This is a genomic window from Exiguobacterium acetylicum (assembly GCF_022170825.1).
In the GTDB taxonomy this organism is placed as follows: Bacteria; Bacillota; Bacilli; order Exiguobacteriales; family Exiguobacteriaceae; genus Exiguobacterium_A; species Exiguobacterium_A acetylicum_B.
The window spans coordinates 150,001-207,671 of sequence record NZ_CP081878.1 but is presented as its reverse complement, the minus strand read 5'-3'; the positions used below and the strand labels follow the sequence as shown (position 1 = coordinate 207,671).

Genomic DNA, 57,671 nt, shown 5'->3' with positions numbered 1-57,671 from the left:
TGGCGCATTTAAGACGTTCGGTTACAGTCGTCTCGGAAAACCAGGTGGCCCAAGCGCGAACTCGCTCAGTCACCGGAACTATACGAAAGCGATCGTTAGCTCTCATAACGTCGCCCGTCATTATGCAGAAGGTTTTGGTTTACGGGAAGATCAAGTCGTCGCGACCGGTATTCCACGGACGGACATGTTCTTCGATCAAGCATTCATTGAAGAAGCAAAGTCACGCATTTACGAAGAATATCCGGTCTTCAAACAAAAGAAAGTCATCATGTTCGCGCCGACGTTCCGAGGAAATGGTGCCAAAAGCGCCTATTATGATTTTGATCAACTCGATCTCGATGCTTTATACGAAGCACTCCACGAGGAGTATGTCTTTGTCCTTAAACTGCACCCATTCATCCGTCGCCGGATGGAGATTCCAGAAGTCTACGCTGACTTTTTCCTCGATTTGACGGATCATCGTGAAATCAATGAGTTGCTGTTCGTCTCAGACATCTTAATCACGGATTACTCATCGACGTGTTTCGAGTTCTCTCTACTAAACCGACCGATGTTGTTCTTCGCGTATGATCTTGAGGACTATATCTCAAAACGTGATTTCTATTACGACTTCGAGGAATTCGTTCCGGGTCCAATCGTCAAGACATCGGAAGAGTTGATTGAACGGATTAAAAACAAAGATTTCGAAATGCATAACGTCAAAGCATTCGCCGAATACTTCTTTGAACATCAGGACGGGAAATCGAGCGCCCGGTTCGTTGATCAAATTCTGCTAGGTGAGAAAAAATGACTACTCCTATCAAACCAGTGACCACTCCGTCATACGATCATTGGCTTGGGAACTATAAGGTTTTGCTCATCTTTATGGTCGTCTTCGGTCACTTGATTGAGACGTTCCGAGACTTACCAGGAAACGATAGCGTCAGAATGGCGTATAACGTCATTTACTTGTTGCATATGCCGGCCTTCATCTTCATGAGCGGCTATTTTTTCAAGCAAGTTCGACCTAAACGCATTCTCGCATTCGTTGCCCTCTATTTCATTTGGCAATCGATTCACGAAATCTATTTGTCTTACACGCAGGATGATTCCTTACGTGAGATGCTCGATGGCTTACTCCATCCGCTCGTTCCGAATTGGACGCTGTGGTATCTCCTCGGGATCATCATTTGGCAGACCGTCACGCCCGCTTTCCAGGTGATGCGTTTCCCGCTGATCATTAGTATCTTATTTGCCTTATTGATCAATGCCAATCCAGATGCGATCACGAACTTCCTGTCGTTGCAAAAAGTCGTCAGTTTTTATCCGTTCTTCCTGATGGGTTATCTCGTCAAAGAGCGCGGCTGGTTAACTGACACCGGCTGGCGAAAGCAGCTGACGGCACCAATCGGTCGGTTGACCGGCTTGATTATTTCACTGCTGATTGCCGTCTTCATGATCATCTGGACAAAAAATGGTTTTGATACGGTTTGGTTGTTCTACCGGGATACGTACGGTGAATTTGAAGTTTCGTTACTCAAGGGAGTTGCGATCCAGCTCTTCCTCTATGCCGTCAGTACAATCATGATCTTTTCGGTCCTATTGATCGTTCCACACCGGTCGTTCGGAGAACGCTTCGATCAAATCGGCATTCAGACGCTCGCGATTTACTTGATTCACTCGTTCATCGTCCGTTTGTTCCGTGATTCCGTTCCACCAGCGATTACGGAATCGCCTCTACTATTGATTGGACTGTCCTTCTTGCTTGCTACTGGATTCGTCTGGTTGCTTTCAAGTCGCCCAGTTGTGACGATCTTCCGACCGTTGCTGTCACCGAACGTGAACTGGTTATTGAAAAAAGAACGCTAACTATGAAAAGACTCCATCCTCAAAGGACGGAGTCTTTTTGAATTCATTAACTCGTCTACGTTGACAGGGCTTTAGCTTGAATCTAAGATAATGAAGGTGAAACAAATAACCGCTTTCAGAAAGCGGGTCGAAAGAAGGGGTCCCCTTGCACGCGGATCAACGAAAAAAATTAACGGTCCTCATGATCAATATGTTCATTGCCGTCGGGAGCTTCGGGATCATCATTCCGATTCTGCCCGCTTACTTAGCATCGATTGGACAAGGCGGAACGGCTGCCGGATTGATGATTGCCATCTTTGCCGGAGCTCAGCTCATCATGTCGCCAATCGCTGGAAAATGGGCTGATCAATACGGTCGTCGTAAGATGATCATTTACGGATTAGCCGGCTTAACTCTGTCGATGTTCGTCTTCTATTTCTCGAACTCCGTCACAGTGCTGTACATCTCGCGCGCAATCGGTGGTGCTGGTGCTGCACTTCTAATTCCAGCCATCTTTGCTTACGTCGCGGATATCACGACGATGGATCAACGCGCAAAAGGAAACAGTTACGTCTCCGCCGCGATGTCTCTCGGGATCGTCATCGGTCCTGGTATCGGTGGATTCCTTGCCGAATACGACTTGAAATTACCGCTACTCGTCTCAGCGATCGTCTCTGGTCTCGCAGTCTTATTCAGCGTCTTGTTACTTCAAGAAAGCGAAAAACATGATGCGACGGCAATGGCACCAGATGAAGGATCGATGCTCAAGAAACTCGGTACTTCGTTTAAAAAGCCGTACTTCGTACCGCTCGTCATTACACTCGTCATGAGTTTTGGTCTGATGGCGTACGAATCAGTACTCGGTCTGTTCGTTGATGATCAATTCGGGGCTTCTCCGAAAGATATCGCGATCATGGTAACGTCGACTGGTATCATCAGCGTCATCGCTCAAATCTTCATCGTCGATAAGCTGTCACGTAGTCTCGGAGAAGGAAAGGTCCTGAACCTGTTCCTCTTCATCGCAGCACTCGGCTTCTTGTTATCGCTCTTCACATCAAGCTACGGTGGATTCTTTGCGATCACACTCGTCATCTTCCTTGCGACATCGATTTTACGTCCTGTCTTAAATACGATGATTTCAAAGCTTGCTGGTAATGAGCAAGGCTTTGCCATGGGGATGAACAATGCCTATATGAGCATCGGGAACGTGCTTGGACCAACGCTTGCTGGTGTCCTGTATGACGTCAACATTCTCTATCCATTCGCACTTGGTCTGATTTTCCTCGTCGTAACGTTCATCGGATCATTTATTTGGCAAAAACGTCAATCTCGATTAATCAAAAAAGTCGAACAAACGTCTTAACGTCAAAAAACAATGCGCTGCCGATTTTATATTCGGTAGCGCATTGTTTTTTCATTCGTTCATTGCTTTTAAATCACCTGTTCCAAAATCAGCATCAAAGGCACGACACCAAATGACGACACGGCTATGTTTCGTCAAATCCACGTCTTTTGGAATCTTATAGTTCTGATTTCCTTGATTTCCTTTTAAGGCGCCGAGACGAATGCCGTCTGCTGTATTTTCACCAGGCTCGACCAAATACACAAACAAATCCGGACCATTCGTCGTCTGAAAATCTTCGAAACGTAGATATAACGTATCGTCTACCGTTAGCGTCTTGATGTTCCCTGATGTTTTATAGTTTTTTTCACCGTCTACGAATTGGCCTGATAATGCAGCTTCCGTTTCTTCAGTAGAAGGTGGTGACGCTTCAGGTGTGCTCTCCTTCTCCTTTTGTTCCACTGTCGCAGAACCTGATGGCAGTGCTTCATCGACTGATTCATTCAAAAAAAGCGGTGACGCGAGCCACCAAACTAAAGCTAGTACGCAAACAATGACGATCCCGACGATAATTTTTGATCTTGTTCGCACCGCTCCCACTCCATTCCTCTATTAGAGAAACATGACCGTTCGTTTAACCGTATTGTTTTTGATGTTCCCGTTTTAACGCCAAATACTCTTCATCCGCCCGAATTAAATCCCACTTCTCCTGGAAGATGGCAGCCGACTTTGCTTTTTCTTCATCGATCTCGCGTGTATGCAATTCTTTGGTCTCTTTATTTTTATATTTGCGTCCACCCTTATAGTTCGCGTAGCGTCGCGCGCGCGTATGACCCATCTGAATGAATTTCCGCGCCATGTCCATACCGACGAAGTCCCCGTCCTCTTTATAAGCTAAATACATCTCATAAATTTTGTCGGACGATTCTCGAGCGATTTCCGGCGTCTTAAAACGCCAATGCGGCAAAATCTCACTTTTATATGGTTCGACGAGCAACACCCCTTGCTCTCCGCGCCCGACCCGGTATTTTTCCGGTTCCTTACGAAAATCAGTCGTCTTAAAATCGAGATCATAATCAAATGGCATCCCGGTCACGCTCCCTTCTACTCGGAAACGTTCCCTTCCCGCACACTCATCAATCCTCGATCCGGTAGAGTCCTTGCGTATAAATCGTCGCTAAGACGTTTGCGATTTCTTCAATCGTTGCCGTCGCCTCTTCACGGACGACTTCGAATAAGTACATCTCATTGGCAAAGAACCAGCCACGAGCGACGAGCTTTGAATCAACATCTTGCCGCGCGAGTCCTGTCTCTTGCGCATACTGAATGTCTTGACTGATCCGATCAATGAATCGTTCCCGAATCGCTTTCCATTTTGCACGGACAATATAGGATACACCGATTGCTTGCTCGACAATCCGTAGCATTGCTCGTTCTTCTTCTGCAAGACGTAAGAAATCCGTTGCTTGCGTCACGATGCGTTCTTTCGCCTCCATCGGCGTCGTCGGTTCAAATATTCGTTCCGCAATCGCGTGAAAACGACTCATGACATCTTCCATCAAGACGACGAGTAGCTCATCTTTCCCTTCAAAATGGACATAAGCAGTTCCGTAACCGACGCCAGCTTGTTTAATGATTTGTGAAATCGTTGCGGTCTGAAAATCTTGTTCTAAGAAGACGTCACGTGCTGCACTCAACAGTTTCTCGCGTGTCCGCACCGTACGCAGGTGACGTTTATCGATTTTTTCTGGTTGAGAAGATGACATGTCCTTCACTCCTTTTGTTTTCTCTATTCGATAATATTGACACAATGTCAATTTGTTTGCTACGCTTTTGTCAAAATTGATTGAGCATTCATTTAAGGAGGATGACGTATGACATTGCAAGCAAAACGGACCGATGCCGTTACTCGAGACGAACAAGATGCTTTAGCCGCCTATCGGGATGAGTTTTATCTGCAACCGGGTAGTATCTATATGGATGGAAATTCGCTCGGATTGTTATCAAAACGTGCTGAGAAGACGTTACTCGAGTCGCTATCAGATTGGAAAGAACTCGGCATCGATGGCTGGATGAAGGGACGTCATCCTTGGTTTGAATTATCCGAGCAACTCGCTGCCCTCAACGCACCATTGATTGGCGCTCAGGCAGAAGAAGTCATGGTCACTGGTTCAACGACCGTCAATCTCCATCAACTCGTCGCGACATTCTTCCAACCGACAGAAGGACGCGATAAGATTTTAGCCGATGCACTGACGTTCCCGTCAGACATCTATGCCCTCCAAAGTCAACTTCGCTTGCGCGGGCTTGATCCAGAGACACACCTCATCCAAGTACCGAGTAGTGATGGTCGCTTTTTAGAAGAAGACGATATCATTGCTGCCATGACGGATGATATCGCTTTGATCGTCTTGCCGGCCGTGCTATACCGGAGCGGACAGATTCTCGATATGGAACGTTTGACGAAAGCCGCACACGACCGCGGTATCTTGATCGGTTTTGATGGCTGTCACTCGGTCGGGGCCGTTCCGCATGCTTTCCATGACTGGGATGTTGATTTTGCCTACTGGTGCAATTACAAACACTTAAATGGTGGTCCTGGAACAGTTGGTGGATTATTCGTCCACGAACGTCATTTTGGAACACTGCCTGGTCTGACGGGCTGGTTCGGTTCACGCAAGGACAAGCAGTTTGATATGGATCATACGATGACACCGGCTGCGCACGCCGGAGCATTCCAAATCGGTACACCACACGTCTTAAGTCTCGCCCCACAAATCGGCGCGTTAGAGATGTTCGAAGAAGTCGGTATCGAAGCCGTCCGGACGAAATCACTCGCCTTGACACAGTACATGATGGAACTGGTCGAGCAAGAGTTAGCACCATACGGTTTCGTCATCGGGAACCCGGTCGATGACAAACGCCGTGGTGCGCACCTCAGTCTCGAGCACCCGGAAGCAGCACGGATTTGTAAAGCACTCAAGGAACATCGGATCATTCCTGATTTCCGGGCACCGAACATCGTTCGCTTAGCACCGGTTGCACTCTACAATACGTTCACTGATGTCTATGACGTTATCGCGACACTCAAACAAATCATGAAAGATAAAGAATACGAACGTTTCGCGAATGAACGCGAAGTCGTTGCTTAAGGAGTACACTATGGAACAACCTACTGAACTACGGCGTGAACTCAAGACACGCCAACTCACGATGATCGCGATGGGATGTGCGATCGGAACGGGTCTCTTCCTCGGAAGTGGACTGGCGATCGGACTTGCCGGTCCGAGCGTTCTGATCAGTTACGCAGTCGGCGCCTTCATCGTCTTACTCTTAATGGGCTGCCTCGCTGAAATGACGGTTGCCCATCCAACATCCGGCTCGTTCGGGACGATTGCGGAACGTTATATTAGTCCCTACGCCGGTTTCCTCGTCCGCTATTCGTACTGGATTGCAAACGTCCTTGCGATCGGTGTCGAAGTCAGTGCGATTGCGATTTATATGAAATACTGGTTCCCAGACGTTCCCGGATTCGTTTGGATTCTCGTGTTTGCAGCTGCATTGATTTATATCAATGCCACGACGGTTAATACATTCGCGACCTTCGAATACTGGTTCTCGGTCATTAAAATCAGTGCGATCTTGCTGTTTATCTTACTCGGTGCCTATTTAGTCATCGGTAGTCCAAGTCCTGAGATTGGTCCGCAAAACTTTACGAATGATGGTGGTTTCATGCCATTTGGTTTCTCCGGTCTCTGGATTGCAATCTTCATCTCCTTGTTTAGCTTCCTTGGAACGGAATTGATTGCTGTCACTGCCGGTGAAGCGAAGGATCCGGACGTCGCTGTACCGAAAGCATTAAAAGCGACAGTCTTCCGTCTCTCGACATTTTACGTCATCACGATTGCTTTGATGTTGATGATTGTGCCATGGCAACAAGCAGGTGGCGTCGATCAAAGTCCATTCGTCAAAGTAATGGAGATGCTATCGATTCCGTATGCGGGTGGCATCATGAACTTCATCATCCTGACGGCGGCTCTATCTGCGATGAACAGTCAACTGTACGCTTCGACGCGAATGATGTACTCGTTATCGAAAGCAACGTATGCACCAAAAGTGTTTGGTCGCCTAAATCATAAAGGTGTGCCACTCTTCGCACTCGCCGTATCGACGATCGGGATTTTCCTTGCTGCGATCATCAGCAGTCAGTCGAGCGTCTCTTATCCGTTCATGATGGGGATTTCGATGTTCGGGGCAATCTTCACGTGGTTCATGATTTTCATCTCCCACCTCTACTTCCGTAAAGCGTGGGAACGCGAAGGCGGACGGACGTTACCGGTCCGGATGATGGGCTATCCATATCTGACGGCTCTCGGTGCGTTGCTCTTATTCGCACTCGTACTGACGACATGGTTCACCGATTTCCAAATCGTCTTGAAGTTTGGTGTACCGTGGTTATTGTTCTTGTCTGTTGCATATTTCTTCTGGAAACGAGCACACCCGGAACAACCGACGACCGCTCAAAAACGAAAACTGAATTAATTCGATAAAGGGGATGAACGGGTATGGAAAAGACAGATCCTACGTCTATTGAAGCATCGATTCAAACGGATTTTAAGAAAGACATGTCCTACGGGGACTACTTGCAATTAGATCCTTTGCTTACGAGTCAACATCGCTTATCGGGGCATCATGACGAGATGTTGTTCATCATCATTCATCAGACGAGCGAGCTATGGATGAAGTTGATTTTGCATGAGATGCGTGCGGCAACGCAAGCCGTTGCAAATGATGATCTCGAATCGTCATTTAAGATGCTCGCACGGATCTCAAAAATTCAGCATCAGTTGATCCAGTCGTGGAATGTTCTTTCGACCTTGACCCCTGCCGAATATTTGGAATTCCGCGATGCTCTCGGTCATTCATCTGGGTTCCAGTCGTATCAAAACCGGCAAATCGAATTTGCGCTCGGCTTCAAGAATGAGCAGATGCTAAAAGTGTACGCGCATGACGAAACACTCTATCCGATGATGCTCGAAGACTTGAAGACACCAAGCATCTACGACGAAACGATCCGAGCGATGGCACGACATGGACTACCGATCGACCAGTCTGTCCTCGAACGTGATGTTACGCAGGACTGGACACCGAATGCGAGTGTCGAGGCTGCTTGGGCAAGCGTCTATCGAGATGTCGAGCGGTACTGGGATCTATATGAACTCGGCGAAAAACTACTTGATATCGGGAGTCAGCAACAGATGTGGCGCTTTAACCATATGAGTACCGTCGAGCGGATCATCGGACAGAAGCCAGGAACAGGTGGCTCGTCTGGTGTCAGTTATCTACGGCGTGTGCTCGACCACCGGTTCTTCCCAGAACTATGGTCGGTCCGCACGACATTATGAGGAGGATTCAGCAATGACGCGATGGATTGATGTTTCACAACCACTTGATCGCCACGTCACGACGTGGCCGGGCGATACACCATTTGAGGCCACACTGACGTGGAATAAGGCAGACACTGGCTCCGTTAACGTCGGCAAAGTAACGATGAGCCTGCATACCGGCACTCATGTCGATGCGCCGTTCCATTTTGACGATGCCGGACAAAAGATCATCGATCTGGATCCGGATCTCTATATCGGACATGCTCGTGTCATTTACTTGCCGGGTCGAACAGAAATTACAGCTACTGACTTGGAAGGATTTGATCTCACTGACGTCCGACGCTTGATCATCAAAACGGATGGCTGGATTGATAAGTTAACTTTCCCAGAAACGATACCCGTTTTAACACCAAGTCTTGCCGAGCGACTCGGAGAACTTGGAGTTTCGCTGATCGGGCTCGATTTACCAAGCGTCGATGCAATTGATAGCAAAGAAATGGCAGCCCATCACGCCCTCGCGCGACATGGTGTCCATATCCTTGAAGGACTTGTTCTCGATGCAATCACGCCCGGTGATTATCATTTAAATGCTGTACCACTTCCACTTGTTGACGGAGACGGTAGTCCCGTTCGTGCCTTACTTCGTCCCTACTAAACAAAAATCCGTCCAGCTAACTCTCTGCTGGACGGATTTTTTTACTTATGTAGCGGCTCAAATAAACTGACTTCGATCTGACGAATGACGTGTCTAAGAACTGCAAGTGACGCATCGACCTCAAATCCTTGATCGAGGGAATGATTCGCTCCTTCGATGACATCAATCGTCAGTAATGACGTCCGACACGTTTCGAGTAGCGCTTCATCATAAAACTTATCGGCTGTCCCGATGACGAGGAGTCCAGCTTGCGACGAATTGGCGATTTGCTTGACCACTTCATTCAGGACAGGTGTTAAAAAGACGAAGCGTGCTTGCTGTAAGTTTGGTTTAGCAAGTAACGCGGCAAGCGGAATCGTTCCTAACGACTTCGCAATGAACTGGACGTTTTCATATGGATGCGTCGCGAGCACTTCTGAGACGACAGCGTCGACCCGGCGCGTCATGCACGTATTCGATTCCGCGTCTGACATCGAAAATAAATCTTCCGTCACGTAGTGAATACAGATGACATCGATGCCACGAGCGAGTAGTGCCATCCGGCTGTAGTAAAAGTAAGGGTGATCATATAAGTAAGATGCTCCCGAGATCAAGAAACAGACCTGTTTTGATCCCATCTGAAAATGATCATATGAAATGGTCGTCTGATCGACGACGATGGATGATTGCTCGATGCGCATGAAATCCCTCCACGTTTTTTCTAGACTTTACCATTTCAAAAGTAGACTGTCATGTCTTTTCAGTTCTTTCAAGCTAAATAAAAAGGCAATGAACCCTACTTGATTCATTGCCTTTCATACTTTTTATCCGATCGGAGCAAACACCGATTGCTCGACTTGTTTTAACTCGTAAAACGCACCTTGTCGTGCCATCAATTCGGCATACGTTCCGACTTCGATGACTTGACCTTGATCCATGACGATGATTTGATCCATCGCTTCAAGACCTGCTAAGCGGTGGCTGACGAGGACGAGTGTCGCGTCCGTTGCTCGCGCGAACAGTCGCGTAAGAATCATCTGTTCTGTCAAAGCATCAACGGAGGACGTCGGTTCGTCCAGCAAGTAAAGCGATGCTTCCCGCAAGAGCACGCGGGCAATTGCTAGCCGTTGCTTTTCTCCCCCGGATAAGTTCTCTCCTTTTTCAAACACACGATCACTCAACTCGAACGTCGTTAATCCAACATCGTCGAGTGCTTGCCGCATCGCTTCGTCCGTTGCTGCTTCGTTTGCGAGCAACAGATTATCGCGAAGCGTTCCATAGAAGTAATGATTCTGTTGCAAGACGACATTCGCGTGCTGCCAGAGTCCTTCCGGATCAACCGTCTGACTGCCTTGCCCAGCAATCATTAATCCGTCTGTCGGATACATCCGCAACATTAATTGAAGTAACGTTGATTTCCCAGAACCACTAGCTCCGACAATCGCTGTCTTCTTACCAGCCGGAATCGAAACAGTGACGTCACGTAAGACCGGACGTGGTGCATCAGGAAACGTAAACGTCAACGCATTCGTTTCGAAGGACGGTGCTTGATCGAGGACGAACGGAGCGTAAGTCGGCTCCTCTTGCTCGGTCACGACTTCATCGAGTCGTTTCGCAGCATGGCGGCTATCTTCGAAGAAACCGGGTAAAATCGCCATCGGTGCCGCATTCTCAAAGACGGTCAGCGATGTCATGACGAGTAAGGCAAGGAAGACACCTTCGAGTTGTCCGCTTGCGACGAGATAAGCACCAACACCGAGGACAAGCCAAGAGATGATCAGTGTCGCCATCGTATTTAAGGCAAGGTTTGAGACAGCATGCAAGCCATTGCGTTTTTCTTCCTCGACATACCGTTTCGCGACCGCATTCAAGTCCTGTTCCTTTTGGTCGAGCTGTTGGTAAATCTTCAAATCACGATAGCCTTGGAATAACTCTGTCACTTCTGTCGACAAGTCACCGCGTCGGACACGGACCGAGCGCGCGAAGCGCTGTTCGCGGTACGCGAACCATCCCGGAATCAAGAAACCGGTCAGAATCAAACCAAGCAACAGAATACCGGCAATCGTCCATGAGAAGAAACTGACGAAAAAGATCGTACAGAAGAAGACGAGCAACAACACGATCGGTGGATAGAGGACGCGTAAGAACGTGTTTTGCAGACTCTCGACGTCCCCGACGATCCGGGCAAGTAAGTCACCACTGCGGTACTTCCCGAAGATTCCAGGTGCGAGTGGTTCGAGTCGACGGTAGAACGACGTCCGGATGTCACTGAGAATCGTAAACGTCGCCCGGTGCGAATAATAACGTTCCGCATAACGACTGGCGGCGCGCGTCAGACTCGAGATTTTCTGTAGGGCGATCAAGACAGCGAGCGTCTGGATCGGCGGCAATAAGGCTGCCTTTGAGATCAGATAACCACTCGCTGCGAACAAACCGACTGCCGTCACACCGGCGAGGACACCGAAGAAGATCGACCAGGCAATATCGCGTTTTTGATGCACCATCAACCGAAAGACTCCTAGTAATTCCTTCATCGTGTTTCCTCCCCTCTCTGCACGCTACGCATCCGCGCATATTCCGAATCGCGACGGAGCAGTTCGTCGTGTGTGCCGCGGTCGACGATTCGTCCGCCATCGAGAACGACGATTTGATCCGATCGTTCGATCGTATGCAAACGGTGCGCAACAGTGATGACCGTTGCCGATTGTCCGAGTCGCTCAATTGCTTGTTGGAGCAGTCGCTCCGTTTTGACATCGAGTCCAGTCGTCGGTTCATCAAAGACGACGACGTTCGGGCGTTTTAAGAACGCCCGTGCTAAGGCAACACGTTGCTTTTCTCCACCTGATAGACCACGTCCACCTTCTCCGATGACCGTGTCGATCCCTTCAGGCAACGTCGCGATCAACTCTTCGAGTCCTGCCGCCTGTGCGGCTTCAAAAATCTCTTCCGCCGTCGCTTGACGAAGCTCACCAATCGCGATGTTTTCCGCGAGTGTTCCGGCATATAAATACGGATGTTGCGAGATGTAGCTCAACTGACGGAACCAACTTGTTTCCTCCGCCTGACTGCGCTCGATCCCGTCGAGCAGAATCCGTCCTTCTTGTGGATCTGCGAGTCCGGCAATCAACTGCAAGACGGTCGATTTACCGGCACCACTGCGACCAATCAACGCTACCTTTTGATACGACTCAATCGTAAGCCCGATATCTTGCAGGGCAAAACGTCCTTCTTGATACGTAAAGCCGACTTCATCCAAGACGATTTGCGGTGGGCGATTGGTCGCAAGTTCCGATTGACCGAATGCAACGGGGCGATCGTCTGCCGTCAGTTCGGCTGCGATTTGCTTCGCTGCTGCGACACTACCGCGTCCCGTATGGAAAGCAGCCCCCATCTCCTTCAGTGCCAGGTAATACTCCGGTGCCAACACAAGCATTAAGAATGCTGGGATGAACGTAATGCTTTGGAACAAAATCAAGCGCAGACTGACTTCAAGTGCAATCATTCCCATACTGAGCATCGAAATGAACTCGAGCATCAGCGAGGACAAGAAAGCAAGCTTCAAGACAGTCAATGTCGCATCTCGAAAATCAAGACTGCTTTTTTCGATGACGTCACGTTGTCGTTTCGCACGACCAAATAACTTCAAGGTCGTCAGTCCTTGTAACGTATCGAGGAACGTTCCCGAGAATGCTGTCATCTTCTCGAGTTGAGCATCGGCCCGCTTTTGCGTCATGATGCCGATGATGATGTAAAACAGCGGAATGAACGGTGCCGTAATCATCATGACGAGACCCGTGATCCAGTCATAACTGAATGCCGCAATCAAGACCATCAACGGAACAATCGTCGTCTGGACGACTTTCGGCAAGTACTGACTATAGTAGCTGTCCATCTCGTCTACGGCGTCGAGCAAAACACTGACCTTTTGTCCCGCTTGCCCTTGTAGCATCATCTCGACTGAGCGACTCGTATATTTCGCAACGAGTGCTTCCCGGAGTGCCTGCTTCATGTGTGCTGATAACGTCGTACCGAGACGACCGTTCCAATACGTCACAGCGACCCGGAGCAACAGCATGCCGAGAACGACGAGTAGTAACGGAATGACGGCTTCAAACGGTTGCTCTTTCAGGAAAATCCGATCGACTGTCAACACGATGCCGTACGATTGACCGACGACCGCAACCCCCATCAGGAAAGCCGCAATGATGAATTGAATGAGAATACTACGTGGAATCTGAACGATTCCTTTTAATGGATTCATATACAAACGTCCTTTCACAAAGTGTGAACGACTTTTAGTGAATATTTTCACATATCGTACATTTAGTATACCGAATCCGGAACGGGGATGCCATGCAGATGCTGTCGAAAAGGTGTGACGGTTTTGTGAGAGCATATCATTCGACAAATCTTTATACCTAAACTATTATGGATATACATTATCCACGTTTAACGAAAGGAGTCTTTCTATGCAAATGAAAACAGGAGTCGAGCAATCCGTTTATGCGATGTTGCTCTTAACCTTCTTGCCGGAGCGCGCCGTTTTGTCCGGTGAGTTCATTAGTCAACAACTTGGTGCTTCACCGACTTACTTCCAAAAACTCTTACGAAAACTCGTTCAGGCGGATCTGTTGTATTCCGTACCAGGTGTCAAAGGGGGCTTTCGCTTACGACGTTCGGCAGACGAAATTCAAATCTTCGATGTCTACCAAGCCATTGAGGGCAAACAGACGTTGTACGCGTCAAGCGGTGTCTTTAAAGATTTGATGGGAATTCAAGAACAGGAGATCGGTCTGCTTTCAAATCTGATGACAGAGGCGGAAGACGCATGGCAGTCGACATTAAAACGTGAATCAATCGGCTCGATTCGTCAAGCCATCGATACATCCTGTCCACCAGAACATTTAGAACGGCTTCATATGTTAATCAAAGATCGGATGATGGCACTTTAATTAAAGAAAGAGGTTATTGCTATGGTATTGAATCGTTATTTTGACTTATTCGACGCGTCACGCACGGACGCACAAGCTTTCGAGGATCTCGTATCTTTGTTTACGACGGATATTACGTTCGTTTTAAACGGACAACCGCAACACGGCATCGACGCCTGGAAACAATTCGTCCGTTATGTGTTCACGGCGAATCAGGATATTAAACACATGTATGCAGGCTGGGAAGAGACAACACCCGGAACGTATGCAACACGCTGGGCAGTCTGTGGTAAACGTGCCGACGGTAGTGTCTTTACGCAAGATGGAAAAGATATCGCACGTCTCGACGGAAACGGACGGATCGCCTATCTCGAAAACGTTCCGGATGATCCAACGATGTTCCGGTCATAAGATGGTCTTTAAATAACGAAAACCTGTGTTCCGCATAAGCAGAACACAGGTTTTTTGCCTATCTGTTATAGATTTTTTGCCTTGAATGTATCTCCGCCTTCAATCGTTCCGTTATCAAAACCTTTTTGGAACCAACGCTCCCGTTGTGCCGATGTGCCGTGGGTAAAACTTTCCGGTACGACATATCCTTGCCCTTTCTCTTGTAACGTATCGTCCCCGACAGCATTCGCTGCCGTCAACGCTTCTTCGAGATCGCCTTCTTCGAGCAAGTTTTCGCCTTGCGCGTGATGTGCCCAGACACCCGCGTAATAATCTGCTTGTAGCTCGAATCGAACAAGGTATTTATTGAACTTCTCTTCACTCATCTGTTCTCGAAGTGGCATGATCTCATCCGACTTTCCAAGCAACGTTTGGACGTGATGCCCGACTTCATGTGCAATGACATAGGCCATCGCAAAATCGCCCGGTGCCCCGTACTTCGTCTGCAGTTCATCATAAAAGCTTAAATCGATGTATAATTTCTGATCACCGGGACAATAAAAGGGACCGACCGACTTCCCGGCTTGTCCACAAGCCGAACTGACTTGATCTGTGTATAAAACGAGCTTCGGTTTTTTATACGTCTTGCCGTCTTGTTCAAACTCTTCCGTCCAGACCCGTTCCGTATCGGCTAGGACGACGGAAACAAAATCCGCTGCTTCTTTTTCCTGTGCCGTTTCTTGATACGCCGTATCTTGCTGATCACTACCAGTTAAGTCTCCCAGTAATTCAGCTGGATTACCGCCCATCAAGGTGATGACGATCAACAGGATGATCCCGACACCCCCACCGATACCGGCAATTCCTTTCCCACCCATCCCCCGTCGATCCTCAACGTTCGAACTCCGTTGTCTTCCCTTCCATTTCATGCGCTTTCCTCCTACTCGTTTCGTTGTAGGTCTTTACCCGAAAGCATTCGTCCGTAATGCTCCTTCTCACGACGGACGTTCCCTCTAGCAATTATTGCTAAAATAAGTACATCCATTTCTAGGAATATCACTCCTCTATAGAGAAGAAGTTCAGCACGGATTTTCATGAAAGGAGCAACCTGATGTCTTCTTTACGTCAACGCGTCATGACTTTTACTCATATATATCGAAAGGATATCATCGTATTATCGGCTATGTTCCTATTCATTCTCGTATATAGTCTTCCACTATTTCGTTCTGGAATGGTCACGTTCAGTGATATGTCATTCGGACTTTCCTCTCATCGCTACTTAGAAGAGATTTATGGCGCTTGGAACAATCGTTGGAGTACGACGACACTTCTGAACGTCGCGCGCTTGCTCTACATCTTACCGTTTTATTTATTAAGTCTATTATTCGGCTCGTCCGGACCAGTCTTGATCAAGTCGTTCATCATCGGTCTGTTGACGATTTCTGCCCTATCGATGTTTGCCCTTACGAAACGTCTCCATTCCGTGTATGTGTCAAAACACTTTTCCTACCTGTCACTAATTGCTTTCGCGATCGCCGCTTTGTTTTATGCCTTAAACCCCTGGGTGATCACGCGAATCCAGCATATTTATTTACTTTGCGGCTACTCTGTCTTTCCGTACGCTTTGATGTTGTTTTTTAACATTTTCGACCCGAAGTTTCGTGAACAGCTTGATCCCGGATTCCGCTTCTCTGATCGGTTAAGTCGACGAACATGGATTGACATCACTGGTTTATCAATCGTCTTCGCTTTCATGGCAGCTGGCATTCATTACTTCTTCTTTTCCTTGATCTACATGGGCATCATGGTCGGATTAATTTTCCTAAAGACGAGTTGGACACGACGCAAGGAACGCGTCTGGTCTTCCTTACTCTGGTTTTATGTTCGGGCAACCTGCGCCTTCGGTATCATCTTTTTACTGTTCAATGGTTATTGGTTCTTGATGTACGTCGGCTCGATTCTGACCGGATCTCAAGCCTCACAGCATAATATCAATGTCTCTGATACATTGATGTTGTTCAGTCGGCACTCGAGCTGGACGAATGTTTTATTTTTAACGAGCTATTGGTGGCCGATGTTTGATTTGACGACACTACCGCTTACGTTTTGGATTGGTGGTGCCATTACCCTTTTACTCATCTTAATAGGAGCGATTGTCGCGTATCGCCAACCGATCCATCTCTTCTTCAGCTTGCTTGCGATTCCACTGATCGTCTTCGCGACCGGTACACATGAACAAGTTGCCGATGCGTTTGTCCTGTTCGTGACGAAGACACCTTTGATTGGTGCGATGTTCCGCGATCCGAACAAACTCGTTGGTCTATTGATGGTCAGTTATAGCTTGTTGCTTGCCGTCGGGTTAAACGCCGTCTTTATCCGTGCGTCCCGGACAATTCCCTTACAGCTGTACCGGATTGTCTCGATCTTCGGTACGCTGATTGTCGTCGCCTGCTTTTTCCTTCCTTACCGGACTGTCTATATGGAAGGTTTTTATCATCCGGTCAAAATACCGAAGGAATACACTGCTATCCAAGAAGAAGTCGATGGAAAATGGTTGCAGTTCCCGATTGCGGACGAGATGACGCAACCGAGTACCGGTATCGCGACTCCCCGCTGGAATCAAAATCCACGTAAGGGTGGAGAAATCAAAGCAACGGGTGACGTTCAGGTTTATACGTCAGCGCATGATACCGTCTTTCATCATGAAGGTGCTTCCCCGACGATCGGTTATATGATGACGTTCATGCAGTATCTACTCGATACTGGTCGGTCGGAACAAGCCGGACAAATCGCGAAAGCGTTCGGATTAAAACAGTTTGCTTACCGCGATGAATACACGGGAATGAAAGATCGACAAGACTTCAATTTAAAGATTCTACAGGAACAACGTGATCTTGTACAAACGAAGCAAATCGGCTTATTCACCTTATTCGACTTGATTGCACCGCTCGATACTCGAACCGTTCCACAATTGATTTTGACACCGTATGGACTCGAACGCTCAATCAGTTATCCGACACTGGATGGATACGATCTCGGTCGTCAATCGATCTTGTATGCGACACAAGCCCATCAGAACAGTCTCTCCTGGATGAAACAGGGGGATATCGTCGAAATGATCGAAGAAAACGATCTTGTGCTCAGTCAGGTGCCAGAAGAATACTACTGGAAACCGTTCGAAGCGATCGATTCAGCGAATGCTTTCCTGAACTGGGGTAAGACGTTCCTTCGAAATAATGACTGGCGCTGGTATTTACGGACGCAAGGTATGACGAATCCATCGTTCGATCTCAATTTTGGGGACGGCATCGGTTTATCGTTTGCTTCCGCCCGGATTGACGCACCCGTCTACAAATTAGACGGACTAAAGGCGAAACAGGTCGCTTCCTTTAACTCGATGCTTGAGGATGAGACGTTCTTTAAAGCCGATAATCCGGACATCGTCGACTTGTCCCCGAATCCGATGTCAAAAGATAACGACTTACCGGTCCTCCACGCCGAAGTCGCGGAAGGTGATCCGAAATATATCTGGCAAGTCGCGAAATCCGGTAAGTTACCGGCACGACCGAACAATGCCTATCGCTTCGATATTACAGCGAGTGGTCGTGGCGTTGACCGCTTGCATATCAAAGTCCGGTTCTTTGATGAAAAGGATCGTGAACTGAATCAAACGTATGTCGTCGCTCCACGTGATTCTGGTGATGTCGATGCGATTCACTTGCAAGGTGAATATGTCACACCGCGGAACGCAAAGACGATGCGGATCGATCTACTCAGCTTCCAACGCCCTGAGCGAAAAACGTACTGGTGGGTTCATGACATTAAAATCTTTAGCTATGAGGATTATATGATTCCGAACACGTTTACGATGACGAAAGATTTACCTGCTGGTCGCTACGCTGGTTTTGCCCGCGTGCTGTTGAATCAAAAAGGGGGTCAGCTCGATCTGACATTCAATAAACGAGGTGTAACGATCCCAACGCAACAACAATCCGGTGCTAAACTCGCTTGGGTGCCACTCGGTTCGTTCACGACACCGACCGGTCCTGCGACGCTCAGTGTCACGAATACGGAAGGGTTCAATGCCATCCAAAATATCGTCCTGATTCCGGAAGAAAAGTTGACCACTTTACGAAAACGGGTTGATGATACGCTCGCTTTCACGAAAACCTTGATGGTACTCGAGGCAGAGACCGGATTTGATTACACGGGACACTTGCAGTCGGAGCGAAACTATCCTGGACTGAGCTTTGGGAAAGGAATCGCTGCGCAACGTGGACGTTTACAGCGTTCGATCGATATTCGAGAAGCGACGAACTATCAACTTCAATTGATGTTGACCCCACCACCAGGAAGCGATGGTCAGGTCACCGTCAAAATTCGAGACGGTAAACAGATCGTCTTCGAACGCTCCTTGTCCCGTGCCGATATTCTAAAGGGTCAAAAACATCAAGAGCAGATCGGTGATCAGACGGTCACATACGATCCGTTGCATCTAGCGTTCCCATACCGAATGATGGAATTGAATGATGTCTATCAAACGTTATACGATGTGAAGTTGTCCGATATCCCACTCGAGAAGGGAAGCTATCAAGTCGAACTATCCTATGCGAGTAAGGTGCCGTCACTCGTCGATTGGAAAGATCTACACAAGTTTGATCCGAGCGAGATCGTGACCGATAAAGCGCTCGCTGCTCCCGAGGCGGCAGCGAATTGTGCGACATGTGTCTCGATCACGGACGATATGTTTGACGCAAGTGAAACAGAAGACGGCTACACGATTGATTATGAACCGACATGTTCGTGTGACTGGTACATTTATGCCTCGCAAAAAATGAAGGTGAAACCGAGTCACGAATATTTGATTCAATTCGACGCCGTCAGTAAGAACGTTCGTCAGCGGCATCTTAAAGTCTATTACTTGGATGAAGATGATCGTGTCATTGGGACGGACTTCATTAATGAAGTCGAGGAAAAGAAGAAAAAGCAGTGGAATCACTATGAGCAGATCGTCACTCCACCGAAGAAGACCGTGCGGATGCAACTACACATCTGGACGCGTGGGAATGAGAAAAAAGCTGGTCAATTGCGTCTGAAGAATCTTGAAGTGTTACCATACGATCAACTGATCTTGGTTGACCAGTTGGTTCTCTCGGAACAAAGTGAAACGTTGTTCTCGACAGAAGCTGCCCGTGCACTTAACGTGGACGCCTCACAGATGGGACGGGATATAACAAGCGATGCCGCACTCGGACGCTTCACAGTCAATGATTCACCGACGCCACTATTCGAGTTACAGACAAAAGAAGAAGTGATGCGTGGAAATACTGCTTTAAATGGTGTCAGTCAGTTGTACCGCTCAAACGAGAAAACGGCACACGTATCCGTCGTCCTCCGTCCGATCTATTATTCGGGTCTCGTCATTCTAGTACTGGCTTTACCGATTAGTATCTTAGTGATTTACTTCATGACAGGCAAGCGCGGTATTGCGATGCAGTCGCGCGTTGCATCCTTCGTCAAAAAACGCGTGCCTCGCTTGCGACGTGCGAAGAAGAAATAATCCATCGATACAACGAAATAAGGACAACGGGAATTAATTCCCGTTGTCCTTATTTCATTTCACCGGTACTTCTTCTTTCCGATGACGCTTGTATAAGCTAAACATCGTCTGCAAGAACGCAATCGAATCCTTTACGAGATTGACGTGTGATCCTTCGCGTTCGATACAAGTTACGGGTTGTTGGTACACCCGCAAGCGCTCTTTTTTTGCTGCATACATCAACTCCAAATCAATCGCGAGACCGCTCTCGACGTGCAGATAAGGCAACAGACGATGAACGACACGTCGGTTGATGATCTTTAAACCGGTCTGCGAATCGGTCACACCTTTTGGTAAAAAGAAGCGCGTCAGATTGCGTTTACCGAAGCTCATGAAACGACGGACGGCACCCCGGTCTTCAATCGTCAAATCCTTCGTTCCGACGACGATGTCATAATACCCTTCCTGGGCAATCGTCAACAGACGGGCGATATCTTCGATCCGAAACGAATTGTCCGCATCGACGAAAACATAATAATCACTTGAGATGTTTTTCATCCCTTCGATGAATAAACCGGCTTTCCGTGTATTTTGTTCGACTTGATGGACTTCGAGATAACCGACGGTGAATAAAGTATCCGTCGCTTCCATGACGATCGAACGGTACTCCTGTAAGAGTGCCTTAGATCGATCAGATGACGCGTCATCAAAGAAGTTGATCGAGGCGTGAATGTAATCTTCGCTGATGAAGGTCGCGAGCGATTCCAGAAAATCTTTTACATAATTAAAACGTTTCTCTTCGTTAAATATTGGCAATATAAAGGCTATAGTATCCTTTAAAATGGGATATTCAGGATGGATAATATGCTGGATTTCAGCAAATAATTCATTTGGGTAAGCCGGACGATAGGAAAACAGGCGCAACATACCATCACCTTGGACCAAATGATATGGAAAATCACCTTTTCGTCGAATTGCTTCCTTGACCATCAGAATCTTTGATCGGGGTCGTGTCGCACGAATCTGATTGGCGATGGCTAGCTCATCTTCACGTGTTTCATAATCAACGATATACAATAATATTTCATGCGTTTCCGCTTCTTTGATTTCTGTAATGGCAATTTGTTGGAAAGAAGCAGGACATTTCCCTGGTTGTGTATAAAATAGAACAGGATAATAGGAAATCAGTGATTCGTAAGGAATCTGACGAAAATGATCAGTGAACACAGCAATGTATTCTTGACTCATAAGGCTCATCCTTTCCATGAAACAACTCTGACTAGTGGGAGGTGTATTGATGACAAGCTTTATCCAACGACATGCTGTCCTCTTGATTTTTCCGATTCTTGATGTGGCACTGAATCTCGTCAACTATGCCTATCACTTATTGTTGGCTCGCGAACTTTCTAGTGCTGTTTACGGATTGCTCAATGCTTACCTGGCTTTCTTAGGTCTACTACTGATCATCGGCAGCGCCTTACAATGGACCGTCACCCGGGACTACAGTCAACAAAAAACGAATAATTACAAAAATCTCAGTATACGCATTTTAGCGATTACAGGATCTATCTTACTTATTTTACTTTATGCATTACCCTATTTCCTGCCATTTACCAAAATAAACCTTCTGATTGTTTACTTTATTGTCGGTTTCCACATTCTTTTGTCCTTTCGCCGTGGTGTGTTACAAGCAACAGAACGCTTTTATGCACTCAACCTCTCTTATTACATCGAATCCGTCGTCAAAGTCTTAGCCACCTGGCTCTTAATCCAACAGACGAACGTTACGTATGCCCTTATTTTCATTCTACTCGGCATGATCGCATCCTATCTGTTAAGTCTTACGCAAGTTTCCTTTCCAGTCAGCAAAGGACAAATGGAAGCTAGCGGACTTATCCACATGATTCATACACAGGTCGTCATGACCTTGTTCTTCACACTTGATAGTCTGCTTGTCACACGCTACTTTCCACAGCTAGCAGGAGACTATTCTGTCGCCTTACGGTTTGGTCAACTCTTATTGTTCGTCGCACTCTCCTTGGCACAGTTGTTGTTGCCACGCCTAAGCCAAAAGAGCCAAGAGGACTCGTTCCACCTTTGGGAACGTCGATTTTACAGTCTTCTCCTGAGTGGACTCATTCTTGCCGTTCTCATCTACTGGACGATCGTGCCATATCTGATCCCTCTACTGTTCGGTGATGGTTATGAAGCGGCAGCACATTACATCAAATATATGGTTTTTGTCTATGCCGGTATTACCCTGATTCAGTATGAAGCCCTTGTTCAGTTTTCGCTTCATCGAACCGGTTATCTAAAAGGTTATTGGCTGATTCTCATTCTGTTCGCCATCGCACTAACGACGATGCACTCAACGATTGAAGTATGGTTACTTGCGCAGGCGACCGTTTTCTTAGTCAGCGCTATCGTATTACGCTTCACCTTGCCACGACACCCGAATTCAGTGAAGGAGGTATAACATGAAACCCCATTTACTTTTTTTATCTTGGCGGGATATCAAACATCCGAAAGCTGGTGGTGCAGAGGTCTTCACCCATGAAATGTTACGTCGTGTTAGCGACGACTACGATATTACGCACCTCTCGCCTGCTTTTGACGGCGGGCACGATGTCGAATACCTCGACGGTATCACTTACATCCGTAAAGGCACATCGTTATCAATCGTTCCCTACGCTTTTTCTTATTATCAGTCCCATGCCGCAACGATCGATCTCGTTGTCGATCAGATGAATACGCATCACTTCTTTACGCCGCTCTATGTACCGCAGTCAAAACGTGCCCTTTTCATTCATCAGTTGACACGCGAAATTTGGCAAATCAATGTTCGCCCACCCTTCTCCTATGTCGGTGAATGGACGGAGACGCCGCGTCTGCAACTTTACCGGACCGGACGCGCTTTGACCGTCAGTCAATCCACTGCAGACGACCTGCTTGCTGTTGGTTTTTCGAAAGATAATGTGACGATTTTACCGGAAGGTCTTTCCTTTACGCCATGGCAAGAAGCCGACTGGAAATCAAAGGAAGAACACCCGACATTTTTATATGTAGGACGTATGTCTGCTTATAAAGGCATCAATGATGCGCTTCAAGCGTTCGTCATGCTGAAACGGGAATATGCAGATGCCCGTTTCTGGGTCATCGGGAAAAAGGATGAGGAGTATATCGCCCAGCAGCTCGATCCCCTTGTTCCAGAAGAGATGCGTGAGTCGATCATCTATTTTGGCTTCGTCAGTGAAGAAGAAAAACTTGAACGGATGAGTCGTGCTACCGCTCTCCTCTTCCCTTCAAAACGAGAGGGTTGGGGGCTGACGGTCAGCGAAGCTGCTGCTGTCGGAACCCCAACCATCGTCTATGATGCTCCGGGATTACGCGACGCTGTCCAGTACGGGATGACCGGTTATATGGCAAAAAATCAGACACCCGGTGCACTCGCTGCTGAGATGCGCGCTTGCTTACGTGATCCGGAAGAATATGAAACGATTCGATTAGCCGGCCATCGGTTTGCGCAAACCTTACACTGGGACCATACAGGTCAGGCTTTCCGCCGATGGTTAGAACAGGAACTATTACCCGTTGCACTGAAGGAGGATTATTCATGATCGGAATCGCGATGTCGACTTATGAAAACGAAGCCATCATTACCGAAACAATCCGTTCTCTAAAAAACCAACAGGCTCCATTCTTCTGCGTCATCGCAGATGACGGCTCAACGGATACAACCGTTGAGACGATGCGGCGACTGACAGACAGGGACGAACGTTTTGAAGTGCTTGCCTTGCCACACGGGGAACGAGGGATTGCCCGCAAGACAGCAATTGATCGCCTCAAGCAATTTGGCGTGCAGTACCTATACATCATCGATTCGGATATGGTCCTCGAAGATCAACTCCTAAAGAGTTGTCTGCTCTATCTCGATGCTCATCCGGAAGTGGGTGCCCTCGTCATACCTGAACTTGCATACAGTGATTATGCGAATTACTTTAGTCAGGTAAAAGTCTTTGAACGCAATCTGTTCAATGTTCCGAGTGACCAGCTTGATACACATACGATGGAAGCCGCACGCTTTTGGCGGCTCGAGGCGTACATCGCTTCAGGTGAAATCAATCCGACACAAATCAGTTTCGAAGAGACACAGCCGACGATTCGTTACTTGGAACAAGGTGGAATCATCCGTCGTGCCACTTTTACACATGTGCGTCATAACGAAAAGCAGGTCGAATTAAACGACCTGCTTCGAAAAAAACGCTATTACTTTGACGTGATGCCTGCGACGCTTGACGCTGAACAGGGGGGCTTCATGAAAGCCTTACGACGTTGGTATTTCTTCCGTCCGGTTCTTTATCATCAGGCAAATTTAAAGAAATATGGACGTCACCCTATTTTGACAGCAGGTGTCATCTACATGTACTTGCGTCTTAGCTTCATTGGTGTAGAGTCTCTCTTCTTCAAACGGGTTTCGTAATGCTTCCGATGACTGATTGATACAAGATGTAGGTGCCGAACTGCGTGGGGAATTCTAAGCGCTGTATCTTGTCTTTTTCACGCACCTCTTGTTCGGAGTGACTAATGATTAAAGAGCGTTGACTGGCAATCGTTCCGTCTTCAAAAAATAAACAGTATGGACGATCCGAACTCAAAAGCACGCTCTCGAAATGATTTACTAAATTGCGTTTTCGTTGCTTCGTTTCGACGACTTCATCACCAATTTTAGTCATGATGGAAAGTATTCGCTCATCAACTTTCAAAGGTTTCGTCATCATCCGACTGACGTTTCCCGCATTTACGGCAGCAAGCAGTGTATGCACCTGCATATAATCGGTCAACACGATTTGTTTCGTTAGCGGCGCACGTTGTTTAGCAGCGCGTAATAACTCGACCCCGTCCATTTCTGGAAGTCGAAGTTCCGTCAGCAAGACATCTACGTCAGAATTGCTGAGTTGTTCCAGTGCTTCTTCTCCTGATCCTGCTTCCTGTACGTCTTGTCCCGCTGCTAGCAGTTTACGACGTAAAATCCGTCGTGTCGGTTCATGTGAGTCAACTAATAGATAAAGTGCCATATGCTATCGCCTCCGTTTTAAAAAGAAAGGATGGTCGTCAATGTATATTCTTTTACTATCAGGTGGATCCGGAAAACGGCTTTGGCCGCTCTCGAACGATTTAAACTCGAAACAGTTCTTAAAGATCCTTGAAGATCGCGATGGCAATAAACAGTCCATGATGGAACGCGTCTTTCAACAGCTTCAGGAAGTCGGTCTGGACGATCGAACTGTCATTACGACGACCAGCTCACAAGTCGATGCAATCGAAAACCAACTTGGGTTCAAAACGTCCATCATTCAGGAACCATCACGTCGCGATACGTTCCCTGCCATCATGCTTGCGACGAGTTACTTGGCAGAGCGGATTGATTTAGAAGAGACGGTCATCATCATGCCGGTCGATCCTTACGTTGAATTATCGTTTTTTGAACGCTTCGAGCAACTGGACCAAGCCGTCCAAGAACATCCGGATGCGCTTCATTTAATGGGTGTCGAACCGTTGCATCCTACATCAAAATATGGCTATATCATTCCGCAGACTTCCGAAAACATGTCCATCGTCGAACGCTTTCAGGAGAAACCGACACTCGATGTTGCCGCAGATTTGATTGACCAAGGTGCGCTTTGGAACTGTGGTGTCTTCGCCTGCCGACTGGACTTTTTAATGCGGCGCTTAGAAGAACAAAATGTTCCAACATCGTTTGAAGCACTGCGTTCGGAGTATGAGACACTAGAAAAAACGTCGTTTGATTATGCTGTTGTCGAGAAAACGGACGCTTTATTCGTTCACCGGTATGATGGCTACTGGAAAGATCTCGGGACGTGGAACACTTTGACAGAAGAAATGCCGCACCCACTTCACGGGAACGCCCGGATGCTCCACTCGACGAATACACATATCGTTAATGAGTTGCAGGTACCCGTGTTAGGAATCGGACTCGATAACTTGATCGTATCCGTGAGTCCGGATGGTGTCCTCGTTGCTTCAAAAGATGAAACACCTGCCTTAAAGGACTATTTGACGGATGCAACACTTCCACCACAATTTGAATGGAAACGCTGGGGTTATGCGACGATTTTACATCAGCAACAATTAGAGGACGGACGTTATGCGGTGACCCGTCGGCTGCATATTAAAGCAAATCAGCAAATCAGTCACCATTATCATGCGCATACCGATTCGACATGGAGCATCTTACAAGGTCGCGCTGAAGCACTGATCGATGGTCAGTCACAGCAACTCGGTCCGACTTCTGTCGTGCATATCCCACAAGGCGTTCCACATACCCTGACAACACTAGAAGATTTGATCATGATCGAAATTAAATATTCGATTGATTGGACAGAGCAGGATAACTATCCGCTCCCCACCTCCATTCGGTCCAATCCATGATGTTAGAAAGGGCACCTCTATTGGTGCCCTTTCGTCTGCTTTAGTCTAAAAACACTTCACTCGTCATGAACGTGACGGATCCAGATATTTCGTAATCTCCCGCTCGACGCGGTAAAAAGAATTGTTTTCCTTTCTGTAAAGGAATCACGCGATTCCCTTGTCGTGCTTCTCCTTTACCATCAATGACAGTCAATAAACGAAAGACCGGATAATCATGTAATGCATACGTACCAGTCACTTCATGACGGATGACCGTAAAGGAAGGAACCTGCAACAACTTCGTCATGACGCCCCCTTCCTTCAGAATAACTTCTGGTTGATTCGTCCATGGCTCATCTGGAATCGTCGTGACGGCAATCGCCTTTTCAACGTGCAATTCTCTCGGTTTCCCGTCATCTCCTAATCTGTCGTAATCATATAGTCGGTACGTCCGATCGCTCATCTGTTGAATCTCAAGAAGAACGATGCCTGGTCCTAAAGCGTGGATCGTACCGCTCGGAATGTAATAGAATTCGCCAGGTTTAACTTGTTGATGTCGAAGAGACGTCTCCCAGTCCTTTTCTTGAGCGCACCGGAACAGATCATCTCGTGATTGTAGATTGTGACCGAGAATGATTTCTGCCCCTGGTGTAGCCTCTAAAATATACCAGCATTCATTTTTACCATATGGTTCTCCTTCTAGCCGTCGTGCCTCCTCATCATTCGGATGGACTTGAACGGATAAGTAGGCGGACGAATCCAAAAATTTTACATGAAGCGGAAAGGCGTCAAGCAGATAATCACCGAACAGTTCTGTCCGTTTTGTTTGCCATAGTTCATCTAGCGTCTTGCCCTGATCAGGTCCATCTAAGAAGTGCGTCTTCCCACTTGCGTGGGCGGATGCTGTCCAACATTCTCCAATTTGCCCTTCTGGTAATTCAAACTGAAACAACACTTCTAAACGTCGACCGCCCCAAATTCGTTCTTTAAAAATTGGTTGAATGGCATACATATCGACGCGGACTCCTGATAGCCTAGGAGCGACGCTTCACCTCCATCTATATGTTTGGTTACCTCTTTATACCCATTTTTATGTCTATATTATCCAAATAAAACAGATTGAATCATAAAAAAACCAACTCTTAGTGCATCACTAGGAGTTGGTTTTCGTATATTCTGCTGTCTCTTTTACTTACTTCTCGAGGTAATCGATAATCGTCTGCGGATCAATGCGTTTCGTATAATCCGATGGCACTTCTGCGAAACGAATCACACCACTCATATCAATGATGAACGTCGCCGGTTTCGGCAACTGCCAATCATCATTTCCGTTGTGCTTCGCTACATCGAGTCCTGATGCCTTATAAATCTCAATCAGATAATCTGGTAAGTCAAATACAAGGTCAAATTGACGAGATACATGCAAATCAACGTCACTTAAGACGGGGAAACTTAACTCATTCTTGTTCGCTGTTTGTTCAGCAAAGTCAGGTGTCTCCGGACTGATTGCAACGACGGTCGCTCCCTGTGCACGAATTCGGTCAATTTCCCGTTCGTACGCGCGAAGCTCGAGATTACAGTACGGGCACCAGCCGCCCCGATAAAACGTCAAGATGACAGGACCTTGCTCAAGTAATGTCTTGATGGCGACCGGCTCCCCTGATGTATCGGGTAACGTAAAGTTTGGAATCGTATCACCGATACCTAACCCTTTGGCGACTCCAGAAGCAGCAAGTTCAGCTGTCGCTTCTGCCATCAGGCGTTGTTTTTCTGCAGGTGCTTTTTGTCGGAATTCCGATTGATACTGTTTAATTTCTTCAAGTAAGCGTGTCATGACATCTCCCCCTTTATTGCTGAATAGAATAACAGGGAGATTACTCGTTTGTCTCTTCTGACGACTCCTCTGCTTTCTTGCGGAATCGTTTGACGAATCCCATCAGTTGTTCCGGTGTCAGTTCGAGCTTATTCTCATAGACATATTTCGTCCCGTATCCAAGCGCAAGGGTTGCTGTTGAAGCAACTCCAGCTGCAATGACAGCACCATATCCCGGAACCAGCTTCGCTATTTGCCGAAAAGCCGTTTTTCCAGAGTTCCCGACGATTGTCACGACAAGTAATTCTTTTGCACTCTCTTTGGATAACTGTCGTTCGTACAGATTCGATAACTTCAGCATCAAGCCGATTTGAATCGAGGTCAACGGAATGATATCAGCTCCCGGAAACGGCACGGCACCAATCGCACCAGCGGCTGTTCCTGCACCAACAATCCAGTTGTTCGCGATCTTGCCGCGAACGGTTGGATCCATCTGGCGAACAAACACATTATCCTTGTCGAACTTTTTTAAGATATCGAGGACCTCCCGGCGGAGCCGATCGATATTTGTTCCTTCTTTTGCTGATACGGGAATGATTTTCGGTCCAGGCAATTTTTCTTCAATATGGCGGACAATCGTATCGACATCATTCGTCGCGTCCATCTTCGTAACGACGATCAAGACATTTTGATTATGTTGATAAATCTTCCGGAAATTTTTCGTTTCCGTCTCGGATAAGACGGTACCTGCCGCATTCAAAAAATAGAGAATGACGTCGGCACTTTGGTAGTATGTCCATGTCGCTTCCGAGTTCTGTGTATTGGCATCATTCAATCCTGGTGTATCAACGAAGATGACTTTATCTTCTGGGTGTTGTCTTACTTGATCAATGCGAACCGTCTCCCCTGGTCGAGCACCGACCGTTGCCACTTCTCGTCCGAGAATCGCGTTCAAGGTTGAGGATTTTCCTGCGTTGACGTCTCCAATCAGAGCGACTGTCACATCCTGCTCCAACGATTGATTAAAATCCCGTCGTTCCGATTCAAACGACTGATCAAAGATTTCCTCCAGTTTGCGTTTTCGTTTTTGTTGATTGGTCTCAAGTCCTTCACCAAAAAAATCATCCATCGTGATTCCCTCCTCCTCTTTTCTGCTTCCTCTCTTTTCCCGTTATTCCTTGATTTCAACACAAAAAGGCAAACGAACACGACGTCCACTTGCCTGCTTTTAAAGATATGTGCTTCGTCGCTCAAGCAAAACCGTGTCGCGCCACCTGCCACCGAGCCGACCAATTCGTTCACGACGTCCGACTTCCCGAAAACCGAATCGTTCATGAAGACGAAGACTCGCTTTATTTTCCGGGAAGACTTGCGATTGCAAGGTCCAGATTCCGGCAACCTCACTTGATTCGATGACGTCTTCCATCAAACGTGTGCCGACACCTTTGCCGCGTGCTTCTTCAGCGATATAAAGGCTGATTTCCGCGACACCGTCATATGCTGGAATCGAAGAGAACGGACTTAACGCGACCCAGCCGAGCAGTTGCTCACCTTCGATTGCAACGAGTCGACTGTGTTCGTGGTGATGACGCGTCCACTCTTCGTATGGTAACGCTTCTGTGCGAAACGTCGCATTCTCCGTTTTTATCCCTTGTTCATAGATACGGACGACTTCTTCGTAATCATCTGCTGTCATTTGGCGTACTTCCATCTCATCAGACTCCTTTGCTGACTCTAGTTCGACAGCGTATAAGGAGTCTCCTTGTTTAGTCGACAATGAACGGAATCGGTTTCAAATCAATTGGGGTATTCGTCACGGTATTTGAATAGCCAGTTTGTAGATAAAAGTCATCGATTGCTGCCATTTGTGACGACGTTAATGTAAATATGGCACGGAATTGCTTTTGTTTCGAATCGATGACTTCAACAGCCGGTTTAATTTCACGACCATCCGGTGGTTCGTTTCCTTGAATCAGGAACATGTTATTCGCTGCGTCTAACTTCATAACTGATAATGATTCATCTGCATTCGTTTTGAAATCGACGATTACTTGAGAGTCCGTAATCTTAATGCTTTGTGTCGTCATTTTTAACGGATGCGTCGGATTCTGCTCCGCGTAAGGTAAAGATGTCGTCAACGGAATAAACGTTGTCTTAGGTGTAATACTCAATTGAGGATGCAATGTGTATGCTCCGCTCGGAATTACATAGTTGCCTAGACTGAGTCGTGATGTATCTGTTCGCTCGGACGAAGTATTCGTATGTGTTACTAAGGCTGTACTTTTTGACCAATTGTGAATGACTTCTTTTCCGCTATCATCAAACAATGTGAATTCGATTCGATAATCATATGACTTCGGATAGACCGCTGTATAATCAAACGTCGTACTTGCCTGTCCTTTTGTCATCTGTTTCAACGTGACATCGACCGCATAATCAGGATTCTTCACCGTCGTATCAAACGTCTGTTCAATGGCTTGCAGTCGTTTGACCGGAACTTCAAATTGCCAGTTCCCGTCTAAACCAAACATTTCCGAAATCACAAGTGGCACCTGCATCGAATCGTCCAACTTTTGTAAGCTGACATCATATTCGATTTGTGCTCTCCACACCTTACCGTCCTGTTTAAAGTGTGCTAATTCTTGATTTTCAGTACCTTCAAATCGTTTATCCTCTTTAAATATCTCATAAAAACCAGCTCGTTTTGTTTCGTTAACGTCAGGTACACCGGTTGCCGTCAGATTCATTCCGATCGTCGTACCATCATAGTACGCATCGACGACTTTGATTGTAATCCCTTGATCGGTGACCGTCTGATCAATTGCTGTTGCAAGTTGTTTCTTCTCGATTTCCGTGCCGACTGTGCCCTGTTCTGTAAAGGGACGGTACAGTCCACCAATCAACGGAACATGCGACATCGCGGAAGCAAACGTTGGAACGATGAATGTCGTCACGAATAGCGAGGCGGCAAGTCCGGCAACGGCTACGTATTGTTTTCGGCGAGGACGTACTTGTTTCCGTTCCGCTACGCCTTGCGTGATCCCTTGACGAATCCGGTCTTGCAAGGCCTTCGTCGGTACAGGAATTTTTTCATAGTCATTTTGTAGATCGTGCTGTGCCATAATCCATTCCTCCTAACTGTACTTTTAACTCTTCGCGTCCTCGTTTTAAATACGTCTTCACCGTATTGAGGGTAATGCCGATGAAGCTTGCGATCTCTTTCATTGGGATATCATGAAAATAGAAGAGAACTAAGACGTCCCGGTATTCTTTTCGGAGATGTGATAAAGCATGTACGAGATCAAGATGTTCGTCTCGAGATTGGTCTTCCTGTACCGGAATATGAAGCACAATATCATCTGTTGGTTGTTGTTTTTCCAACACCCGATAACAATTGCGAATCAAGATTTTCGTAATCCATGTCACGAAATGCTTTGGTTCTTTCACTTGTTCGATTGAGATGAACGCTTTATAGACCGTCTCTTGTACGACGTCTAAGGCATCGTGTTCATTTTTCACGTATAGATACGCCGTTCTGTATAATTGTTCGCTATGTAGGAGCACTAATTGCTCAAATGCCGCTTCATCGTGCTTCATCGCACGGCGGACGAGCGTCGTATGCTCGTTTCGTAAGTCCATCGTGTTCCCTCCCTTTACTTATTAGAGCATGACGAGACGTGAAAAGTTTCAAAAAATATCCAAAAGAAAAAGACTCTTGAAATTCAAGAGTCCTTTCATACTTTAAACGTCTAATCGTACTGCCATTTCCCGACCAAATCGATCCCCGTGATCGATGAAGCCGAGACTCGCATACAGACGGTGCGCTGCCTGATTGTCCGGTCGATATCCAACGACGATTCGATTTGCTGCGGGTAACGTCCGCATCTCTTCAATTACAGCTTGCATCGCTAATCGTCCGATTCCGTTTCCTTGCTGCGTTTGATCGATCATGATGCGATAGATCCAGTATCCGTCAAGTTCTTCTAGCTCCGTGTTGTACATCACAAAACCGACGACTGTTTCATCTGTCATGATCGCCCGAAGGACAAGGCTTGGTTCGAACTTTGCTTGTGCGATTGAGTAAACATTCGCTTCCATGAAGTCCTGCTGTTCTGCCGTCAGCGTCAGCTCACAACAAGCCTCCCAATTTTCTGCTGTTACTGGTACAAGTTGAATCATGTTCATTTCCCCTTTTAGTTAGACGGGAGTTACCTCCAGCGTCTGTTGATCACATCGTTGCACGGTGATCGCCCCCTTTCCTTCTCTTTCCTATCGGCTAAATCGATTCATGATTGAAGGACTTTTGCATTCTCAAGCAACGCAGGTAGTTCGGCTAAAGAGGTAATCGTAAACGCCGGCTTAATATCCGTTGCTGATTTTCCTTCTGGGTTAAACCAACACGTCGCGATACCGGCTTGATTCCCACCTGCAATATCGGCCGATAAGGAATCACCAACAATGATCGTTCGAGTCGGATCAAATTGCGGAATCCGCGCGAACACGTGATCAAAGAACCCTATCATCGGCTTTTGAAAACCCGTCTCTTCTGAAACGAAAATTGTTTCAAAGAAATCTGTTAATCCGGCACCATCGAGTCGCGCCCGTTGCGTCTTCGAAATCCCATTCGTGACGACGTACATTTCGATGTTCCCCTCTAGCTGCTCAAGCAGCGCAGTCGCACCAGGAATCAACTCTGTTCCTTGTGCGAGATAACTGCGATACGTTTCGTCAACTTTTCGTCCGTCGACTTCTCGTCCTTCTTCCGCAAAGAACGTCACGAATCGCGAGTGAATGACTTGCTCACGTGTCGCTTCACCCCGTTCGAGTGCTTTCCAGAGCGCTTGATTGATTTCCTTGTAGCGCGCTTCTCGCTCCGATGTCCACTCTAAATCTTGTTGCTCAAGCAGACGGCGAAAGGCAATCCGTTCCGTCGCTTCAAAATCGAGTAGTGTATGGTCAATATCGAATAATACCGTTTTGTAAAACATGTTCAAGCTCCTTTACGTACGTGTTGTACAGTCGTTGTTTTCCCGCCCAGTTGAAATAACAGCACGCCGCCACCAATCAGTAGCACACCGAGCGCTTTCGTCCATGTAAACGGAACGGCTTGTAAACCGAACCAACCGAGCGTATCCCACAGTAGAGCAAACAAGATTTGCGATACCATGACGATTGAAATCGCACGACTCGGTCCGAGTTGTTGAACCCCTTGTGTCACGCAAAGGACGACACCGACACCAATGATCCCGCTAAACCAAAACCAAGTTTCCGCCTGTTCGAGTACAAACAATTCCGACCCTTCGACAATCAAACCAATTGTCAGTGAAGCGAGGAATCCGAGTCCAAGGACTAGCGTCGTCGTTGCCCAAGCACCGACATGTTCTTTGACTTTAGCGTTAAATGTGTTTTGAATACAAACGAGCATGCCCCCACAAAGGGCAAGGATGATTCCCGTAACCATGTCGCACCTCTTTCATTCGTAAATGCTTTCTCCAACGCGCTCCATCAACCCGTCTCGATCAATGATTTCAATCGTATGCTGTGTCCGACGAATCAATCCGTCGTCGACGAACTGACGTAAGACACGATTGACATGACGGTAACTGGTTCCAATCAAATCTGCCGCATCGACGAGTTCCTTGCTTGCAAAAGCATCCGTATTTGGTGTCATCGACAGTAAATAACTAGCTAGCCGGACTTCGACCGGGTACAGCAGATTAAAGCTGAGCGTATGCGATTTCAATTCAAATTTTTTCGTGATCGTTTCAAGTAAAAATAATAGGAAAGCGGAATGGTGTAAGCGCGCTTCTTCTAAATCCGGATAAGCAATCCGTAAGACGGTCACTGGTGTCACCGCCTCGACCGTATTCATCAAATCGATCTTCCTGACGAACTCAATATCGCCGACGAGATCAAACGGATGCTTGAAGGACAACACGAGGCGTTTCCCCGTTGCCGACATATGTGTGATCTTCAATTTCCCTTCGACGAGCAGGTAGAGTTCATGCGCAACATCACCTTGCCGACACAAGGTCTCACCCGGTGCAAACGTCTGGATGTACATCGCCTTGCGTAACGATTCATCAAAGACATGCTCTAACTGATAGCGTTCCAAATAGGTCGTAATGTCTGTCACGCTTTTTCCCCCTTAGCTTTTTAAGATGAAGATCCCCGCGATCATCATCACGATTCCGATGATTTGTGGTCCACGCAGTCGTCGCTTCATGACACCAAACCAGCCTCTACCGTCAATCCATAACGCAAGCGCCAATTGTGCCAGTAAAAAGAGCGAAATCGTCAAGGTCACACCCATCCGGTGGACCGCCGTCATATTGCTGAATAAAATGATCGCCGCAAAGGCACCGCCTGCTAGATAAAGCGGTTTGACACGTCGCATCGCTGAAAAACTGCGGTCCCGTAACACGATCGCTAAGAGAATCGCAACGATGAATCCGGTCATCTGGGTGATCGTCGCCGCTTGCCACGTCCCGATCGTTTGACTGATCCGGGCATTGGCGACACTTTGGAGCGTCAAGAAAAATCCGCCGGCAATCGCAAATAAGACACCACGCATGTGCATACCCCTCTCATGTTCCATGATACTCTCATTTAACGAGAGTCGTGTTGATTTGAATAGGACATTTGTCCTGAGAAAGCGTCGTGATATAAAAAAAGGATGAACGATATCAAAATCGTTCACCCTTTCATCCAGTTCAAACAAAATTCTAAATCTAATTGAAGGTGCGCCTTCATTAGTCGTTCAGCTTCTTCCGGTTGATGTTGTAGAATCGCTTGATAGATCTCATCATGCTCTTCAATCAAGAGCGGTCGTTTATGATGGACGACTGTCTTACGGAACAAGTAGATGATGGACTGCATCCGGTCAATGATGTCGATCATGACCGGATTATTCGTTGCGGCGACAATGATATCATGAAATTCCTTGTTCGCTGCCATCACTTCCTCGAGTTCGCCCGTTCTTCCGATTTCGACGCATCGTTTTAATTTCTCTAAATCTGCTTCTCGCATGTACATTGCACAATGACTAGCTGCGAAACCTTCAAGCAACATCCGGACCTGAAAGATATCCCGTAAATCCATGTCGCTCGGATTAACAACGCGCTTTTGTTTAATCAATCCTTCTTGCTCCAGTTTTCGAATCGAGTCTCTGACTGGTGTGCGACTGATTCCGATTTCTTCTGCTAAACGTTCTTCGACCAACTTCGTTCCACGTTCTAGTTCTCCGTTTAAGATTCGATCTCGGATATATTCGTAAGCTTGAACATACGCTAATTGTGTCGTTTTTTTCCCCACTACCATCGTCTCCTACATTCGATTTTCTCTTAGTTCAAAGTATAAGTTTAATACTGGGAATTGGAAAGAGACTTATTTTTGTATACATTTTTAAATAAATTGTATACAAAAATGAACTTAGTGTGTACAATTCGGTTAAAGAGTTTATGAAAGCGCTATCTTTTTATAAAAAGGAGTTCGATGAGATGAATACACGAGTTGGATTTATTGGCTTAGGCATCATGGGGAAACCGATGGCATTGAATATATTAAACGCTGGTTATGACGTAACGGTGAATGATTTAAATACAGAAAGTGTCGAGACACTCGTTCAAGCTGGTGCGGTATTCGGTACACCTGCTGACATGGGAGCAACGTGTGATGTCATCATCACGATGTTACCGGCGTCGCACCACGTTCAACAAGTCGTCCTAGGAGAAAACGGTCTCCTACAGACTGCTACCGCTGGAACGATCCTAATTGATATGAGTTCGATTTCACCGGTCGCCTCGGTCGAGATTGCGAATCAAGCAGCATTACGTGGCGTCGAGATGCTCGATGCACCAGTTAGTGGTGGGGAACCGAAAGCGATCGACGGAACACTCTCCATCATGGTCGGTGGGAAGGAAACAATCTTTGAAACGGTCAAACCACTACTTGAAGTCGTCGGTGCAAGCGTTACACTCGTCGGAAAAAATGGAAGTGGTGTCACAGCAAAGCTTGCCAATCAAATCATCGTTAACTTAAATATTGCTGCGATGTCTGAAGCACTAACACTTGCTGCAAAAGCTGGCATCGATGTAGAGAAGATGTATCAAGCAATTCGCGGGGGACTTGCTGGAAGTGCCGTACTCGATGCGAAAGTACCGTTAATTCTAGAACGAAACTTTGTTGCCGGTGGACGCATCGATATTAACTTGAAAGATATGACGAATGTCATGGAAACAGCGCATGAGATCGGTGTTCCTTTACCACTCTCTAGTCAACTCGTCGAAATTTTCCATGCGTTGAAAATTGATGGGAAAGCTGCGGACGATCACGGCGGCATCATTCAATATTACGAAAAATTAGCCCACGTTGAAGTAAGGAAGGTGTAACAGATGATTTCGACATTCCCGACACTACCAAGCAAAACGACACTTAGCCAGTTACCATCCCTCCCGGATGTAACAGTAGTCGATGAATTGTTACTTGAAGCATTACGTCAGTTTCCTCATAAAATCATCATCCTCGATGATGATCCAACAGGTGTGCAGACTGTCCATGGCGTCTCTGTCTATACCGACTGGACAACTGAAAGTATCGAAGCCGGATTTAGCGAAGACCAATCGATGTTTTTTATTTTGACGAATTCTCGTGGATTTACACGTGAAGAAACAAAACGTGTTCACGAAGAGATCGCCGCTACCGTCCAAGCCGTCTCTGATCAACGGAATCAGCCGTTTATTTTAATTAGTCGTGGTGATTCGACGCTTCGTGGTCATTATCCGCTCGAAACGGATGTTTTACGCCAAACACTCGAGCAGAAGTCGAGTGATTCCTTCGATGGTGAAATTCTGATGCCGTTCTTCCAAGAAGGCGGTCGGTATACGATTGACGATGTCCATTATGTACTTGAAGAAGACATACTCGTTCCAGCAGGACAAACAGAGTTCGCAAAAGACCGGACATTCGGTTACTCCGCTTCACATCTCGGTGAGTGGGCAGAAGAAAAATCGGGTGGTTCATTTACAGCAGATGCTGTCATCTCCCTATCCTTGAAGGATTTGCGACAGCTCCGTCTCGATTCACTTGTTACACAACTAATGACCGCTCAAGACTTTAATAAAATCATCATCAATGCAACGGATTATCTCGATGTCAAAGTCGCAACGATTGCACTGATTCGTGCCATGAACGCGGGCAAGCGATTTTTATTCCGGACGGCCGCAGCCTTCACGAAAGTCATCGGTGGAATCGATCAGCGTCCACTCCTGACGAGAGAAGAACTTCTGTCTGATACGACACCGGGTGGTTTGATCATGGTCGGATCACATGTCCAAAAAACAACGGAACAATTAGCCGCGTTAAAAACGTGTGACTTCATTCATTTCATCGAGTTTGATGTCCATCTCGTATTACAGCCGGAGCAATTCAAACAAGAAGTCGACCGGATTATCGCAACGACAGAACAATTGATTGAGTCGGGACAGACGGTTGCCGTCTATACGAGACGAGAACGCCTCGATTTAGGCGAAAATCAACAGGAAGAAGAATTGAAGTTATCTATCAAAATTTCTGATGCTGTGACGAGTATCGTCTCCCGTTTACATGTACGACCAAGCTACATCATCGCTAAAGGTGGCATCACATCAAGTGACATCGGGACGACTGGTCTACGCGTCAAACGAGCGACTGTCGCTGGTCAAATCAAACCCGGCATCCCGGTCTGGACAACAGGATCAGAAAGTAAGTTTCCAGGTCTGACATATGTCATCTTCCCAGGGAATGTCGGCTCAAAGACGACTTTAAAAGAAGTCGCTGAACTACTTCACACTTAATATTTTGTAAGCGGATACAAATAAGGTGTTCAACACCTCATCGGAATTCATGATATGAAGGAGAGATCTTGATGGTTACGGGTAATCTATTGGTCGTCATTTTTATTCTGTCTCTAGCTCTACTGTTCTTTTCCATCTTAAAACTTAAAATTGAACCGTTTCTTGCGCTTGTAGCAATCTCCATCCTGACCGCTTTAGCCATCGGTATGCCCGTCAAAGAAGTCGCATCCGTCGTTACGACTGGTTTTGGTAACACACTCGCGGGTGTCGGAATCCTGATTGGTCTTGGTGTCATCTTCGGTCAGTTTCTCGGTGCATCCGGTGCCGTCGAAAAGATCGCCCAAGCTGTCTTGAATGTGTTCGGACCTAAAAAATCCTCTGCTGGACTTGCCTTAACTGGAACAGCGGTTTCGATTCCTGTCTTTTTCGATGCCGCCTTCGTCATCTTAAGTGGGTTGATTCGTTCGCTCTCTTCTAAAACAGGGATTTCTGTCGTTAGTTTCGTTACGGCACTCGGCGTCGGTCTAATCGTCTCGCATAACATGATCGCCCCGACACCTGGACCACTCGTTGTCGCAGAAAATACAGGATCAGAGCTTGGCTTCTTCATTTTATACGGTATCATCGTCGCGATTCCCGCTACTCTCGTAGGTGGTTACCTCTATGGTATGTTCATCGGGAAACGAATTAAGCATTCTGGTGATATCGAAGAATTGTCGATCGACCCAGCAGATTTACCGAAAAAAGAAATCGGTACAGGGCTTAGCTTCTTCATGTTAGCTTTACCCATCGTCCTGATCTTATTGAATACGGTCTCTCAACTGCTATTTCCCGGAACGTCGATTGCGACGTTCTTTGGCTTCATCGGTGAGAAAAACGTTGCCTTATTAATCAGTGTCTTTGCTGCTGTCATCTTATTACGTCCATACATCGCAATCCCGAACACACGCTTATACTCAGAAGCAATCAGTTCAGCCGGAATCATCATCTTGATTACTGGAGCCGGTGGTGCGTTTGGTGCCGTCATCAACAATAGTGGTATTGGGGATCATCTCATTACGACGATGCAAAACTGGAGCATTCCGGTACTCTTGCTGGCATTCATCTTTTCACAAATCCTTCGAGCCTCACTTGGATCAGCGACGGTCGCCCTCGTCACGACTTCAAGTATTCTCGGTCCGATGGTTGGAGAGTTAGGCGTCTCACCAATTCTTCTCGGTCTAGCGATTTGTGCTGGTGGCATTGGACTTTCCTTACCTAATGATTCTGGATTCTGGGTCGTCAACCGGTTTGGTAAATTGACGATTCCCCAAACACTCCTTGCTTGGACGGGCGGTGGCTTTATCGCTGGTTTAACAGCGCTCGCTACAGTCTTCCTCTTAAGCCTATTCACAGGGATCTTACCTGGGCTCTAACCAAAAAACACCGCCGATGACGTCATCGGCGGTGTTTTTGATCATTCTTTTTCCAATCGTTTAATCGCTTCATCTAGCTGTTCCTGATCCTCTTCCGATAACTTCGGATACTGCGGATCAATTTCCTTCAAGACGTCATTCATGACTTCGGTGACGATATAGCGGGAATACCATTCGTCATCTGCCGGCAAGATGTACCACGGTGCATACGATGTCGACGTCGCCGAGACAAGCTCAGCAAAAATCTCATGGTATTCATCCCAGTGCTTGCGTTCCTCAATGTCACTGAACGAGAATTCGAAGTTTTTCTTCGGATCCTTCAGACGAGTCAACAACCGTTGTCGTTGTTCCTCTTTTGAGACGTGGAACAAGAACTTGACGACTCGAAAGCCGTTCTCGACGAGATACCGTTCGAAATCATTGATTTGACGGTAGCGCATCTGCCAGACGTCTCCGCCGTCTGGTTTTTCTTCCTCCTCGAGTAAATCATGGATCCGAGGTGCAATGACTTCCTCATAGTAGGAACGGTTCAAGATACCGACTTCGCCTTTTTCCGGTAGCCCTTCGTGGATCCGCCACAAATAGTCGTGTTTTTGTTCCGTATCCGACGGTTTCTTAACGGAAATCGTCCGAAGTCCTTGGGCATTCAAGTTAGAAAAGATGTAGCTAATCGCCTCATCCTTCCCCGCCGCGTCAATCGCTTGTAAGATGACGAGAACACCGTTTTTCTCTTCGGCATGTAAACGCCAGTGTAACTCTTGTAAGGTTTCAACACTTTTCGGAATCCGTTTCTCGCGTAATTCCGCTTCCGAAATCTCATGTTTTTCTGATGTCGGGTAATTCGAAAACGAGACCTGCTCGCCTTCCTTAACACGATAAGATGACAGTTTCATAGTAGGGCTCCTCCTTTAATTGCTTCTAAAGGGGATTTACCCTACTCATTCATACTGAAAACGTTCAGATGAACTTATCTTTTTAAAAGGAGGCGGACACTCTCTTCAAGCGTCGTCACGGGACGACCGAGTAACGTTTCAAAATCATTACTTTCAACTGCTAATGTGCCGGCAGCGATGTCTGCCTGGATACCAATCAGCATCGGAAGCAAGAAGTCGGGTAGTCCCGCCTCTTTCATTCGCTCTCCATATGTCGTGCCATCGACTTGATCCAAGACAACGGATTGGTTGATAACGGTTCCGACTGCTGTTGCCAGTTCTGCTTGTGTGTGCAATGGACCCGATAATTCATAGATCGCTTTTGGATGCTCAAGCGTTAGTCCTGTCGCAATCGCTTTTGCGTACTCTTCTTGCAACGCCCATCCGACTTTGCCTTCGCCTGCTGCCGTTAACCAGTTTGCACCTTGCGCAACCGCCTCGATCGTCGCGAGTTCATTCTCAAGATACCAGTTGTTGCGGAAAAAGACATATGGAATACCTGTCGCTTGAATCGCTTCCTCTGTGACCCGATGTGTCCGCGCGAGTCCGTTCGTGCTGTGTGCTGCATTGGCGATACTCGTATAGCCGATCAGTTTAACGCCTGCCTCTTTTGCTGCCGTGACAGCGGCTTGGTGCTGACGAATTCGCGTTGCCTCTTCACCGTCCGTCGAGATGATCAGCAGACGATCAATTCCTTGAAATGCCTGTCCGAGCGTTTCCGGCTGATCAAAGTCACCGTGTCGGACATTGATTCCTTGCGCTGCAAGCGACACTGCTTTTTCGACGTCGCGGACACTAACCGCTACGTTTTCGTTGCCGACTTGTTCACTGAGATGTTGCACAATCCGCGCACCTAATTTTCCAGTTGCTCCTGTAATTAACCATTTCATGATAAAACCACTCCTTTGAAGTTTGATGTTGTTCTTCATGATACGCCAGGTGATACACTAAAAAAAGTAGGCACTTATCTGAAACTAGGTCCCTCAAAACGAACCAATGGGAGAGGATGAATGTGGCTGTATTCGATTCAACAACCAATCAACGGACGGCCTGTCCGGTCACCCGGGTGCAACAGATGGTCGCTGGTAAATGGAAGATCATCTTACTGTGGCACCTCACACACGGCACATACCGTTTTCACGAACTACAACAATTAACCGGCATCTCAAAGGGAACGTTGACGCGGCAACTGCGCGAGCTCGAAGCAGACCGTTTGATTCAACGTCATGTGTTCGGAGAGATTCCGCCTCGCGTTGAATATTCTCTGACCGATGCCGGACATAGTTTTTTACCGATTCTTGATCAAATGGCAGCCTGGAGTAGCCAACACTTTCAAGCAGAATGATATTTGTTTTAGCAAAAAACGTGCACTTCTTCTCGATTCAGAAAAGAAGTGCACGTTGTCGTTTCTCAAATAGTGATAATTATTCGTTCATTCCGTTGCCGTCACCGTCTGACGTAAGTGGGTATCAATCGCCTCTGCGACGCGTAATCCGGAAATGACAGCACTCTCGACGCGCGTCCGACCTGACGCATCATCTGCTTCAAGGAACGCATCTCCAGCAAGCCAGAGTGGATGTGCCGAAAGCTTCAGGTGTGGTGTCCGGTAAACCGCGCGTGCTTGAGCATAACGCCAACGCTTGAGCTGACGCGAGACGATCGTCACTGGTCCGAGTTGCTGTTGTAACAGACGCTCGACTTCAGCGAGTGTCTCTTCTTCCGGACGCTCATACCAGTCTTCACTGAAGCGGGCTGTCATATAGACGCTCAGGAGTGTCTTCTTCGAAATTTTCTTCTCAGCATTATTGACGAGCTTCAACATTCCATCGACGAGCTGTTCGTCTTGTAGACCGACTTCCCCGATTGTGAGTCGCTCTTTGATTTCAAACAGACCAACGAATGTCGGCTCGAACGTCACTTGGCGTAACTGCTCATGATCGTCATCAGCGAGCGTTAAACTAGAAGACTGCAACAGTTCATATGCTTGCGGTACAGGCGCTGTTACGAGGAGCGCATCGTATTCCCCTTGATGATCCGTCGCTTGTGTGACGAGTTCATCTTCCGTTGCCGAAATATGCGTGACTTGCTCATTCAACTGGACGGGAATTCCTCGACCAATGGCTTGTACGAGTTGATTCATCCCGTTCGTCGCGACATAGCGTGGAAAATCCGTTCCGAACCACTTACGAACCCATCCCTTCTCAAGCCATTCGTCGACTTCGCGTTCCAACTCTTTCGTCCGGACCGTGAAGAAGACGGCACCATGATCCGCTGTTCCTTCATCAATACGACGAGTCGCCATTCGCCCCCCGACGCTCTGGCTTTTTTCGATGATTTCAACAGTATGTCCTGCCGCCTGTAATTGACGTGCCGCAAAGATCCCGGCGAGTCCACCGCCGATGATTCCGATTCGTTTCCTTGTCATCTCGCTTCCCCCTCATATTCCTCATTTCCCTAAGTATAGAGGTTTCTTCCAAGCGATGGGTGAATCAATGCCCGTCCGATATGCTCGTCTTTAATTCCTGCTTGATGAGCGCGATGTTCTCCTCAAAGAACGCACGGTGCTCTTTTAGTCCGCGTTTGATGCACCAGCCGACGGCAGTCAGTGCTTCCCACAAACGATAGTATGCCAAATACGTCTCGATCGGCACGTCTGGGTGTAATGTTGCGTATCCTTCTTGAAATGCTATGACGTAAATGGAACCGAACGTATTGAGATTACGGACGATCTTCGTGAAGTCCATCTCGACGGCCCCATAGCGGGTCGTCTCGAAATCGATCACCCCTGTGACTTGATCACCTACCGTCAGTAAATTCGCTAGGCGGAAGTCACAATGTGTGGCAACGGGACGTGAAGGCTCCGGTAACGACTCTTCTCGTCTGACTAACTCTGCTTGGATATTTTCTAAAAAACCGGGGTCAAGTTCGGACGTGATGAACGGCAGGAATCCATCAAGTTTTTCATTTCGGAAACGTCGCCAATCCTGAACCGGATAGGCATAAAATCCTTCTTCCGTATACTCGCCATAGGCTTCTCCGGTGCATGTATGCAGTTGTGCGAGCATCCGACCAATTTCGTATGCCAATTTTTTAGTCATCGTGATCGGTGCATGTCCCGGTAAGGCAGCAAGTACGAACGCCCCGGTCGTCTGCCCGGGAGCTGCTTCAGCTAGGATGTGCGGCACGGGTACAAACTCTTCTAGTGCACGAATCCAGCCACGTTCCCGGTACCACTTTTCAGCCGTATACGGACGCTTCAAGAAAACGACCTGACCATCCGTTAGGACGAGACGATCGACTTCAGAACTATACGATTCGTCAACGGTCGCACACATTGCGACATCGAGTTGAAAATGTTCAATCCATTCGTCTCGCGTCATTCTGTCGTCCCCAATATTTTCTGTAGCGTTTCACCTGGTAGACCGTCAATCGGTCCAACATAAGTCGATTCAAAACCTAATCCTATCAAAATACGACGCGATGCTTCATGTGCTGGATCAATCGTCGCCGTGACGACCTGTAACTCTTCTTCTGTCGCTAACTGTAAGAGACGCTCAGCAATCGCTGTGCCGTATCCGTTCCCCCAGTAATCCGGTAGCAACATGTAACCGAGCTCTGCTTCGAACGGTTGCGTTTGACTCCGGGTCATGTGCCCGATTCCAATCCATGTCTCTTCGGCATAGATCAAAAAAGACCCTAGTCGATCGTGCTGTTGTTGTTCGAGGATTCGCTCAAAACGCTGTTTCGTTTCTGTCTCTGTTAATGCCTGTTCCGTGATATAACGCATGACATGTTCGTCTTGGACGAGCGTCGCATATCGTTCGTAATCGGGCGCTGTCATTTTTCGTAATTCAATCATGTTACTCTCCTTTTCATGTTCGGTAGTCATTGTGGATTGGGGTGAAGACATCTTCCGTCGACGGACGGACAATCGCAAAGTGCTCGACATTGTAATGTCCGTGTAAGACTTGATTGTGATGTGCGATCATTTGCTCCGGCGTTAATACATCGGAGCCGTTCGTCGTATGTCCGTCGGCGACGAGTGTGACATCAAAACCATTCACCGTCGCACTACGCACCGCCGTATCAATGCAGTGCTCCGTCTTACAGCCTAAGACGATCAGATGTTCAATCGAGGCTTGGCGTAAATGGTCGAGCAAAGGTGTACCATGAAACACATTCGTCGCCGCTTTATCAAACGTAACACTCGATGCTGGAACCGGAATCGAGTCATGGACTGCAAAACCAGCACCGGCTCCTCCAGCGACATCCAAATCCCGAATGAAGATGACCGGGACGTTTCGTTCGTCTGCTTCAAGTACGACCGCTTCGATGACATGTGCGACTTGTTCTTTTAAATATACAGGACGCTCTTCCGTATTCCCATCGACGAGTTCCTGTTGAAAATCAATCACTAGGACTGCTTGTTTCATCGTCGTGTTCCTCCTTGTAAAATCGACTGTTTGTTCCCTTCCCGGTAGCATGAGCAATCTCCTGCTGCTCATAATTATGAAACTTTTAAGCTTTAGGATTCGTTTAGAAGGAGGAAAGGATGTGTCTGTATGATTTGGTTTGGTGTCATCTTCTTATGTGTGCTCCTCGTCAATCTGACACTCGAGAAACTCATCATGAACCGAACGATGACGGGACGCTGGTTCGTCCGTAACCTACTCATTTGTCTTGGAATCACCTTATTACTCTTTGGGATCGAGCGTTATGTCATATCCGGATTCTAAAAAAGCAGATAGCGATTTTCGCTACCTGCTTTTTCGTTTAATAGACTTCGTAGTTTTGCCCCGTCTGTGCCCCTTCGACACTCTTTTCGAATGCTGTTGCGACACGTGACGCTGGAACAGCTTCAAACCCGCGGAAGAATGGTCCGTACTTTTCGAGCGATTCGATCAGTACGTTCGGACTAACGCTGTTGATTCGAATACCCCGTGGCATCTCGATCGCCGCTGCATGAACGAACGCTTTGACCCCACCGTTCGCAAGCGCCGCGGATGCGCCTTGGCGAATCGGATCGTCCATCATGATGCCAGTCGTCAATGTAAAACTTCCCCCATCTCGTACCGACTCCAAACCAAGCAAGACGAGATTGACTTGACCCTTTAGTTTACTGTCGATCCCGATTTGATTAAGAGACGGTGTTAAGTCCGTCAATGGACCAAAATGAGCGCCACCTGTAGCACTGATAACGGCATCAACAGTACCGACTGCTTCATACATCGCCCGAATACTTTCCTCTGATGTGATGTCGACTTGCACATCTGCTCCGCTTCGCCCAGCACGAATGATTTCATGTCGCTCACCCAACTGTTCGGCGACTGCCTGACCAATCGTTCCACTTGCCCCTACTACTAAAATTCGCATGATACATTCCCCTTTCACGTGTAGCTTACCTATCTAGCCTACTGCACAGCAGTTGACGATTTCAAGGAATGCACCGGATGCGTCTTCAAGAAGACGAGAATCTCTTCAAACAAATGCTGTTTGTCGCGATCGAGCGTCAGTAAATGTTTACTGTTCGGAAGAAGGACCTTTTTTTGATCTTGGCTTGGCACCGTTGTTTCGATTCGTTTGAGACTTGCATGATAGACGGCATCATCTAAGGCGCCAAGGAATAGAGCGACGGGCTGTGTAATCTTCGGTAAGACGATTCCTGTATCGAGGATGAACTGTTGCAGTGCCCGTAAGGCTTTTTCTGGTCGCGGAAAATGACGGTCGACAAAGTCTGCAATCCACTCCGACGAACGATCGTCAAATTGAAAATACCGTTCCGTATAACGACGGACGCGGTGCTCGAGTCCTGCAATCGTTCGCTCAAGAATCGGAGTTGAGAGTAAAACGAGTCCCGCACATCCTGACTGTTCTGCCAGTCGAAGTGCCATCACCCCACCGAGTGATTGCCCAACCAGATAAACGTGTTTGTGCCCTTGATTATGTAAAAACGCGAGCCCGGCTTGCGCGGACTGCCAGACGTCTTCGATCGTCGTCTCAAACAAACGCTCCGGCGATTCCCCGTGCCCAGCATAATTCGGTGCATAACAGGTATACCCGGCTGCATGTAAAAAACGAGCGAGACCGCGCATCTCATTCGCACTACCTGTAAAGCTGTGCAATAACAAAACAGCAGGTCCAGATCCTTCTAAGTACAAATCCTTGGATTTCGTAATCAAGTGCGCACCTCCTTTTCATCTTTTTAAATTTCCTCTACCGAAGCATCCTCCCGTAACGATTCTATAATCCGAAAGCCTGGGTAGTCCGCTTCGGATCGTCGTTCCCCACTCGATCGATAATAAGCATTCCAGTAACTGATCATCCGGTCTTCGATTCGCTTCATGTATGCCAGATCATCCTCGACGAATCGCCGCTTCACTTCCGGATTCCATTGCTCGATTGCGGGTACGATGATGTCGACGATTTCACGGACGTATTCACTAGCAAGTTCGATGATATAGGCGAGGACCCATCCGTCGTGTGGATAGTTTTTAAGTAACTGCTGGAGATAATACTCACGGATGTGACCGTCATGATGACGCGTGTAGAGACAGTATAAAATCGTCCGTTGTGTTGGCGTCAACTGTTCGATTCGCTCTGGCGCGACTTCTGGTACATATAAGCGCGTCGGAATCTGTATGTGTTCCTGCTCTAGCTTCAATTCGATCGACCCTGGTGATAGACGTGTCCATTTAAACGGTAGACACGCTTTGACGACTCGAACGTCCTGTTCATATCGTTCAGGGAATGCTGAAATCCATCGGTTCATCTTATTCTCCTCTCATATAAAAAACTCCAATCGGCAGACGCTGGTATACGCCTGTCGTTTGGAGTCGATTTGTTTACTTATTCAACCGTTACTGACTTCGCCAAGTTACGTGGCTTATCGACGTCACAGTCACGACCGAGTGCCGCGTAGTATGAAATCAATTGAAGTGGTAAGACTGACAAGAGCGGTGACAAGAGTGGCTCGACTGCTGGGATGACGAATGCATCCGTTGGCAATTCAAGACCTTCTGCTGCGATGACACACGCGTTTGCCCCACGTGCGACGACTTCCTTGACGTTCCCACGGTTGTTGAGGTGAACGTGTGGTTGTGTCACGAGCGCGATGACTGGTGTGTTGTCTTCGATCAAAGCGATCGGACCGTGCTTGAGCTCTCCACCTGCGTATCCTTCTGCTTGGATATACGAGATCTCTTTAAGTTTCAATGCACCTTCCATCCCGACGTACGCATCTTGTCCGCGACCGATGAAGAACGCGTTACGTGACTCAGACAAGTACTCTGTCGCGATTTCTTGGAAACGATCCTTTTGAGACATGACCGATTCCATCGCACTTGAGATTTTACCGAGTTCCTTCATGAGATCGAAGTTGACGGCAACCCCTTTCGCTTGAGCAAGGTCAAACGCAAGGACAGCGAGAACAGCGATTTGAGCTGTATACGCTTTTGTTGAAGCAACAGCGATTTCTGGACCTGCGTGGAGCAACAATGTTGCGTTAGCTTCACGTGACAATGTTGATCCTGGAACGTTCGTGATCGTCAGTGCTGGATGACCGAGTTTCTTCGCTTCGACGAGAACAGCACGGCTATCCGCTGTTTCACCTGATTGTGAAAGGAAGAGGAATAGTGGTTTCTCTGTCAACAATGGCATGTTGTAGCCGAACTCAGAAGAGATGTGTACTTCTGTCGGGATGCCTGCGATTTGTTCGATCAACTGTTTTCCGATCAAACCAGCATGGTAGCTTGTTCCGCAACCGATGATGTAGACACGGTCACGACCGAGTACGAGATCACGGACCGATTGGTCGAGTGTAATGTCGCCTGCTTCGTTTTGATATTTTTGAACGATGTTACGAATGACCGCTGGTTGCTCATCCATCTCTTTGAGCATGTAGTGCGCGTAAGTTCCTTTTTCGATGTCTGATGCATCGATTTCAGCCGTGTACGCTTCACGCTCTTGGACGTTCCCATCGAGATCTTGGATCGTGACGCTATCACGCGTCAAGATGATCATCTCACCGTCATGCAACTCGATGAATTGATCCGTTACTTGTAACATTGCCATTGCGTCTGATGCGACGACGTTGAACGTACCGTCACCGAGACCAACGAGAAGTGGTGATTTGTTTTTCGCGACGTACAAGACGTCTGGGTTTTCAGCATCGATCAATGCGAGGGCATACGAACCGTGCAAGACGCGAAGTGTTTGACGGAATGCTTCCGCGACGTCACCTGTCTCGTTGAAGTTCTTTTCGATCATCTGAACGATGACTTCTGTATCCGTATCGCTGAGGAGATCGACGTTCAATTCTGATTTCAACTGCTCATCGTTCTCGATGACGCCGTTGTGCACAAGTGTGAAACGTGTTGACGCGCTTTGGTGCGGGTGCGCGTTTGGTACGCTTGGGACACCGTGTGTCGCCCAGCGTGTGTGTCCGATTCCGACTGTTCCGTCTGCCTCAGCAGGAACGACTTCGCGTAGCGCAGCAATCCGGCCTACTTCTTTGTGGACTTGAACGCCGTCATTGACGAACGCAAGACCTGCCGAGTCATAGCCGCGGTACTCGAGCTTCTCGAGACCTTTTAATAAAATTTCCTTCGTGTTGACCTGTCCGATCATACCTACGATTCCGCACATGTTACATCTCTCCATTTACAAGTATTTCCCTGAAGAGGAAACGGCTCTTGTTGAGAGGATCCCGATCGGTCTGTTTGTCCGCCCAATCACTTGGACGATTTCAGAACGATTTACGGTATGGATCTGGTACCGGGAGGCATCCGCCGAATAATTCGATAAACCTCCACCTCGTCAGCTTTCATCCTACGGAGAAAGCCCTGGCGCTTCTTGTTTCCGTCCGACCCCGTTTCTGTCCGACTTCACCATCATACGAACTTTAATCTGAAAAAGCAAGAAAGGTAACGTATTTGTAACTATTCCCGATATTTTTCTATTCAATACGCATAATCCCTATTTTTTGTAAAAATCTTAAGCTGTTTTTCTAAAATAATTGTAAAAAAAGAAGCAGAGCGATCGCTCTGCTTCTAACTACTTAGTTTTCTTGTAACGCGTAGTTCTCACGAACGACGTTCGCAATCCGCTCAACGTATGCGTCACATGCTTCTTGTGTCGGAGCTTCCGCCATGACACGAACGAGTGGTTCTGTACCTGACGCACGAACGAGAATCCGTCCGTTTCCTGCCATCTCCGCTTCGACTTCAGCAATGATCGCTTGCACGGCAGGACCGCTCATTGCGCCATTTTTGTCTGAGACACGGATGTTGACGAGACGTTGTGGGAAGATCGGCATCTCAGCAGCAAGTTCAGATAGCTTCTTCCCTGTCGCTTTCATGATTTGCAACAACTGGACGCCTGATAACATACCGTCACCTGTCGTTGAATAATCCATGAAGATGATGTGACCCGACTGTTCGCCACCAAGCGTGTAGTCGTTCTTACGCATCTCTTCAACGACGTAACGGTCACCGACTGCTGTCTGAAGTGCTGTCATTCCGTGCTCTTCGACAGTTTTATGGAAACCGAGGTTACTCATGACCGTCGCAACGATTGTGTTATCCTTCAGACGACCGATTTCGTTCAAATATTTACCGCAGATGAACATAATTTTATCGCCATCGACGATATCACCGTTCTCATCAACAGCAATCAAGCGGTCTCCGTCTCCATCAAATGATAGACCAACATCTGCGCTCTTTTCTTTAACGAAAGCAGCAAGATGTTCTGGATGTGTTGAACCAACGCCATCATTGATGTTCAGTCCGTTCGGAGTCGTTCCGATTGTCGAGACTTCTGCTTCTAAGTCACCGAATAGACGTGGTGCAAGACTTGACGTCGCACCGTGTGCACCGTCGATTGCGACATGAATACCTGAGAAATCTTCATCCGATGTCTGACGAAGCATATGGAGGTATTTTTGTGCACCTTCATAATAGTCATGAACGAATCCAAGCTCTTTACCGGCTGGACGTGGTAATGTATCTTCTGCTTCATCAAGCAATGCTTCGATTTCGAGTTCTGTTGCGTCATCGAGTTTGAAGCCGTCTGAGCCGAAGAACTTGATCCCGTTATCTTCAACTGGATTGTGCGACGCAGAGATCATAACGCCTGCTGTCGCATCCATCGTTTTTGTTAGATACGCGACACCCGGTGTCGAGATGACACCAAGACGCATGACTTCTGCACCGATTGATAACAGACCAGCGATCAGTGCGTTCTCGAGCATTTGACCAGAGACACGTGTATCGCGTCCGATTAAAACTTTTGGTCGTGTGCTTTCGTGTTTCGTCAACACGTAACCACCTGTTCGACCAAGACGGTACGCAAGCTCCGGTGTCAATTCTACGTTTGCGACGCCGCGTACGCCGTCAGTTCCAAAATACTTACCCATGTGTTATTTCCTCATTTCACTAATTTGTTTTAATTGGTCGGAACGGAAGTCCGGGGAACAGCTTTCAGCGTGACATCCATATTATCAGGACGCAAGACATCAAAGGCTTTTGATGTCTGATACGAGATCGGTAACCCATGCGTTCCTTCCTTCAGACCTGTTACGTCGATGACCGCTTTGACATCTGTCGCATCAATCGATGCTAAATCAGATTCTTTGCCACGGACGACGACATCAATCGTTTGATTGTAATCAATCGTATATTTCGCTTCATCAAATCCATTCAATGTAACGGTCACACCTGGAATCGTTTTTTCCGCTCGATCCTCGACGGTTTCCGTCGTCGATTTGGCATTTTCCTTTTCGACGACGATATTGACGGTGACACGTGTCGGTTCCATCGCCGTTGCATTTTCCGGTTCGACGAGTTTGACTGTTTTTTCCGTCGTCTTCGTCAATCCTTTGAGCGAGACCGCTTCCGTATCAACGGAACCAATCCGTTCTAATTCTTCTTTTGTTCCATATAGACGAGCCTCTGTCGTGACGGGAACGATTTTGACGACGGTATAGCCTTTTTTGACGTTATCTTTTGTCTTCACATTGATCGGTACCGTCTTACTTTCCTTATAGATCGGTACTGTGATTTCTAATTGTTCCGGTTGATACGTTGCATTGATTGTATTCCCGTTCGTGTCAGTCGCTTTAGCGTTGAACGTCTCTTTAAACGTCTCTGCCCGACCTGTCACATCGATCGGTACTTGGATTGCTGAAATTGCCTGTAACTTCTCTGCGCCTCCTGTGACCTCAACAGTTTGTTGGTTCGGCTGCGCTTCTCCAGCGACATATCCTTCAGCGATTTTGTTTTTATTGAGTAAAGCGACCTGTACCGGTACTTCCTTTGTAATCTTCTTATCGAGGAAGACTTCGATTGTTTCTTGTTTCGGTGTCACTTCAACATCTTTACCGAAGCCTGTTGCCGTGACTCGGACACGATGATAGCCAGGATCAAGCCCATCAAGGTCAATCGACAATCCAAAATCCTGAACGAGCCGGAGCATCGTCAAGCTACTCGACGGACCTTTGACGGTCACTTCCATGCTATCTGGAATATTATAGGCGACCCACTGCGATTCATCATACTGGACCGTGACTGGCACGTCAAATTTCGTAGAACCTTGTCCTGCAATCGGCAAAAGGCTTGCCGCATCACTTTTTCCTGTTGGATTCGAACCTGCAACCATCAAATACAACATGACAGCTAAAGCGATAGCGACGATTCGTAAAAACCAGCGTTCATTGAACCACTTTTCGAACATTATTTTTTCGCCCCCATCCAGTTCAAGAAGGAAGTATTCGTCGGTTCGACTTTGACAATCGTTTCAAGCAACTTCGTTCGAAGCGACTCTTCATCAAGCTCGCGATACAGACGTCCATTGATGGCGAGTGAAACACCACCTGTTTCTTCCGAGACGACGAGTGTGACACTATCCGTCACCTCACTGACACCGATCGCAGCCCGGTGACGCGTTCCGAGCTCTTTTGAGATATGTGCACTCTCTGACAGCGGTAAGTAACAAGCTGCTGCTGCTAACTTGCCTTGCTGGACGATAACGGCACCATCATGAAGCGGCGTATTCGGAATGAATAAGTTGATCAAGAGTTGACTTGTAATTTGTGAGCCGAGCGGAATTCCCGTCTCCACGTATTCACTTAGTCCTGTCTCACGCTCAATCGTCACGAGCGCTCCGATACGACGCTTCGACATGTATTGAGCAGACGATACGAGCGCATCAACGATTCGAACTTGTTCATCCTCGTCACTGATGGCACTGCGCGAGAAGAATTTACTCGTTCGTCCGAGGTGTTCGAGTCCACGTCGGAGTTCGGGTTGGAAAATGATGATGATCCCAAGTAACCCGTAGGTGATGATTTGATTCAATAAGAATTGCAATGTTTTTAGACCAAAAAAACCGCTCAGGAACCAACTGATCAAAATGACCGAGATCCCTTTAATGAGCTGGACAGCTTTCGTCCCTTTGACGATGATCATGAGACGGTAGATGACGAACGTCACGACCGCGATATCAATCACATCATTAATATAATCGTACCAATGTACGTTTTCTCCCAGTTTCAACAATTGAAATTGAAGTGGTTGCCAGCTGAAGTAATTCACCAACCGTGCCCCCTAACTCATCTGATTTAAACAGTTTCCATTATAGCATAAAGGGACGAGTTCGACTCGTCCCAGCTGATTATTGAAATAGACGCTTGATTCCGTACCAAACGCGTTCAAATAATTGATCGATTTCCTTGATTTCTCCGGTCACACTACCAGCACTCGCTGTGTAGGCTTTTCCGTCAACGGTCATGACATCTCCGTTCACTTTCCCTTCGATTCGGACGTTTCCACCTTCGACGTATAGATCCTGATCGACTGTGACGCCTTTTGGGACGACGACTTCGCCATTTTGAGCGACGATACCTGGTGCATTCGTATAGGATAAGTCATGTTCTTCCTGTGCCATATAACCGCCAAGGCTACCGACCGACAAGAGTAAGAAAACAGCCGCTGCCGCGAGCAATGGATACTGCTTCATCTTCCCTCCAAAACGAGAAGGTTGTGGTTGGTGTAGCAAAGCAGCGCTTGGCATCTCCACCTGGTCGGGCAATTGTGCCAGCACGCGGGATGTAAAATCTGCCGATAATTTGGGCGCTGGAAGTTGACGCAGTCGAGCATCAAGGAGCCGATACTCTTCGAACTCGTCCATCGCGTCTGCTTCCCGTAACTCTGCTTCTAATCGCTCGAACTCCTCAGGTGGTTGGTTTTGATCTAAATAATCCTGGATCCGTTCATGTACATGCTCTCGTGACATGGTGAGTTCCTCCTTCTCATCGTTTAGCAAAATGCTTCTTCAGCGCTTCTCGTCCACGATGAATTCTAGTTTTGACAGTAGCGACTGGTAATTCGATCATTTCACTGATTTCTTTCAGTGATAGATCTTCTACATATTTCAGGACGAGTGGGACACGGTATTTTTCTGGTAAAGCTGCAATCGCATCCCCGACTTCGTTTCGTTGCTCGTTATCGACCACTTGGTCCTCCGGCAAGGTATCCTTGCTCTCGAGTTGTGAATACAATGTCAGTCCTTCAGTACCTGACATCTCAGCATCAAGAGAATAGTCAGGTTTCTTTTTCCGTAATCGGTCAATCGATACGTTCGTGACGATTCGGTACAACCAAGTCCGGAACTTCCATTGTGCATTATACGAATCAATCTTCGTAAATACACGGATGAAGGCTTCTTGTGTCGCATCCTCTGCTTCCATTCGATCGCGCAAGACGCGGAAAGCCACAAGAAAGGCACCTTCCTTATATAGATCAACAAGTGCCGCGAATGCATCACGGTCTCCTTGTTTCACTCGCTCAATTAAGCGTAGTGTCGTTTCTTCCACATTGAATACCCCCCGCTCTATGCGGTCAATCTCTTATACGAAGTCGACCGATAAATGTTTCATCTGCTTTTAAATTGTAACAAAAAAAACTTGAACCTCGATGAAAAGAGTTCAAGTTCTATCCATTATTTTACTAAGCGATGCGTTTCCATTGCCAAAAGTAAATCGCCAATCAGCTCATTCGCAAGTTCCGCTGTTCCGTTTCCTTCTTCAAGTAACGGATTCACTTCAACGAATTCAGCTGCAATAAAGTCTTCTGCCGTTGCGCAATGCTGTAACACCGTCTTCGCATCATCTAAGAAGATACCATTCGCGACACGTGTTCCTGTACCAACGACGAGTGATGGATCAAGACCATCCATATCGAAGCTAAGATAGAACGCATCCGTCGTTTCTTTCAAATAGGCAATCGCTTCTTCCATGATTGCATCCATTCCCCGTGTTCGGATCGCTTCCATATCATAGACACGAATACCAAGACGATCAATCAGTTCTTGTTCACCTGGATCGACGTCACGTAATCCGATGAAAACGAGATGCTCTGGTTGCAATTTGACGTTTGTTCCCCCGACTTCCGTTAAGCGCTGATGTCCTTCCCCAAGGGCTACAGCGAGCGGCATACCGTGGATGTTACCAGATGGTGAGGTTTCCGGTGTATTCAAATCACCGTGTGCATCAAACCAGATGACCCCGAGACGCGGCACAGTCTGGCGAAGACCTGCAATCGTTCCAATCGCCATGCTGTGATCGCCACCGACGAGTAACGGAAAACGTTGCTCCGATAACGCATCCCGAACAATCAAATGCAGATCATTCGTCGTATGGACAACACCTTCGAGTCGTTTCAGCTTCGGATCTTCTTCTCGAACCGCATCTTCGGATAAAACAGCCGCTTCCCCGTAGCGTACTGCCTCTTGTCCTCTTGCTTCGAGTGTCGTTAGTAAACCCGCTTTTTCGACAGCTGCAGGTCCATGTTCAGTACCCGGCTTTCCTTGCCCATAACGGTACGGTACGCTGATATACGCGATGTTCATTCGATATTCCCCCTATGTCATAGTCACTTCTACACATATTGTAAGCGGTAACAAACAAGTGGTTCAACTCGACAAAATGACGCATGAATATACAAAAAAACACCGTGAAGGGAATCACGGTGTTCTTGCGTACGTACTCTGGTTATGCTTGGCATTTCATATAAAAAAAACTTAAGACGAACGAAACTCGCTTAAGATCTTTAAATAAAATTGGTGGAGCCTAGCGGGATCGAACCGCTGACCTCCTGCGTGCAAGGCAGGCGCTCTCCCAGCTGAGCTAAGGCCCCAAAAGAAAAAGCGGAAGACGGGATTCGAACCCGCGACCCCGACCTTGGCAAGGTCGTATTCTACCACTGAACTACTTCCGCAAGAAATGAGCCATGCAGGATTCGAACCTGCGACCCTCTGATTAAAAGTCAGATGCTCTACCAACTGAGCTAATGGCTCGACATGGTGGGGGGGGGCGGATTCGAACCGCCGAACCCGAGGGAGCGGATTTACAGTCCGCCGCGTTTAGCCACTTCGCTACCCCCCCAGTTTGTCTAGGAAACTTATACAATTGAGAAAAAACAGTGCCGGCAACAGGAGTCGAACCCGCGACCTACTGATTACAAGTCAGTTGCTCTACCAGCTGAGCTACACCGGCACAAAAAGTATAATGGTGACCCGTACGGGATTCGAACCCGTGTTACCGCCGTGAAAGGGCGGTGTCTTAACCGCTTGACCAACGGGCCATTGGCTCCGCAAGTAGGATTTGAACCTACGACCTACCGGTTAACAGCCGGTTGCTCTACCACTGAGCTATTGCGGAATAAATAAATGCCTGGCAACGTCCTATCCTCACAGGGGGAAGCCCCCAACTACTTTCGGCGTTCAAGTGCTTAACTTCCGTGTTCGGCATGGGAACGGGTGTGACCACTTGGCTATCGTCACCAGACGATCGGGCTCGCGCCCTCAAAACTGAAGTCATCAACAAGCATCTGCTAGAACAAGGCCTCGACCGATTAGTATCACTCAGCTCCACATGTCGCCATGCTTCCACCCGTGACCTATCTACCTCATCGTCTCTGAGGGGTCTTTCTTGATTACTCAAAGGGAAATCTCATCTTGGAGGGGGCTTCATGCTTAGATGCTTTCAGCATTTATCCCGTCCGCACGTAGCTACCCAGCGATGCTCCTGGCGGAACAACTGGTACACCAGCGGTGCGTCCATCCCGGTCCTCTCGTACTAAGGACAGCTCTCCTCAAATTTCCTGCGCCCACGACGGATAGGGACCGAACTGTCTCACGACGTTCTGAACCCAGCTCGCGTACCGCTTTAATGGGCGAACAGCCCAACCCTTGGGACCTACTCCAGCCCCAGGATGCGATGAGCCGACATCGAGGTGCCAAACCTCCCCGTCGATGTGGACTCTTGGGGGAGATCAGCCTGTTATCCCCAGGGTAGCTTTTATCCGTTGAGCGATGGCCCTTCCATGCGGAACCACCGGATCACTAAGCCCGACTTTCGTCCCTGCTCGACTTGTAGGTCTCGCAGTCAAGCTCCCTTCTGCCTTTGCGCTCTACGAATGATTTCCAACCATTCTGAGGGAACCTTTGGGCGCCTCCGTTACTGTTTAGGAGGCGACCGCCCCAGTCAAACTACCCGCCTGACACGGTCCTCCAGCCGGATTACGGCTGCGAGTTAGAGACTCTATGCATGAAGGGCGGTATCCCAAGGGTGACTCCTCCGAAGCTGGCGCTCCGGGCTCGACGTCTCCCGCCTATCCTGTACATCATGCACAAAGCCTCAATATCAGGCTGTAGTAAAGCTCCATGGGGTCTTTCCGTCCTGTCGCGGGTAACCTGCATCTTCACAGGTACTATGATTTCACCGGGTCTCTCGTTGAGACAGTGCCCAAATCGTTACGCCTTTCGTGCGGGTCGGAACTTACCCGACAAGGAATTTCGCTACCTTAGGACCGTTATAGTTACGGCCGCCGTTTACTGGGGCTTCGGTTCAAAGCTTCGCTTGCGCTAACCCATCCCCTTAACCTTCCAGCACCGGGCAGGCGTCAGCCCCTATACGTCATCTTGCGATTTAGCAGAGACCTGTGTTTTTGCTAAACAGTCGTTTGGGCCTATTCACTGCGGCTCTACTCATGTAGAGCGTCCCTTCTCCCGAAGTTACGGGACCATTTTGCCGAGTTCCTTAACGAGAGTTATCCCGCGCGTCTTAGAATTCTCATCTCGCCTACCTGTGTCGGTTTACGGTACTGGCGCCTTCCCCCTCACTAGAGGCTTTTCTTGGCAGTGTGA

General features: G+C 47.6%; 56 protein-coding genes, 7 tRNA genes and 2 rRNA genes (2 of these 65 only partly in view). 19 read left to right on the top strand and 46 right to left on the bottom strand.

Features of this window, described 5'->3' with window-relative positions:
• From K6T22_RS01205 to K6T22_RS01195, 3 genes are all read left to right on the top strand, one after another.
• Positions 1–790: the end of a CDP-glycerol glycerophosphotransferase family protein gene (locus K6T22_RS01205; RefSeq protein ID WP_238238476.1), read on the top strand. 977 nt of this gene lie to the left of the window's left edge; only the last 790 of its 1,767 coding nucleotides appear in the window; its start codon lies off the left edge, out of view; its stop codon occupies positions 788–790.
• On the top strand, positions 787–1,848 hold the full coding sequence (locus K6T22_RS01200) for an acyltransferase family protein (RefSeq protein WP_238238475.1): 1,062 nt from the start codon (positions 787–789) through the stop codon (positions 1,846–1,848). The genes K6T22_RS01205 and K6T22_RS01200 overlap by 4 nt, the downstream gene beginning before the upstream one ends.
• A gap of 145 nt (positions 1,849–1,993) precedes the next feature.
• Positions 1,994–3,190, top strand: a complete 1,197-nt coding sequence (locus K6T22_RS01195; RefSeq protein ID WP_238238474.1) for an MFS transporter — start codon at positions 1,994–1,996, stop codon at positions 3,188–3,190.
• Between the two features lie 51 nt (positions 3,191–3,241).
• On the opposite strand, the gene K6T22_RS01190 is transcribed toward K6T22_RS01195, so the two are convergent.
• From K6T22_RS01190 to K6T22_RS01180, 3 genes are read right to left on the bottom strand one after another with little or no spacing between them, the layout of a single operon-like run.
• Positions 3,242–3,760 (bottom strand): DM13 domain-containing protein, encoded by a 519-nt coding sequence (locus tag K6T22_RS01190; protein WP_238238473.1) that lies wholly within the window; start codon positions 3,758–3,760, stop codon positions 3,242–3,244.
• A gap of 43 nt (positions 3,761–3,803) precedes the next feature.
• Complete coding sequence (locus tag K6T22_RS01185; protein WP_238238472.1) at positions 3,804–4,256, bottom strand: DUF4385 domain-containing protein; 453 nt, start codon at positions 4,254–4,256, stop codon at positions 3,804–3,806.
• Positions 4,257–4,305: 49 nt separating this feature from the next.
• A complete protein-coding gene (locus K6T22_RS01180; RefSeq protein ID WP_238238471.1) occupies positions 4,306–4,935 on the bottom strand; it encodes a TetR/AcrR family transcriptional regulator in 630 nt (209 codons plus the stop codon).
• A 108-nt stretch (positions 4,936–5,043) separates the two neighbouring features.
• Here K6T22_RS01180 and kynU point away from each other — a divergent pair, with 108 nt between their 5' ends.
• Genes kynU through kynB form a run of 4 tightly spaced genes read left to right on the top strand, consistent with a single transcriptional unit; the run spans position 5,044 to position 9,211 of the window.
• Entirely contained in the window at positions 5,044–6,321 is a 1,278-nt protein-coding gene (gene kynU, locus K6T22_RS01175; RefSeq protein ID WP_238238470.1) for a kynureninase, read from the top strand.
• 10 nt (positions 6,322–6,331) lie between these two features.
• The gene (locus K6T22_RS01170) at positions 6,332–7,711 is read left to right on the top strand and encodes an amino acid permease (protein ID WP_238238469.1); all 1,380 of its coding nucleotides are present in this window, start codon (positions 6,332–6,334) and stop codon (positions 7,709–7,711) included.
• A gap of 23 nt (positions 7,712–7,734) precedes the next feature.
• Positions 7,735–8,574 (top strand): tryptophan 2,3-dioxygenase, encoded by an 840-nt coding sequence (gene kynA / locus K6T22_RS01165; protein ID WP_238238468.1) that lies wholly within the window; start codon positions 7,735–7,737, stop codon positions 8,572–8,574.
• 13 nt (positions 8,575–8,587) lie between these two features.
• Entirely contained in the window at positions 8,588–9,211 is a 624-nt protein-coding gene (kynB, locus tag K6T22_RS01160) for an arylformamidase (protein WP_238238466.1), read from the top strand.
• Between the two features lie 41 nt (positions 9,212–9,252).
• On the opposite strand, the gene K6T22_RS01155 is transcribed toward kynB, so the two are convergent.
• From K6T22_RS01155 to cydD, 3 genes are all read right to left on the bottom strand, one after another.
• Positions 9,253–9,891 carry a cyclase gene (locus K6T22_RS01155; protein WP_238238464.1) on the bottom strand — a complete coding sequence of 213 codons (639 nt, stop codon included), beginning with the start codon at positions 9,889–9,891 and terminating at the stop codon, positions 9,253–9,255.
• A 123-nt stretch (positions 9,892–10,014) separates the two neighbouring features.
• Positions 10,015–11,724 carry a thiol reductant ABC exporter subunit CydC gene (cydC, locus tag K6T22_RS01150; RefSeq protein ID WP_238238463.1) on the bottom strand — a complete coding sequence of 570 codons (1,710 nt, stop codon included), beginning with the start codon at positions 11,722–11,724 and terminating at the stop codon, positions 10,015–10,017.
• Positions 11,721–13,451: a thiol reductant ABC exporter subunit CydD gene (cydD, locus tag K6T22_RS01145; RefSeq protein ID WP_238238461.1), complete on the bottom strand. Its 1,731-nt coding sequence runs from the start codon at positions 13,449–13,451 to the stop codon at positions 11,721–11,723. Before cydD ends, cydC begins: the two co-directional genes overlap by 4 nt.
• Before the next feature lie 208 nt (positions 13,452–13,659).
• On the opposite strand from cydD, the gene K6T22_RS01140 reads away from it, so the two are divergent.
• Together K6T22_RS01140 and K6T22_RS01135 are read left to right on the top strand one after the other, a co-directional pair.
• Positions 13,660–14,142, top strand: coding sequence for an Rrf2 family transcriptional regulator (locus K6T22_RS01140; protein ID WP_238238460.1), 483 nt, complete (start codon positions 13,660–13,662; stop codon positions 14,140–14,142).
• A gap of 21 nt (positions 14,143–14,163) precedes the next feature.
• Positions 14,164–14,532, top strand: coding sequence for a nuclear transport factor 2 family protein (locus tag K6T22_RS01135; RefSeq protein WP_238238458.1), 369 nt, complete (start codon positions 14,164–14,166; stop codon positions 14,530–14,532).
• 65 nt (positions 14,533–14,597) lie between these two features.
• Here the strand turns inward: K6T22_RS01135 and ypfJ are convergent, their stop codons facing one another.
• Positions 14,598–15,440 carry a KPN_02809 family neutral zinc metallopeptidase gene (gene ypfJ, locus K6T22_RS01130; RefSeq protein WP_238238456.1) on the bottom strand — a complete coding sequence of 281 codons (843 nt, stop codon included), beginning with the start codon at positions 15,438–15,440 and terminating at the stop codon, positions 14,598–14,600.
• Positions 15,441–15,622: 182 nt separating this feature from the next.
• Here ypfJ and K6T22_RS01125 point away from each other — a divergent pair, with 182 nt between their 5' ends.
• Positions 15,623–20,071: a polysaccharide biosynthesis protein gene (locus K6T22_RS01125; RefSeq protein WP_238238455.1), complete on the top strand. Its 4,449-nt coding sequence runs from the start codon at positions 15,623–15,625 to the stop codon at positions 20,069–20,071.
• A 54-nt stretch (positions 20,072–20,125) separates the two neighbouring features.
• Here the strand turns inward: K6T22_RS01125 and K6T22_RS01120 are convergent, their stop codons facing one another.
• On the bottom strand, positions 20,126–21,298 hold the full coding sequence (locus K6T22_RS01120) for a glycosyltransferase (RefSeq protein ID WP_238238453.1): 1,173 nt from the start codon (positions 21,296–21,298) through the stop codon (positions 20,126–20,128).
• 49 nt (positions 21,299–21,347) lie between these two features.
• Between K6T22_RS01120 and K6T22_RS01115 the strand changes: the two genes are divergently transcribed.
• The 3 genes from K6T22_RS01115 to K6T22_RS01105 are packed head-to-tail and all read left to right on the top strand — an operon-like array spanning position 21,348 to position 24,530.
• Entirely contained in the window at positions 21,348–22,526 is a 1,179-nt protein-coding gene (locus K6T22_RS01115) for an MATE family efflux transporter (RefSeq protein WP_238238451.1), read from the top strand.
• 1 nt (position 22,527) lies between these two features.
• Positions 22,528–23,667 (top strand): glycosyltransferase family 4 protein, encoded by a 1,140-nt coding sequence (locus K6T22_RS01110; protein ID WP_238238450.1) that lies wholly within the window; start codon positions 22,528–22,530, stop codon positions 23,665–23,667.
• Positions 23,664–24,530 (top strand): glycosyltransferase family 2 protein, encoded by an 867-nt coding sequence (locus tag K6T22_RS01105; protein ID WP_238238449.1) that lies wholly within the window; start codon positions 23,664–23,666, stop codon positions 24,528–24,530. Before K6T22_RS01110 ends, K6T22_RS01105 begins: the two co-directional genes overlap by 4 nt.
• Here K6T22_RS01105 and K6T22_RS01100 read toward each other — a convergent pair.
• Positions 24,514–25,125 (bottom strand): response regulator, encoded by a 612-nt coding sequence (locus tag K6T22_RS01100; protein WP_238238448.1) that lies wholly within the window; start codon positions 25,123–25,125, stop codon positions 24,514–24,516. The two genes, K6T22_RS01105 and K6T22_RS01100, sit on opposite strands and share 17 nt — an antisense overlap.
• A gap of 40 nt (positions 25,126–25,165) precedes the next feature.
• Between K6T22_RS01100 and K6T22_RS01095 the strand changes: the two genes are divergently transcribed.
• Positions 25,166–26,500 carry a sugar phosphate nucleotidyltransferase gene (locus tag K6T22_RS01095; protein ID WP_238238447.1) on the top strand — a complete coding sequence of 445 codons (1,335 nt, stop codon included), beginning with the start codon at positions 25,166–25,168 and terminating at the stop codon, positions 26,498–26,500.
• Positions 26,501–26,540: 40 nt separating this feature from the next.
• Here K6T22_RS01095 and manA read toward each other — a convergent pair whose 3' ends face one another.
• From manA to K6T22_RS01035, 12 genes are all read right to left on the bottom strand, one after another.
• Positions 26,541–27,491 (bottom strand): mannose-6-phosphate isomerase, class I, encoded by a 951-nt coding sequence (manA, locus tag K6T22_RS01090; protein ID WP_238238445.1) that lies wholly within the window; start codon positions 27,489–27,491, stop codon positions 26,541–26,543.
• A gap of 180 nt (positions 27,492–27,671) precedes the next feature.
• Positions 27,672–28,313, bottom strand: a complete 642-nt coding sequence (locus K6T22_RS01085; RefSeq protein ID WP_238238444.1) for a peroxiredoxin-like family protein — start codon at positions 28,311–28,313, stop codon at positions 27,672–27,674.
• A gap of 40 nt (positions 28,314–28,353) precedes the next feature.
• The gene (locus K6T22_RS01080; RefSeq protein WP_238238442.1) at positions 28,354–29,421 is read right to left on the bottom strand and encodes a YcjF family protein; all 1,068 of its coding nucleotides are present in this window, start codon (positions 29,419–29,421) and stop codon (positions 28,354–28,356) included.
• A gap of 99 nt (positions 29,422–29,520) precedes the next feature.
• Complete coding sequence (locus K6T22_RS01075; RefSeq protein WP_238238440.1) at positions 29,521–30,003, bottom strand: GNAT family N-acetyltransferase; 483 nt, start codon at positions 30,001–30,003, stop codon at positions 29,521–29,523.
• Between the two features lie 55 nt (positions 30,004–30,058).
• A complete protein-coding gene (locus tag K6T22_RS01070) occupies positions 30,059–31,414 on the bottom strand; it encodes a DUF4179 domain-containing protein (protein ID WP_238238439.1) in 1,356 nt (451 codons plus the stop codon).
• A complete protein-coding gene (locus tag K6T22_RS01065; RefSeq protein ID WP_238238438.1) occupies positions 31,389–31,931 on the bottom strand; it encodes a sigma-70 family RNA polymerase sigma factor in 543 nt (180 codons plus the stop codon). The genes K6T22_RS01070 and K6T22_RS01065 overlap by 26 nt, the downstream gene beginning before the upstream one ends.
• Before the next feature lie 102 nt (positions 31,932–32,033).
• Complete coding sequence (locus tag K6T22_RS01060; protein WP_425293141.1) at positions 32,034–32,471, bottom strand: GNAT family N-acetyltransferase; 438 nt, start codon at positions 32,469–32,471, stop codon at positions 32,034–32,036.
• A gap of 107 nt (positions 32,472–32,578) precedes the next feature.
• Positions 32,579–33,280: a YjjG family noncanonical pyrimidine nucleotidase gene (locus tag K6T22_RS01055; protein WP_238238434.1), complete on the bottom strand. Its 702-nt coding sequence runs from the start codon at positions 33,278–33,280 to the stop codon at positions 32,579–32,581.
• A 2-nt stretch (positions 33,281–33,282) separates the two neighbouring features.
• Positions 33,283–33,753, bottom strand: coding sequence for a DMT family transporter (locus tag K6T22_RS01050; RefSeq protein WP_238238433.1), 471 nt, complete (start codon positions 33,751–33,753; stop codon positions 33,283–33,285).
• A 12-nt stretch (positions 33,754–33,765) separates the two neighbouring features.
• Positions 33,766–34,428 (bottom strand): Crp/Fnr family transcriptional regulator, encoded by a 663-nt coding sequence (locus K6T22_RS01045; RefSeq protein ID WP_238238431.1) that lies wholly within the window; start codon positions 34,426–34,428, stop codon positions 33,766–33,768.
• A 12-nt stretch (positions 34,429–34,440) separates the two neighbouring features.
• On the bottom strand, positions 34,441–34,866 hold the full coding sequence (locus K6T22_RS01040) for a DMT family transporter (protein ID WP_238238429.1): 426 nt from the start codon (positions 34,864–34,866) through the stop codon (positions 34,441–34,443).
• A 122-nt stretch (positions 34,867–34,988) separates the two neighbouring features.
• Complete coding sequence (locus K6T22_RS01035; RefSeq protein WP_238238427.1) at positions 34,989–35,606, bottom strand: GntR family transcriptional regulator; 618 nt, start codon at positions 35,604–35,606, stop codon at positions 34,989–34,991.
• A 185-nt stretch (positions 35,607–35,791) separates the two neighbouring features.
• Here K6T22_RS01035 and garR point away from each other — a divergent pair, with 185 nt between their 5' ends.
• The 3 genes from garR to K6T22_RS01020 all read left to right on the top strand — a co-directional run bounded on the left by garR (position 35,792) and on the right by K6T22_RS01020 (position 39,540).
• The gene (garR, locus tag K6T22_RS01030; RefSeq protein WP_238238426.1) at positions 35,792–36,682 is read left to right on the top strand and encodes a 2-hydroxy-3-oxopropionate reductase; all 891 of its coding nucleotides are present in this window, start codon (positions 35,792–35,794) and stop codon (positions 36,680–36,682) included.
• Positions 36,683–36,685: 3 nt separating this feature from the next.
• Positions 36,686–38,125 carry a four-carbon acid sugar kinase family protein gene (locus K6T22_RS01025; RefSeq protein ID WP_238238424.1) on the top strand — a complete coding sequence of 480 codons (1,440 nt, stop codon included), beginning with the start codon at positions 36,686–36,688 and terminating at the stop codon, positions 38,123–38,125.
• A 71-nt stretch (positions 38,126–38,196) separates the two neighbouring features.
• Positions 38,197–39,540, top strand: a complete 1,344-nt coding sequence (locus K6T22_RS01020) for a GntP family permease (protein WP_238238423.1) — start codon at positions 38,197–38,199, stop codon at positions 39,538–39,540.
• A 41-nt stretch (positions 39,541–39,581) separates the two neighbouring features.
• Here the strand turns inward: K6T22_RS01020 and K6T22_RS01015 are convergent, their stop codons facing one another.
• Positions 39,582–40,433, bottom strand: a complete 852-nt coding sequence (locus K6T22_RS01015) for a PPK2 family polyphosphate kinase (protein ID WP_238238422.1) — start codon at positions 40,431–40,433, stop codon at positions 39,582–39,584.
• A 74-nt stretch (positions 40,434–40,507) separates the two neighbouring features.
• Positions 40,508–41,362, bottom strand: a complete 855-nt coding sequence (locus tag K6T22_RS01010) for an SDR family oxidoreductase (RefSeq protein ID WP_238238421.1) — start codon at positions 41,360–41,362, stop codon at positions 40,508–40,510.
• Between the two features lie 122 nt (positions 41,363–41,484).
• On the opposite strand from K6T22_RS01010, the gene K6T22_RS01005 reads away from it, so the two are divergent.
• The gene (locus K6T22_RS01005; protein WP_238238420.1) at positions 41,485–41,817 is read left to right on the top strand and encodes a winged helix-turn-helix transcriptional regulator; all 333 of its coding nucleotides are present in this window, start codon (positions 41,485–41,487) and stop codon (positions 41,815–41,817) included.
• Between the two features lie 87 nt (positions 41,818–41,904).
• Here the strand turns inward: K6T22_RS01005 and K6T22_RS01000 are convergent, their stop codons facing one another.
• The 4 genes from K6T22_RS01000 to K6T22_RS00985 all read right to left on the bottom strand — a co-directional run bounded on the left by K6T22_RS01000 (position 41,905) and on the right by K6T22_RS00985 (position 44,905).
• Positions 41,905–42,897 (bottom strand): NAD(P)/FAD-dependent oxidoreductase, encoded by a 993-nt coding sequence (locus tag K6T22_RS01000; protein WP_238238419.1) that lies wholly within the window; start codon positions 42,895–42,897, stop codon positions 41,905–41,907.
• A gap of 64 nt (positions 42,898–42,961) precedes the next feature.
• Positions 42,962–43,852, bottom strand: coding sequence for a phosphotransferase family protein (locus K6T22_RS00995; protein WP_238238418.1), 891 nt, complete (start codon positions 43,850–43,852; stop codon positions 42,962–42,964).
• Positions 43,849–44,331 (bottom strand): GNAT family N-acetyltransferase, encoded by a 483-nt coding sequence (locus K6T22_RS00990; protein WP_238238417.1) that lies wholly within the window; start codon positions 44,329–44,331, stop codon positions 43,849–43,851. The genes K6T22_RS00995 and K6T22_RS00990 overlap by 4 nt, the downstream gene beginning before the upstream one ends.
• Before the next feature lie 13 nt (positions 44,332–44,344).
• Positions 44,345–44,905, bottom strand: coding sequence for an isochorismatase family protein (locus K6T22_RS00985; protein ID WP_238238416.1), 561 nt, complete (start codon positions 44,903–44,905; stop codon positions 44,345–44,347).
• 129 nt (positions 44,906–45,034) lie between these two features.
• Here K6T22_RS00985 and K6T22_RS00980 point away from each other — a divergent pair, with 129 nt between their 5' ends.
• A complete protein-coding gene (locus K6T22_RS00980; protein ID WP_156357224.1) occupies positions 45,035–45,208 on the top strand; it encodes a hypothetical protein in 174 nt (57 codons plus the stop codon).
• Between the two features lie 37 nt (positions 45,209–45,245).
• Here the strand turns inward: K6T22_RS00980 and K6T22_RS00975 are convergent, their stop codons facing one another.
• The 19 genes from K6T22_RS00975 to K6T22_RS00885 all read right to left on the bottom strand — a co-directional run.
• On the bottom strand, positions 45,246–45,845 hold the full coding sequence (locus K6T22_RS00975) for a short chain dehydrogenase (RefSeq protein WP_238238415.1): 600 nt from the start codon (positions 45,843–45,845) through the stop codon (positions 45,246–45,248).
• A 38-nt stretch (positions 45,846–45,883) separates the two neighbouring features.
• Positions 45,884–46,651: an alpha/beta hydrolase gene (locus tag K6T22_RS00970; RefSeq protein ID WP_238238413.1), complete on the bottom strand. Its 768-nt coding sequence runs from the start codon at positions 46,649–46,651 to the stop codon at positions 45,884–45,886.
• A gap of 23 nt (positions 46,652–46,674) precedes the next feature.
• Entirely contained in the window at positions 46,675–47,241 is a 567-nt protein-coding gene (locus K6T22_RS00965; RefSeq protein ID WP_238238412.1) for a hypothetical protein, read from the bottom strand.
• A 77-nt stretch (positions 47,242–47,318) separates the two neighbouring features.
• On the bottom strand, positions 47,319–49,115 hold the full coding sequence (glmS, locus tag K6T22_RS00960; RefSeq protein ID WP_238238411.1) for a glutamine--fructose-6-phosphate transaminase (isomerizing): 1,797 nt from the start codon (positions 49,113–49,115) through the stop codon (positions 47,319–47,321).
• Positions 49,116–49,527: 412 nt separating this feature from the next.
• Complete coding sequence (glmM, locus tag K6T22_RS00955; protein WP_238238410.1) at positions 49,528–50,883, bottom strand: phosphoglucosamine mutase; 1,356 nt, start codon at positions 50,881–50,883, stop codon at positions 49,528–49,530.
• Between the two features lie 29 nt (positions 50,884–50,912).
• Positions 50,913–52,199 (bottom strand): CdaR family protein, encoded by a 1,287-nt coding sequence (locus K6T22_RS00950; protein WP_238238409.1) that lies wholly within the window; start codon positions 52,197–52,199, stop codon positions 50,913–50,915.
• Complete coding sequence (gene cdaA / locus K6T22_RS00945; RefSeq protein WP_283205695.1) at positions 52,199–53,059, bottom strand: diadenylate cyclase CdaA; 861 nt, start codon at positions 53,057–53,059, stop codon at positions 52,199–52,201. Before cdaA ends, K6T22_RS00950 begins: the two co-directional genes overlap by 1 nt.
• A gap of 79 nt (positions 53,060–53,138) precedes the next feature.
• Positions 53,139–53,759, bottom strand: coding sequence for an anti-sigma factor (locus K6T22_RS00940; protein WP_238238408.1), 621 nt, complete (start codon positions 53,757–53,759; stop codon positions 53,139–53,141).
• 16 nt (positions 53,760–53,775) lie between these two features.
• Positions 53,776–54,339 carry an RNA polymerase sigma factor SigW gene (sigW, locus tag K6T22_RS00935; RefSeq protein WP_023466660.1) on the bottom strand — a complete coding sequence of 188 codons (564 nt, stop codon included), beginning with the start codon at positions 54,337–54,339 and terminating at the stop codon, positions 53,776–53,778.
• 125 nt (positions 54,340–54,464) lie between these two features.
• Entirely contained in the window at positions 54,465–55,373 is a 909-nt protein-coding gene (rocF, locus tag K6T22_RS00930; RefSeq protein WP_238238407.1) for an arginase, read from the bottom strand.
• 211 nt (positions 55,374–55,584) lie between these two features.
• Positions 55,585–55,660, bottom strand: a tRNA-Ala gene (locus tag K6T22_RS00925).
• Between the two features lie 9 nt (positions 55,661–55,669).
• A tRNA-Gly gene (locus tag K6T22_RS00920) sits at positions 55,670–55,741 on the bottom strand.
• Between the two features lie 6 nt (positions 55,742–55,747).
• Positions 55,748–55,820 (bottom strand) — tRNA-Lys (locus K6T22_RS00915).
• Between the two features lie 4 nt (positions 55,821–55,824).
• Positions 55,825–55,908 (bottom strand) — tRNA-Tyr (locus K6T22_RS00910).
• A 38-nt stretch (positions 55,909–55,946) separates the two neighbouring features.
• Positions 55,947–56,019: transfer RNA gene (locus K6T22_RS00905), tRNA-Thr, on the bottom strand.
• 13 nt (positions 56,020–56,032) lie between these two features.
• Positions 56,033–56,107 (bottom strand) — tRNA-Glu (locus K6T22_RS00900).
• A gap of 2 nt (positions 56,108–56,109) precedes the next feature.
• Positions 56,110–56,184 (bottom strand) — tRNA-Asn (locus tag K6T22_RS00895).
• A gap of 10 nt (positions 56,185–56,194) precedes the next feature.
• Positions 56,195–56,310: ribosomal RNA gene (gene rrf / locus K6T22_RS00890) — 5S ribosomal RNA — on the bottom strand.
• Between the two features lie 47 nt (positions 56,311–56,357).
• A 23S ribosomal RNA gene (locus K6T22_RS00885) occupies positions 56,358–57,671 on the bottom strand (it continues 1,600 nt past the right edge of the window).

Excerpts from the sequence above, each read along its gene's own strand:
- K6T22_RS00985 (WP_238238416.1), bottom strand. The coding sequence starts at position 44,905 with ATGAAACAAGCAGTCCTAGTGATTGATTTTCAACAGGAACTCGTCGAT.
- K6T22_RS01085 (WP_238238444.1), bottom strand. The coding sequence starts at position 28,313 with ATGACACGCTTACTTGAAGAAATTAAACAGTATCAATCGGAATTCCGA.
- K6T22_RS00975 (WP_238238415.1), bottom strand. The coding sequence starts at position 45,845 with ATGCGAATTTTAGTAGTAGGGGCAAGTGGAACGATTGGTCAGGCAGTC.
- K6T22_RS01180 (WP_238238471.1), bottom strand. The coding sequence starts at position 4,935 with ATGTCATCTTCTCAACCAGAAAAAATCGATAAACGTCACCTGCGTACG.
- K6T22_RS01110 (WP_238238450.1), top strand. The coding sequence starts at position 22,528 with ATGAAACCCCATTTACTTTTTTTATCTTGGCGGGATATCAAACATCCG.
- K6T22_RS00940 (WP_238238408.1), bottom strand. The coding sequence starts at position 53,759 with ATGTCACGAGAGCATGTACATGAACGGATCCAGGATTATTTAGATCAA.
- kynB (WP_238238466.1), top strand. The coding sequence starts at position 8,588 with ATGACGCGATGGATTGATGTTTCACAACCACTTGATCGCCACGTCACG.
- K6T22_RS01080 (WP_238238442.1), bottom strand. The coding sequence starts at position 29,421 with ATGGATGATTTTTTTGGTGAAGGACTTGAGACCAATCAACAAAAACGA.
- K6T22_RS01015 (WP_238238422.1), bottom strand. The coding sequence starts at position 40,433 with ATGAAACTGTCATCTTATCGTGTTAAGGAAGGCGAGCAGGTCTCGTTT.
- K6T22_RS01125 (WP_238238455.1), top strand. The coding sequence starts at position 15,623 with ATGTCTTCTTTACGTCAACGCGTCATGACTTTTACTCATATATATCGA.
- K6T22_RS01185 (WP_238238472.1), bottom strand. The coding sequence starts at position 4,256 with ATGCCATTTGATTATGATCTCGATTTTAAGACGACTGATTTTCGTAAG.
- cydC (WP_238238463.1), bottom strand. The coding sequence starts at position 11,724 with ATGAAGGAATTACTAGGAGTCTTTCGGTTGATGGTGCATCAAAAACGC.
- K6T22_RS01055 (WP_238238434.1), bottom strand. The coding sequence starts at position 33,280 with ATGTTTTACAAAACGGTATTATTCGATATTGACCATACACTACTCGAT.
- kynU (WP_238238470.1), top strand. The coding sequence starts at position 5,044 with ATGACATTGCAAGCAAAACGGACCGATGCCGTTACTCGAGACGAACAA.
- K6T22_RS00995 (WP_238238418.1), bottom strand. The coding sequence starts at position 43,852 with ATGACGCGAGACGAATGGATTGAACATTTTCAACTCGATGTCGCAATG.
- K6T22_RS01120 (WP_238238453.1), bottom strand. The coding sequence starts at position 21,298 with ATGAGTCAAGAATACATTGCTGTGTTCACTGATCATTTTCGTCAGATT.
- K6T22_RS01105 (WP_238238449.1), top strand. The coding sequence starts at position 23,664 with ATGATCGGAATCGCGATGTCGACTTATGAAAACGAAGCCATCATTACC.
- rocF (WP_238238407.1), bottom strand. The coding sequence starts at position 55,373 with ATGAACATCGCGTATATCAGCGTACCGTACCGTTATGGGCAAGGAAAG.
- glmS (WP_238238411.1), bottom strand. The coding sequence starts at position 49,115 with ATGTGCGGAATCGTAGGTATGATCGGACAGGTCAACACGAAGGAAATT.
- garR (WP_238238426.1), top strand. The coding sequence starts at position 35,792 with ATGAATACACGAGTTGGATTTATTGGCTTAGGCATCATGGGGAAACCG.
- K6T22_RS01050 (WP_238238433.1), bottom strand. The coding sequence starts at position 33,753 with ATGGTTACGGGAATCATCCTTGCCCTTTGTGGGGGCATGCTCGTTTGT.
- K6T22_RS01100 (WP_238238448.1), bottom strand. The coding sequence starts at position 25,125 with ATGGCACTTTATCTATTAGTTGACTCACATGAACCGACACGACGGATT.
- K6T22_RS01070 (WP_238238439.1), bottom strand. The coding sequence starts at position 31,414 with ATGGCACAGCACGATCTACAAAATGACTATGAAAAAATTCCTGTACCG.
- K6T22_RS00950 (WP_238238409.1), bottom strand. The coding sequence starts at position 52,199 with ATGTTCGAAAAGTGGTTCAATGAACGCTGGTTTTTACGAATCGTCGCT.
- K6T22_RS00965 (WP_238238412.1), bottom strand. The coding sequence starts at position 47,241 with ATGAACCGATGGATTTCAGCATTCCCTGAACGATATGAACAGGACGTT.
- K6T22_RS00980 (WP_156357224.1), top strand. The coding sequence starts at position 45,035 with ATGATTTGGTTTGGTGTCATCTTCTTATGTGTGCTCCTCGTCAATCTG.
- K6T22_RS01140 (WP_238238460.1), top strand. The coding sequence starts at position 13,660 with ATGCAAATGAAAACAGGAGTCGAGCAATCCGTTTATGCGATGTTGCTC.
- manA (WP_238238445.1), bottom strand. The coding sequence starts at position 27,491 with ATGTATGCCATTCAACCAATTTTTAAAGAACGAATTTGGGGCGGTCGA.
- K6T22_RS01000 (WP_238238419.1), bottom strand. The coding sequence starts at position 42,897 with ATGACAAGGAAACGAATCGGAATCATCGGCGGTGGACTCGCCGGGATC.
- K6T22_RS00990 (WP_238238417.1), bottom strand. The coding sequence starts at position 44,331 with ATGATTGAATTACGAAAAATGACAGCGCCCGATTACGAACGATATGCG.
- K6T22_RS01010 (WP_238238421.1), bottom strand. The coding sequence starts at position 41,362 with ATGAAATGGTTAATTACAGGAGCAACTGGAAAATTAGGTGCGCGGATT.
- K6T22_RS01135 (WP_238238458.1), top strand. The coding sequence starts at position 14,164 with ATGGTATTGAATCGTTATTTTGACTTATTCGACGCGTCACGCACGGAC.
- K6T22_RS01025 (WP_238238424.1), top strand. The coding sequence starts at position 36,686 with ATGATTTCGACATTCCCGACACTACCAAGCAAAACGACACTTAGCCAG.
- K6T22_RS01095 (WP_238238447.1), top strand. The coding sequence starts at position 25,166 with ATGTATATTCTTTTACTATCAGGTGGATCCGGAAAACGGCTTTGGCCG.
- K6T22_RS01020 (WP_238238423.1), top strand. The coding sequence starts at position 38,197 with ATGGTTACGGGTAATCTATTGGTCGTCATTTTTATTCTGTCTCTAGCT.
- K6T22_RS01075 (WP_238238440.1), bottom strand. The coding sequence starts at position 30,003 with ATGGAAGTACGCCAAATGACAGCAGATGATTACGAAGAAGTCGTCCGT.
- kynA (WP_238238468.1), top strand. The coding sequence starts at position 7,735 with ATGGAAAAGACAGATCCTACGTCTATTGAAGCATCGATTCAAACGGAT.
- K6T22_RS01040 (WP_238238429.1), bottom strand. The coding sequence starts at position 34,866 with ATGCGTGGTGTCTTATTTGCGATTGCCGGCGGATTTTTCTTGACGCTC.
- K6T22_RS01155 (WP_238238464.1), bottom strand. The coding sequence starts at position 9,891 with ATGCGCATCGAGCAATCATCCATCGTCGTCGATCAGACGACCATTTCA.
- K6T22_RS01170 (WP_238238469.1), top strand. The coding sequence starts at position 6,332 with ATGGAACAACCTACTGAACTACGGCGTGAACTCAAGACACGCCAACTC.
- ypfJ (WP_238238456.1), bottom strand. The coding sequence starts at position 15,440 with ATGAAATGGAAGGGAAGACAACGGAGTTCGAACGTTGAGGATCGACGG.
- glmM (WP_238238410.1), bottom strand. The coding sequence starts at position 50,883 with ATGGGTAAGTATTTTGGAACTGACGGCGTACGCGGCGTCGCAAACGTA.
- cydD (WP_238238461.1), bottom strand. The coding sequence starts at position 13,451 with ATGAATCCATTAAAAGGAATCGTTCAGATTCCACGTAGTATTCTCATT.
- K6T22_RS01065 (WP_238238438.1), bottom strand. The coding sequence starts at position 31,931 with ATGGACTTACGAAACGAGCATACGACGCTCGTCCGCCGTGCGATGAAG.
- K6T22_RS01200 (WP_238238475.1), top strand. The coding sequence starts at position 787 with ATGACTACTCCTATCAAACCAGTGACCACTCCGTCATACGATCATTGG.
- K6T22_RS01060 (WP_425293141.1), bottom strand. The coding sequence starts at position 32,471 with ATGATTCAACTTGTACCAGTAACAGCAGAAAATTGGGAGGCTTGTTGT.
- K6T22_RS01115 (WP_238238451.1), top strand. The coding sequence starts at position 21,348 with ATGACAAGCTTTATCCAACGACATGCTGTCCTCTTGATTTTTCCGATT.